Below are 40,607 nucleotides of genomic sequence, written 5' to 3' on the forward strand. Positions count from 1 at the left end.
AGCAGCACCGACCGCACAAGCCGCCGCACGCGCGGCACCACCGTGCTCGGCATCGACGTGGAACACGTCAGCTATCCGCTCGCCTACACCTACCACATGGCGACGACCGTAGAGGACGAGGGGGACGCCTGGTACGTCACCGTGCGCAACGGCACGGCAAACGCCACGCAGCGCTGGCTGCGGGATGCCGATGCCTATCGGCCCCACCGTGGGCATTACGTGACCCATCTGCGCGAGTACTTCGCGGGCAGCCGCACGCAGGCATACGCCTACAGCCCGTGGCGAGTCACTCCCAGCAGCAGCAACTGGCAGAGCCTGTCGACCCATCGCTTCACGGACAGCTTCGGCAGTTGCTTCCAGGCCGCGGTGCGTGCCGCCGACGGCGCAGTGACATCCACGACCCGGGGCAACCACTGCCCGGATGGCCGCAACCAGGTGCGCTGGTACGCGCGTCCGGACGGCTCGCCGGACAGCCTGGGATGGTGGCATTGAGGCCAGTCAGAATCCGTTACCCCGTGCAAGCGCCAGCCAGTGGGGACTCCCCGCGGCTGGCCGCGGCGAACCCGACGGGACCCCGATCCGGTGACAGGACGAGCGCGGCGCTCCGCAGGTGAAGGCAACCGGCACGCGGCAGTCGCATCGGGCACGCCCGGTACGCACTACCCTGGCGGCAACACGAGTGGAGGCGGCCCATGCGGATACTCATCACCGGTGCAACCGGGCTGGTTGGCCAAGGTGTCCTGCGCGAATGCCTGCGGGCACCGGACGTGGAGCGGGTGGTCGCGCTTGGGCGCCGCCCGACCGGCATCGAGACGCCGCGGCTCGAGGAACTGCTGTGCCCGGACTTCGCCTCGGTAGACACGCTCGGCGATCGGCTGGCGCCATTCGATTCGTGCCTGTACTGCGCCGGCGCGCCTCTGGTTGGGATCTCCGCCGAGGCCTATCGCCACGTCACCCTGACCTTGACCCTGAAGGTGGCCGAGGCTTTCGCCAGGCACAACCCGGACGGCCGTTTCCTGTACATCTCGGGCGCCTATTCGGACCCGGGCAGCCGGATGATGGTCGCCAGAGCCAAGGGGGAAACCGAGCGTGCCCTGGCCGCCCTGCCGATCACCACGGTGATGCTGCGCCCCGGTGGCATCCGGCCGGTGGAGGGCGTCCGTTCCTCGCACAAGCCGCTGGACCTGTTGTACCGGCTGGGATCGCCCGCGCTGGCCCTGGGGGTGCGCCTGCTGCCGGGACAGATGACCACGACCGCCCGGGTGGGGCGGGCCATGCTCGCGCTGGCGCGTGATCCATCGCCTCCCGCAGTGGTGGAGAACGATGTCATCAACCGCCTGGGGCGCGAGCCCTCGCCAACGGGAACGGCCCCGAAGCCCGTTTCCTGAGCACGGCCAGGTGTTCGGTCACCAGATCCGCACGCGATCCTGCGGCGCGCGCCACATCGGCTGGCCGGGCTTCACGTCGAATGCCTTGTAGAACGCCGGAATGTTGGACATCGGCCCGAGCACGCGCCATTTGGCCGGCGCATGCACATCCGACAGCAGGCGCTGGCGCAGGCGCTGCTCGCGCTGCTGGCTCATCCAGCCCAGTGCGTAGCCCAGAAAGTAGCGCTGGGTCGGCGTCAGTCCGCCGATCTCCTTGCCTTGCTTGAACTGCGCCGTCTTCTCGAACGCTTCCAGCCCGAGCAGCACGCCGCCGTAGTCGGCGATGTTCTCGCCAAGGCTCGCCTTGCCGTTGATGTGCAGGCCGGGCAGCGGTTCGTAGGCATCGAACTGCTTGACCATCACTTCGGCCGCGGCGTTGAAGCGCGCCGCATCCTGCGCCGTCCACCAGCCGGACAGGTTGCCCTGCGCGTCGTACTGGCGACCCTGGTCGTCGAAGCCGTGGGTGATTTCGTGACCGATGGTGCTGGCGGCGACATAGCCGTAGGCGACCGCATCGTCCACCTGGTCATCGGGCACGCCCGGCACCATGAAGATCGCCGCGGGCAGCACGATCTCGTTGTTCGACGGGTTGTAGTAGGCGTTGTAGGTCTGCGGGGTCATGTCCCATTCGGTGCGGTCGACCGGCTTGCCGAACTTCGCCAGGTTGTCCTGGAACTGCCAGCGGCGCGCGGCCATGACGTTCGCCGCATAGGACTCACGTTTCACGACCAGCGCCGAATAGTCCTTCCACTTGTCCGGATAGCCGACCTTGGGCGTGACCGCGGCGAGCTTGGCCAGCGCCTTGGCCCGGGTTTCCGGACTCATCCAGTCGAGCCGCTCGATGCGGTCATGGAAGGTGCCGCGGATCGCCTCGACCATCGCCGTGTAGCGCTGCTTGGACGCCACCGGGAAGTACTGCGTGACGAAGATGCGCCCGAGCACCATGCCCATGGCGTCGTTCTCTTCGTCCAGCGCCCGCTTCCAGCGCGGGCGCTGTTCCTGCTGGCCCGACATTGCACGGCCGTGGAAATCGAAGTGCTCTTCGTCCAATGCGGTGGACAGGAACGGCGCGTAGCCGTCGACCAGGTGATAGCGCAGGTAGTCCTTGAGCACCGGCAACGGCGTCTCGCGCAGCAGGCGATCCTCGGCGGCGAAGAACTCCGGCTGACCGACGATCACGTAGTCCGGGCGGATGCCCCAGGCCGCGAGCCGCTCGCTCCAGTCGATGGACGGCGTGAGCCTGGCGGTAAATTCCGCCGGCGCCATCTTGTGATAGTTCTTCTCCGGATCGCGCAGGTCCTCCAGCTTGCGCGAGGCCCTGGCCAGCGCCGTCTCGAACGCCATCACCCGCGTCGCCGCTTCCCTGGCCGCGGCCGGCTCGCGGCCGAGCAGCGTGAACGTGCGCGCGAGGTGTTCGACGTAGGCGGCGCGGATCTTCGCCACGCCCGCTTCGGGGTTGAAGTAGAAGTCGCGTTCGGGCAGGCCCAGCCCGCCCTGGTGGATCTGCACCGCCATCGTCGCGCTGTCCTTGTCGTCCTGCGCGATGCCGATGCGGAACAGCGCGCCGGCGCCGATCGGCTTGGACGCGAACACCGCATCGAGCACACCGGCGGGCGAAGAAATCGCGTCGATGCGCGCCAGCTCGGCATCCAGCGGATGCAGGCCCAGGCGATCGGCCTTCGCCACATCCATGGCGGTGGCCCAGAAATCACCGATCTTCTGCGTGTCGCTGCCGGGCGCGGCTGGCTGCTTCGCTGCCGATTCGCTGATGCCGCGCAGGCGAGCATACAGCTCGTCATCCACCTCGTTGCCGATCCCCCACGTCGCCTCGGAGGCCGGGATCGGATGCGCCTTCAACCAGGCACCGTTCGCGTACTGGAAGAAATCCACGCCCGGATCGACCGAAGTGTCGATATGCGCGGCAAGGAAATCTTTGGACGGCGTGACATCCGCCGCCAGGGCGCCGGCCGAGGCGACGGCCAGCGCGGCCGACAGCAGCGTGGTGCGGAGGGAGGTTGCCAAGCGGGTCATCGGACGTTTCCGGAAAAGAGGTCGCGCGACTCTGCACGCAGCCAGGCCCTTTGGGAAGCGTCGGAGGTCATGCCGGACCGCCGGAACAGCATCGGATCGCCCTCAGGACGGGAACAACACAGGTCCGGCTTCACGCATGAAGATGCCGACGGTCACCGGTCCGATGCCCTTGAACTGGCGCAGGCGGCGCTCGAAATCCTCGCGATCTCCGGCGGCTTGGAAGATGCCGAGCACACAGCCGTGGTACTGCTCCAGCAGCATCCGGCACAGCGACGACAGGCGCTCGGCGGTGGAATGGTCATAGCGCGCATAACCGCCTTCGCCGAGCATCCTGACCAGCCGGCCGTGCGTGCAGCCGCACAGCTTGCGTGGCGTATCCAGCCCATGGATTTCCACCAGCTCCCGCCACGTGGCGGCGGCCACCTTCTGGCCGATCCGCTTGCCGAACAGGAAGCTCGCCAGCAGCCACTTGAAGAGGCTTTGCTCGTCATCCGCCGTTACACGGATACCCAGGTCGGCGGCACAGATGTACGAGCTCATGGACACCCCGGGCGGCACCGGACCGGCCGGTCCGTTGCCGGTCATTGGAGCTGGTCCCGTATCCGGATCTCGTCAAAGCCTGGCCCTGGCCTTCGAGGCTCGAAAAAAGGCCGGCATCGCCGGCCTTTTCCAATCACCGATCAATGGAGCTCTTTCAGGCGTCGGTTCAGCGCATCGCGCATTTCAGGATCCTTCTCGGTCGCCAGGAAGCCGGCCAGCAGCCGACGCTGCGCGACGGCGAGCGCGTCGTCCGCCGGTACCGCCAGGTCCGGGACGACACCGGTGCCTTCCCAGTCGGTATGGGTGACCGGACTGATGGAGCGACCGAATGGGATGAATACCGCGAAATGCCGGTCGAGCATGTGCGGCATGCCCGGATGCGCTCCGCCCCCGGTGGTTTCGCCAACCAGCGTGGCGCGCTTGAGATTCTTCAACGCGTAGCTGAAATCCTCGCCGCCTGAAAACGTCTTGCCGCTGGTCAGCACGTAGACCTCGCGCGCGGCGCCGTAGCGTGGCCCATCGAGCCGGGTGCGGGTCCACATCTCATGGTTGCGGTTGTCGGTGCGCGTGTAGATGTCGTTGAGATGCGTGCGTTTGTCGAACAGGTAGCTGGCGAGCAGCGCCACGGCCTCGGGTTCGCCGCCGTCGTTCTTGCGCAGGTCGATGATGAGGGCTCGCGTATCGCCAAGCAGGGTCATCATGGCTGCATACCGGCTTCCCACCTGATCGGGTGGCATGAAGGCGCGCAGATCGACGTAGCCGATGTTGAAGGGCAGCCGCCCCACCGTCTCGATGCCGAAATTGAGCCTGCGACCGATGGCCAGCATTTCGGCTTTTTCCCGGGCCGAGGGCTCGGCGCTCGTGCTTTCCGGAGGCAGCGGTTCCGCGCTGTACTGAACCTCCAGATGGCGGTCCTGGCTGACGGCCTGCAAGTCCGCGGTCAGCAGCCGGGCGAAGCCTTCCGCGCTCGACACCGCATCGTAGGCGCCCTGTTGCTGCTTGGCGTTCAGCATCGCGGCGTACTGCTTCGCCTTGTCGGGAAACACGTAATAGCGATCCAGGTCGGCGATGAGCTTGTCGACCACCTGCTGACGCGTGGCGGCGTCGATGACCATGTCCGGCTGCGGGGGCAGCCCAGGAGGCGATTGTGCGTTTGCGACCGACGAAACGCCCCACAGGGACGCGGCGCATGCCGCCAATGACAGGAACCTTTTCATTCGATGATCCTCGTGACTACTAATTGATTAGTACTTTCGCGTAAAAAAAAGCCACGAACGCTCTCAGTCGTGGCGCGCCACATCCACCGCATCGCCATGCTCCGGGAGCACTTCCAGTCGCGAGTACTGCCACTGGCCGGCGCGGCGCGTGCCGTTCGCCTGCAACCTCGCGAGGCCCCGCGGGCCGCTGAGCATGATCGAGCAGTCGAACGAATCGCCGTTGAGCGCACACGGACCGGTGACCGCGCCGATAGGCGTCCCCACCATGGCGCTCACGCGTGCATCCCGTTGCACCATGGCGATGGCTGTCGTGTAGGCCTGCGTGGTCTCGATCCGGGGCGGAAGCGGCGGCGCCGGGGGCGCGGGCGGAGGCGGTGCCACGGGAGGCGGTGGAGGCGCTGGCGGCACCGGGGGTGCCGGCGGCTTCATCGCGACCGCCAGCCACTCGCGCACCTTGGCGTCGATGCGCGAGGGACGATCGTCGACGGTGTAGGACTCGTGCGGGCGGCCGCCGACATCGCTCCACTGGCGGTACTCGCGCAGGTGCCCGTCGACCGTCGCGACGATGTGGACCGAATGGCCGACGGTGTTCCACCAGTGCGGAACCTCCTGCGCAGCAAGGTCGCCCGCGGCGGTCGAACGGTTCGCCTGTGCGGCGTACAGCGCGCCGGAACATGCGACGGCGAGCAGGGCCAGGGGGACACCCAGGCGCAGCCGGTGCGGCGGTGAATCGGGGAACAACAGACGCTTGATGCGTTGCATAATCACTCCTCCTTTGGCTGACAAGGCGAACATCGGGGCGGCGACACGCAAGCGCTCGAGGTTGTTGAGCGCTTCGGCAAGCACGATGGCGTCGCCACAGGCCGCCACCGCAAGATCGTCACAGGCGTTCTCGCGCTCCTGCCGGATGCGGCGGCTCAACCACCACATGCCCGGGTGGTAGAACAGCAACGCTTCGGCCATGCACTGCAGGCCGTTCCAGATCCAGTCCAGGCGGCGGATATGCGCCAGTTCGTGCGCGATCAGCGCCTCGATCTGGTCGGGCGACAGCCCCGTGAGCATCGAAAGCGGCAACCAGATCACCGGTCGCCACGCATACGCCGAACACGGCAATCCAGTGTCGCGCAGCAGCCGGATGGCTACCTGGCGGCGGATGCCCAGCGACTGGCGCAAGGCATCGGCGCGCGCGTGCCAGTGCGCGGGCAACCGATCGCAGACTTTCCGATCCAGCCTGCGTACCATCCACCAGCCGCCACACAGGCGCATCAACATCGTCGCCACGCCAAACGTCCACACCCACGGCAACCACAGCGGTGCCAGGTTGGCGGGCGCATAGGCGATCGACGCGACCACGACCGGAACGCGCGCCAGTGGCCCCTGGACGACCGTCATGGCGTCGGCGACCTTGGCGTGGGTGGCGAGCAGGTTCACCAGCGTCAGCAGCGGCAGCAGGACCATCGCCAGCATGAACGTCATTCCCGTCGCGTGCCGCGCCTGCGCGCTCGCGGTGGACTGGATCGCCAGGACCAAAGCTGCGAGCAGCGCGAGCGCCGCGACCTGCCACACCGAATGCAGCAGGGTCAGCGCGAGCGCCGCCTTGAGCGCGTCTGGAAGGATGTTCATGGCTGCGGCGTCAGCGGTCGCGCTGCTTGCGGGCGCGCGCGATCAGCTGCGCGATGTCGTCGAGTTCCTCGCGGCTGGCGCCCTCCACGTCCAGCGCCCGCTGCACGAGCTGCAGCGCCGAACCGGAGAACGCACGCTGCACCAGGTCCTTCACCAGCGCAGACTGCACCTTCGCCTGCGGATGCGCAGCGGCATAGCGATGGCTGCGCTCGGACTCGTCGCGGCGGACCAGGCCCTTCTCGGCCATGATCGTCATCATCTTCAGCACCGTCGTATAGGCGGTGTCCTTGTGGCGCGAGAGCGTCTCGTGGACCTCGCGCACCGTGCACGATTCGCCGCGGTCCCACAGTACCTGCAGGATGGCCAGTTCACCTTCGGTGGGGCGTACGTTCGTCATGCGATCCTCCTTACTAAGCAGATAGTACTATCTGATTAGTAGATGTCAACGACGCCCTGAAGACGCCCTGTGCCACTCGCTGGTGCCCTCTGGAAAGGGGTTGCAGAAAACGGGCCTCGGCCGAACCGGAACTCCGCGAGCCGGCCGGGTTGCCCCCGGACGTTGCGAACCCGACGTGGGCAGCCGCATCCCACGGAAGCGCCTTGACCACGTCAGCAAACTCGGCCGCCGAAACACACAATCCGTCTACATACCGTGGAGCAACTTCCGCCGCGAGTGAGGGGTGCTTGAGGCAACGGCGTTCGTTTCTCGATCCGCTGGACATCGAGCCATGGAGACAGACCCATGTTTTCTGTCCCGTCGACAACGCACGCCGTTCTCCAATCCGCAGCGATCGCGCATCCCTTCGGCGCTGCCTGTCGAATGCCCCCCCGCCGGCATGGCAGCCCCTTTTACAAATGGACGACCGACCGGTCCGGCAAATACCGGTAAGGAGTTCGAGATGGCATCGATAGGCGCCCTGCTTGCCATCGCAGCACTGCTGCTGATCCCCCTGGTTCCGGCCGCAGTGCTCTACAAGGCACTTACCCCCAAGCGCCCGGCGGACGCGACCGGCAACGCCACGCCCGAGGAAGGAGAAGCCCAGGGGGGCTGGAGCGCCGACGGGCGCATGTTCGGAAAGGCGAATCTTACGTTCAAGGTCGTCGGCTCCACCGCCACCTACGTCGTGCTGCTGGCGGTGTCGATATTCACCTACCTGTTCCTGATGAACGAAGCGGACAAGGACGCCCAGCGCATCGCCGATTCCCTGAAAGACAACCAGGCATGGACGGTACGGGTACCCATCCGGCTTCGCGACGCGAGCGGCAACGTACTGCCCGTCGATGGCGGAACGTTGCCCCAGGTTCGCGTCGAAACCCAGCCCGCGCTGATCCAGGCATCCGCCAGCGACATCACCTTCCGCGTCATCCTCTCGGACGGCAAGTTTCCCACGGCGCGCTTCCAGCTCCCCGCGCTGGATCCGGTCGTACTGGATCTCAACGATTCGGAAAAGGTCCGGTTCGACTATCCGTCACGCCAGATCATCGGGACCCAGCCGGTGTGGATCGTATTGAGGAACGCCTATGGCGCAACCAACGGGAGCCAGCTGGCGACCTATCCGGATCCGGCGGATGAGGCGCGCCCGCCATCCCCGACAACGTCGCCGGTGTCCCGGTCCCAGGGGAACGCCCAATGAAAAAGTGGCTTCTGTTGTTGCTGGTCTTCGCTTGCACGGATGCGGCCGCGGTCACCGTCGTTCGCGGCCGAGTCGACATCACGCTCCAGTACGGGGTCGTGCCGATGGCTGGTGCGACCGTCAGCCTGTGTGACAGCGGTGGCGGCTGCATGAGCTATGTGACCGGATCCGACGGCATGTACTACTTCAATGCCGTGCCGGGCAACCAGGTCATCATGATCAACGGCGTCCAGCGCCTGCAGCTGGTAGTGCCCGACCAGCAGTATCTGGACGTTGCGCCGATCAAGGCCAACTGACATGCACCCGCTCCCCGCGCTTGCGGTGCTCCTGTCGTTCGCCATGTCCGCCGCAGCGGGATCGCCGGCAGGGAAAACGGAAAGGACATGCAAGGTCCAGTTCGGTGGCGACGCATTCCTTGCGGCGGCGTCCCAGCGAGGGCTCGAGCCGGAGCGCAGGACGGCGTGCGACAGGGTGTCGATTTCGGACAACGCGTTCTACGCGATGCCGCTATCCGCGTGCGACATCGTCTTCGAAAACGCCACCTGGCTCATCAAGAGCGCAAGATTCCAGAACCTGCGGGGCAACGGCGGCTTTACCGCACGCGCCACTAAAGACGGACTCGAAGTCCGGATAAAGCCGGCCGGCGGGTTCTATCTCAACCAGGTGACCGTGACCGTCACCGGCGCCTTCGCATCGTGCAAGGACGTGACGATCGAGGACGTGCTCGGTGACGGATAGCGGTGCTGGCGAACGTCCGCCATTCATCCGCTGATTGGATTCCCGGTAACGCTGCGAAGGCATCGGTATTGCCACCTACCTGCAGAAAGCGAGCGATCCGGCGTCACCACAGGTGGTCGGGGGAGCGTCGGTACCCCGGCTGCGGCGGGCGACCAGCTCGACCTGGCCCCACCGATCCGTTTCACCCATCGACCTGACCGGGATCAAGACGACAAGCGCGTCGATCGGAAAGCATGCGGTGCAGCAAAACGACATGCCTGTAACGAGGCCGCACGATGGAATTCCATATCGCAGTCACCGATGCCAGCCCTCGCCTCGAGGTGGTCCAGGACGCCATGTTCGACATCGACCCGAGCGCGCTGGTCGATCTCGACATGAGCGGCCTGGTCATGCGGATATCGTCCTGGGTGCCCGTAAAGGACCTGATCGGGGTCCTGCAGCGAACCGGCTGGACGGTGCAGACGGAGCAGGTGGTGCAGTTGCCAAGCATATGTTGTGGCGGCTGCTCCGGCTGAAGGCGACCCAGGGTGTCGACGCTCTCAGCGGACGCCCTCGATCACCACCAGCTCGGAAGATTCCGGCGTCGGCAAGCTTACCGCCAGGCCGGCACCCATCAGTTCCCTCCCGTCGACCACGCGATCGGGCGAGGTGTGGTCGCGGAAGAGCACGCGGTACCGATGACCGGCGCGCAATCCGCGTAGCTTGAAGCGGAACACGCCGGGCGCCGGATCGCTGCCGTGGAACGCGAGAACCACGCCCTGGTCGCGTACGCCATCGAAATACTCGGTGCCATCCCAGCCCTTGCCGTCCGGGCGCGGCCCCACGTGATAGAGATCTGCGGTACGGATGAGCGGCCGCAGCGTCGACTGGTAGAAGGCGATCTCCCTGGCCGTGGCGGCGTGCTGCGCGGGCGTCCAGCGGTTCGTGTCGATCATCACGGTGAACCAGCCCATCATGCCGCTGCGAAGCATGTAGCGGAAATTCTCGATCCGCGGCGTCGGCCACGCCTTGACATAGGTTTCGAGCATGGCCGGCGGCAACACGTGGCTGGCGTCGTAGAACGCCTGCCGGTTCGACAGCGGGTCGTAGGAATCGACGATGGAGAAGTAGTCGCCGTGCGCGGCACTGCCGAAATCGACCATGCGCCCGCCGTCGTTGCAGACCTCGAGCAGCAGGCCGGGATGCCGGCGCTTGAGCGCCTGCTGGATGGCGTAGTACGCGCGCGTGGCGTGCAGGCTGACGTCGGTCGCGTTGCTTCCGTCGACCCAGAGAAAGTCGTCATCGCGGTAACGCCGGATGCGGGCGGGGTCGGCCGGCGCGTGCGGATGATCGTCGCGGTCGCAACCCTGCGCGACGACGTAGCCATCGTGTTCGAGCATGTCGAGGTGGTAGTCGCGCACGAGGCGATCGGTCTCCCCGGTCGCCCAGGCCTGTGCCGCCGGCACGCCCAGGTCGATCGTCATGCCCTTGAACTCGGTGGGTTTCCAGCCAGGCGGCGGGTCGGTGGTCAACCAGTCGCGTACCTTCGGATCGGCAACGTCGAGCGCACCCTTCGCCGAGCTGGTACCCGCCTGGGCCCAGTCCGCCCAGAGCCCGAACTTCAGGCCACGACGGTGCGCGTAATCGGACAACGCTGCCACGCCGTGCGGGAATTTGGCTGGGTCCGCGTGCCAGTCGCCGACGGACCGGAACCAGCCCGCGTCCAGGTGGAACATCTCGAAGCCCAACCGCTTTGCATCGTCGATCATGCGCCGCGCCTGCGCCTCGTCGATCGCCATCGCGCTGCCCCAGCTGTTGTTCGTCACCAGCGGATAGGCCGGATCGGCCAGCGTCGACGGATCACCCAGCACCTCGCGCACCCAGCGCCGCACCGCGTTGCCGGTATCGTCGACATCACCGTCGGTGGCGCCGACGAAGACCGTCGGGGTGGTGAAGGTTTCGCCGGGTGCGAGGCGGGTGCGGAACGGACCGGGCTCGGGATCGAGCCCGACCGTGCCTTGAAGCTTCGCGCCCTTTCGCGCCAGCGTCATCGCAACACGACCACTGAATTCCACGCCCACGTACCAACCGCCGATGCCTGCGTCATCGCTGCGGACGAGGAACCAGGGAATGATCTCGCGCGCCTCGCCCGGGCGCGGATGCGCGAACGTGCTGGAGGTGCCTCGCCAGTCGTGGCCATCGGCGATCGGCAACCGGTGGGTCCCCACCGGCGGCGGCTCGCCGGCGCCCTTGTCGATCCACACCAGCTGCAGCGGCTGGCCCGCCGCGATCTTCCAGGCGACCTGCAGACTGGCTTGCAGCGGAAGCCGGACGGGATGCCCGCTGCGGTTCTCGATGCGGATGACGTGCTCGAGCGGACCGTGCGAAGCCCGCGCGCGCCAGTCCCAACGCAACCGCAGTCCGGCGGCGCGATCCTCGTAGACCAGGCTTGCGGCGTCCGCCCCGTGACGGCTGGCGTCGGGATCGAAGCGCCAGTGCAGCGCTACCTCCCTGCCCTCGACATCGGCGTGCCCGATCAGGGCCGCGGCCGCGGCGCCCTGCCAGGCGACGCCACCAGGGCGCGCCAGTTCCAGCAGCTCCGGCGCCGATTCCCCGTCCCGCACGGCGATCCGGTTGTCCAGGTTGCCGATACGGATCGGCGACGACTGGGCCCAGGTCGCCGGCGGCCACGCCGCCAGAAGGCCGAGTAGGAGGCAGGCCCATGCAGGACGAAGGGTCATGAGCGTTCCGGATAACGCGATCGCGATTCACCGGATGGTCGCTCTTGTCGACAGGCGATGCCAGCGCATGGCCGGCCGCAAGGATCGCGCTCGCCCGCGTCCGCACTGAGCGGAACGCTTCATGTCGTGCCCAGACTCCCGATCGAACCGCACCCGGTCTTTCTCGCGCCGTCCGCAAACCAGGCGCCGGACCGCTATTCCAAGCCGACGACAAACAGCGTGCTCCGAACCGGGCACGCGAACCACGCCATCGCACTGGAAGCCGAGCTTTTCCAGCAGCCGGAGGCACGCGGCGTTGTCCTCGTCCACGATCGCCAACATGCGCCTTGCGTCGAGCACGCCGCGCGCGTGGGCCTTCGTCGAGACGACGCATCGCCTCACGCTTGCAACTGCGCAGGGACTTGCTGCCGCAGACCCTGATGCTTGCCGCGGAAGGCTCGCTCGCGGTGTCCGTCAACAGGACTATCTCGACTGGCTCCCGCTTCGCCGGTTCGTGCTACGCGTGACCACTTCCGCCTGAACGGTCGCCGGCTTTTGTGTGATGCGGTTCTCAGCCGCCCCGCCAGACCCACGGGTCGAGCGGGCCCTTTTTGCCAACGTGGTCATAAATCTGCCATTCAGGTTCCGCTGTCGAGCTTGCTCAGCCTTGTGAAGGCTGTGCATTTTTGTCGTGAGCTTCGCGTGACGAAGTTTGACCCGACAAAAGACTTGAGACCTGCCTAACCATGAACGTTTTCGTTAAAAACCAAAAGCTTGCGACCGTTTCTCGTACGTCCGTCACCGCGAAGCGCTCTGTGAAGAAGCCGTTGATGCTGGCATTCACCGCACTGGCCCTTTCCGCGGTCGCCGCGCCCTCGGTTGCAGCCAACTGGTGGAACCCCAAGCCGCATACCGTCATCGGCAGCGCCTATGTGGATGTGCACAAGTTCGGAGCCCTGGGCAATGGCGTGCATGACGACACCGCCGCCATCCAGGCCGCCGTCGACTCGCTGCCGACCAGCGGCGGCACCGTTTTCGTGCCGGCTGGCCACTACATGGTCAACGCCACCAAGCCGATCAAGCTGCGTTCGCACACCCGCCTGAAGATGGACCCGGCCGCCACCCTGGAAGTCATCCCGACCAGCGCCGGCCGCTACATGCTGATCCAGGTCTACAACGCGACCGACGTGCGCGTGGTCGGCGGCAACCTGATCGGTGACCGCGTCAAGCACAAGGGCACCAAGGGCGAGTGGGGCTACGGCGTCAACGTCACCGCCTCGACCAACGTCGTGCTGAAGAACATCAAGATCTCCAACTTCTGGGGCGACGGCATCTGGATCGGCGCCAAGGACGTCAAGCGCGTGCACGTGCGTTCGGACTACGTCACCGTCAACGGCGTCGTATCGAGCAACAACCGCCGCCAGGGCCTGTCGATCGGTCCGGCCCAGCACGTCTACATCGTCAACAGCACCTTCCAGAACACCAACGGCACGGCGCCGGAAGCGGGTATCGACATCGAGCCGATGACCGAAGGCAACACCAACACCATCCGCCTGGAGAACAACACCTTCGCCGGCAACAACGGCAACGGTATCGAAATGCACGCCCACATTTCCGACATCGCCATCGTCGGCAACACGATGAAGGGCAACCGCGGTTTCGGCGTTCTCGGTGTATCCGCCCCCTACGTGACCGTCACCGGCAACACCATGACCGGGAACGGCCTGGCGGGCGTGCGCCCCAGCGGCAAGTCGCACGACTGGTCGATCACCGGCAACACGCTCAAGTACAACAGCACCCGCTACATGTCCGCGACCAAGGACGGCGGTTCGCTGAGCCGTGACCTGCAGTTCGGCGCGAACGTGTACAACATCAAGGTGTCGAACAACATCTTCTCCAACGCCAAGTACAACACCTATATCCGCTAAGCATCACCAGCGTGTACTCCACGGGGCAGCCTTGGCTGCCCTTTTTTTTCTTCGCTTTCCTTCGCGACCTATGGCGCCAATCCGGCCAGCCAGGCAAGCACGGTCTTCGACAGTTCGGTGCGCATATCCGAATAGGCGTGATCGGTGGCCAGGTGCGTGGCGGTGACGTGACCGTCGCCCGCCTTGCGGAGCGCGTCGGCGAAGGCATCGTTGTAGTTGGCCAGGCCGTCGTCGGAGGTGACCACGAGCACGTTGCGGTCCTTCAGCGAGTGCGCCTTGGCGGTGAACATCCAATCGGCGGCGTGCGCGGCCACCTGCTGCGCCAGACCATCGGGTGTGCAGCCATGCAGCGGGGCCATGCCTTCGTCGGCCAGGGCGGCGGCCATTTTCCCGGTCGCGTTCGCGCTGGCGTTTTCGCGCCGCAAATGCAGAAACTCCCCACCGAGATCGCCGCCGGAAATCACGCCGATGGCTCGGATGCGGGGGTCGGCCGCGGCTGCCTGGACCGCCATGAAGCCGCCCATGCTGTGGCCAATCAGCACGATGCGCGCGGGATCCAGTCGCAGCTTCCTCGCCACGGCTGGCTGCCGCAGGTAGGCCAATGCCGAGGCGACATCCTCGATGCCGTGGCTGAAGGAGAAATCGCCCGGCGTACCCCATGACCCGCGGTAGTTGAAATAGAGCACGTCCCAACCGGCGCGACGGATGTCCTGCGCAAGGTCCAGGTTGCGTTCGTTGCCGGGGAAACCGTGCAGCAGGATCACCGCCGGGTGCGGGCCGGCACCTGCTGCGACGTACACCAGCGCATTCATCCGTTTGCCGTGGCTGGGGATTCCCATCGTCTGCATCGACGCGCGTTTGTCAGCAGATTGGCTGTGTTCGGCGGCGGAAGCCGGACGTGCCTGCGGGCTGGCGATGCAGTTCAAACCAAGAAGGAAACCGACGGCCAGAAGGCCTTGTCGCGCGTGCTTGTTCATGCGTCCTCCCGTGCGGAGCGGGCCGTCGGAAGCGGCGCGTTAGCCGCGTCGGCCTGCCGTTCGGGCGAAAGACTACAGGTTTCGGCCGCAGCGGATACCGGCACACGATGCGCGATCGAAGGCGGCGCTGGCATCACGCAGCCTGGCCGCTATCAATTGATGATCTCTCCCATGCCGCTTTCGACGCGACGCCTCAGGTCCCGGATGAACTGCGCGTCATACGGCTCCCAGCTTTCGAGCTCCCCCACGATCCGCAGCGGCGAGGCGGTTCGATACGACCGCGTCGGGTTGCCGCGGAACTTCTTGTTCGTGACGTTCGGGTCGTCTTCAAACGCTGCGGTCGGCTCCACGACATAGACCCGTGGCCTGCCCTTGCCCCGCGCCATCTCCGCGGCCAGACCGGCTCCCTTGGGCACGGCCGTGAAATACACATGGTTCATCACGATCCGATCGTCGTAATTGGAAACGAACCCGGCAGTCAGCAGGTCGCCGACCGAAAGGTCCGCCCTGGTGCCGTGATAGAACGGCCCTTCCACCCGCATGCAGTTGTCATGCGAAACCGGAATCCACGCGTCGTCATGCATCGTCCGGCGCCCGCCACGCTTGCTGCCCAATCGGCAGGGCGGCGATCCTAGGCCAGGCGGCGAGCCTTGCCGCAAGCCCCGGTGGCTGATATAAATTCTTGGTGGGAGGCGCAGGTGCGCCTCCTTTTTTTTTCGCGTCGGCGGCGCCACGCGACTCGCAGGCTCGAGCGACAGCCGCGACTGTGGCTGGTCAGTCCCGCTGGAACATGACGCGCTCGGGCTGGTGCAGCGAAAAGCCCTGCGCCATGTCGACGCCTAGATCGCGCAACGACGCCATGACCGCCTCGTCGGTCACCCACTCGGCGACCACCACCAGGCCCAGCCGGTGTGCGATGTCGCTTACCGCCCGCACCATCGCATGGCTGATCGGATCACTGAGCATGTCGCGGATGAAGCTGCCATCGATCTTGAGGATGTCCACCGGCAGATGCTTGAGGTAGGAGAACGACGACATGCCCACGCCGAAGTCGTCCAGGGCGACGCGGCAACCGGCATCCCGCAGCCGGGTCACGAAGCGGATGACGTCCGCCAGCTTGCGTACCGCCACCGTCTCGGTGATCTCGAAACACACGCGCCCGGGCGCCACGTCGTGCAAGCGCAGCAGCTCGACGATCCGCTCGGCCAGCGTTTCGTCGTCGATGCTGGCGCCGGACAGGTTGATCGCCACCATGCGTAGCGCCGCGCCCGCCGGATGCAACCGGTTGACGTTGGCCAGCGCGGTCTCGATCACCCAGCGATCGATCAGCGGCATCAGGCCATAACGTTCGGCCGCGGGAATGAATGCCCCGGGGGACACCAGCTCGCCGTGTTCGTCGCGAAAGCGAAGAAGGAGCTCGACGTGGATCCCCGACGGCTCGGCGCCGAGCGCACGAACCTCCTGGTAGGTCAGCACGAAGCGCTGCTCCTGCACCGCCCAGCGCAGACGGTTGGCCCACTCCATCTCGCCACGCCGCAACGCGCTCTGCTCGTCCCGTTCGGAGTAGAAGTGCACGCGGTTGCGCCCCTGCTCCTTGGCCATGTAGCAGGCGGTATCGGCGGCGGCGAGCAACTCCGCCAACGGCGCGCCGGGACGATCGATCATGACGGCCCCCACGCTGATGCTCGCCATGTAGCTCTTGGTTTCCCAGACGAAGACGAAGCCGTCCAGGCCGCGGCGCAGGTGCTCGGCCAGCTCCGCGGCGTGCGCGGGCGTATCCAGTCCCGCCAGGATCACGCCGAATTCGTCGCCTCCCAGCCGCGCGAGAACATGCTCTTCGCCCAGCCGCGCGCGCATCACCGTGGCCAGTTGCAGCAGGAGCTGGTCACCTGCCACGTGCCCGGAGGTGTCGTTGACCAGCTTGAACTGGTCCAGGTCGATGAAAAGCACGGCGGCATACGGTGGCGACTCGCGAACGTCCCGGGTCACCCGCTGCAGGCGACGCTCGAATTCGCGCCGGTTGATCAGGCCGGTGAGCTCGTCATGCGTCGCCTGGTAACCGAGCAGCTCGGTGAGCGCGCGCTGCTCGGTCACGTCGCTGGCGACCATGGCCCATTGCGGACGTCCATCGAGCATCAGCCAGGACATCGACACGCTGGCCCAGAAGCGTCCGCCGGCTGCATCGTGAAGGGCCAGCTCGACCGCGCCGGTCTCCGGACTGGCAAGACGCCGTTCCACCTCGACCTCGTCCACCTCCAGTACCGAGGCCAACGAACTGCCTGCGAGGCTCTCCCCCAGGCGCCCTCGCGCGGCCTGGTTGGCGTAGACGATGCGCCCGTCCGCGGCGTCGGCAAGCACCACGAGCGCGGGAAGCAGCTCGTTGAGGGTACGGAAGCGCTCTTCGCTTTCCTGGTAGCGCTCACCCAGGCGCCGCCCCAGTTCCACGGCGCGACGCCGCGTGTCGGTCAGCGACCAGACCAGCAGGCCGAGCAACACGCTGGCGATTATCCCGGCGGGCGCCACCGATTGCGGCCAGGGCGGACTGCTGTCCGCCTCCGTCGGAAAAACTGCCAGTTCCCAGGTGCGTCCCCCAAATGGCAAGCGATGGACGATCGCCGGCGCCGCTCCTGGCGCGCCGGCGCGCGACTCGAAAAGCGAAACGTGCGGCAACCGGGTGATATCCGTCACCGAAATGCGCGCCGCGTTCAGTAGTGGTGCCGGCAGGCCGGTCCGGATCAGGTCGGCGATCCGAAAGGAGATCGCGATGGAGCCACGCAGCCGTTGCCGGCGCGCCGCCGGCGAGTCGAGCAAAGCGCCGGGCCCGAAGTCCGGCAACCGCATCGTGATGCCCTGCCTATGCCCGCCGGCGCCCAGGTCCTGTATGAGCGGAAACGGCTCCGACACGGCCAGCCGGTCCGTGTCGCGCGAGTCGAGCAAGGCCTGCATGTTGGCCGGCTGGTCGACGACGTCCAGCCCCAGCAAGTTGCGATTGCCGTCCAGTGGCGCGACCAGCGTGGTCGGGAAATGGTCGCCGTCGGGCCGCGGCACGCGGGCGACGTACGCCACGGCGAGCAGGCTGGGAAATTCACGACGCGGATCGAGGTTGGCATACACGCGCGCGAACTGATCCGCATCCATCTTCCCGGAGACCAGGAACATCGTCTGCAGGGATCGCAGCAGCAGCTCGGCCGAGCGCAGCTTCGCCCGCAACTGGACCGTCCCCTTTTCCGCTTCGGCCACTACGGCATCACGCTGCGCCGCCTGCCACTGCCGCGCCTGGATCCGGTACAGCCACAACGTCAGCAGAAGCCCGCAGCCGACCGCAATCAGTCCCCAGAGCACACCCGGCACCCGGCTGGCCAGTGGCAGGGCATCCTGTTCGACGACTTGCGGCGCAAGGAGACGTCGGTCGGTCGATTTCGGTGGCACGGATTCCCCTCGGCAAGCCCCGGTCCGCCAGGCTATGGCGGGCACCGCGATCATATCCCGGGAAAGTGAGGCTTCCGGGAATACGGTCCACAGAAGGAAGGGCTGCGCGATACCTTCCACGGCTGCAAACGCCACGACAGGATTTGCCCATCGGCAGGGATGGATTGGACTGCGGGCAGACCAGGGCCGTCGCGGGCTGAGCGATTGCCGAGGGGCACCTCGCCTTGCCCCTGTTTTGCCATCCAATGGTTCGCCCGCGACAAGGCCGAGGCTGCTTTCATCGGAGTTCAGCGCGTGACTCACGCGGCCCAGACCGGGGGTTACGCAGTCTTGGCATACACGCGACGAATGAGAAGGCGGTGCCCGATGGAAATGCCAACGAACTGGGACAGAGACCGCCCTCCACTCCCCGTAAGCGCCGTGGTCACCGGTGCCGTAGCGAGCCTCGCTTCGGTGGCCGCCCTGGCGCTGCTGGCCCGAGCCGAGGGCAAAGGCCCCTTGCAACCCATCAACGCGACGAGCCACTGGCTGCATGGCGAGAAAGCGGCCGGGTGTGACGCGCTCGATGCCAGCCACACGCTGCTCGGCTTCGCGACCCACTACGCGTCGGCCGTTTTCTGGGCGCTGCCTTTCGAGTTCTGGCGCGCCAGGCACCGGCCATCGACCGCAGGCACGCTCTTGCGTGGCGCCTGCGTGACGTCCGCGGTCGCCGCAGCCATCGACTACGGTGTCACCCCGAAAAGGTTCACGCCCGGGTGGGAGCTGGTGCTCAGCAAGCGCTCGATGGTGGTGACCTACGCCGCGCTGGCGTTCGGCCTGGCCGCGGGTGCGAAGCTTGCGCAAGCGGTGGGTGGCCATCGTTGAACGAATAAAACCGCCCAGCAATCAACACGCTCGTTCATTCGGGCTTCTCTGGCTTCGAAAGCTGGCCACGAGATCGGATACGGCACGTCATCGCAAGCGCGTTCGTAGAGCTTCAGCTCCGACGTTGCGATCTCGTACGCCTCAACGAGGTTTCGTTGTAACCGACCCGTTCCACTGCAGCTGCCGGCTCTCGATCACGCGCGCTTTGTTCCGCCCTCACTCCCCACAACCGAGAGACGACCCTCCCGCCGTCGGGTGTTCCGCGCGGGGACCACGCACGCGTTCGAGGTGCGCCAGGCCCCATACCCTTGCTTGCTCGACCAGCGGGAGCACCGACTCACCGTAACGGCTCAAGCGGTACCTCACCGGCGCTGGCACCGGTCCGATCACCTGCCGCTCGACCAGGCCATCGGCTTCCAGTTCACGCAGTTGTTCGGTCAATACCTTGTGCGAAATGGGAGCGACGCGGCGTAGCAGTCCGGAAAAGTGATTGGGTTCGCGCGCCAGCCAATACAGGATCGTGAGCTTCCATTTGCCGCCGACCGCGACGAACGCGGCATGCAGTGGGCAACCGGCGAGCGGATGTGGTTTCGCCAACAGATACGCACCTCGGGGTGCCGTCTTGTCGCTGTGCATGGCTGCCTCTAGCGTTCAGTCACCGACCGCGTTGGAGCATGCCATGCCGAGCCTTTCCCGTGCTTTCCTGCCGTGGCTGGCCGCCTTCGGGCTGCTTTGCCTGCCGGCCCTGCCCCTCTTCGCGCGACCGGAAGCGCAACCCACCCGCATGCCGGCGCAGACACCGCGCGACGGCCCGCACGATTTCGATTTCGAGATCGGCACATGGAAGACCCACCTCAAGCGGCTGGTGCATCCCCTGTCGGGGTCCGACGAATGGGTGGAATACGAGGGCGTGACCACCGTGCGCAAGGTCTGGAACGGCCGTGCGAACCTGGTCGAGCTGACCGCCGATGGTCCCACTGGCCACTTCGAGGGGTTGAACCTGCGCCTCTACAACCCGCAGTCGCGCCAGTGGAGTCTCAACTTCGCCAGCAGCCGCAGCGGAACACTGGGCCAGCCGACGATCGGCGGATTCGCCAACGGCCGTGGCGAGTTCTACGACCAGGAAGACTTCGACGGACGCGCCGTCTTCGTCCGCTTCGTGATCACGCCGATCGACGCGGACACGGTCCGCTTCGAGCAGTCGTTCTCCGACGACGGTGGCAAGACCTGGGAACTCAATTGGGTCGCGACGGATGTGCGGATGAAAAAACCAGGGTCGGGGTCGCCATCGGAAGGCGCTGGCTCGTGATGTGGTCGGCAAGGCGTTCGGCTTCTGCGAGCGACCGCAGGGCCGACCGAAAAGCGCGCGTCGGAACGGGCGTCGAGGTCCAACCAACGCAGCTCCACCACGCGGATCCGGTCGCAGGCTCGGGGCCGAACAACACGGTCGTCCAGCGCTTTCACAGACGCCGGACATGGGCTGGACCCCTTTCCCTCATGGTTGTTCAAGCACGAACGACCCAGATGCCAACGAGCGCCGCGAGTGCCACCAAGACCAGAAATCCGTTGACGCTGACCAAGAGCCAAGGCGGTAGCCGGCGGATGTCGGGACGGGGCGGTGGTGCACCCGGATCAAGCTCCCGCCATACCCCTGCAAGGAAACAGAAGCCGCTGAAAAGGATCAGCACCGAACCCGTCGCGCTGGCCAGCCACGGATCCACGACGTCTTTCAGCAGGGCCTTGGCGCCGACACCCGCAGCCAGTGCCGAGAGTCCGGTCCGGACCCACGCCGCGTAGGCCCTCTCGGCGGCGAATATCGTGCGGTCCGCTGCGAGTTCCGTCCGGCGATCCGCACTGTCGGTCTGCTGGACCGCACTGTCCTTCAACTTGATCGCGCTCTCGGCGAGCCTGGCAGGCGCGCTGTCTTTTTCCCGGGTGCCTCTCATGTCACGTTCCTCGCCTGATGCACTGACCGGGAATGCGTTTCCCGGGACCAGGAAGGGGACCCTATGCCGTCATGGCGCTTGGTCATGTGAGACCGCAAGAGGGTGCCCCTCCACCGCTCCGAACAGAAGATTCCGATTCCGCTAATCGTCGGTTGGCAGAAAGGGCCCTGAACCTCTTGCTCGAAAGGCGCGCCTATCGGCGCGGACCGCTCAGCGACCTGCTCCGGAACGAATGCAAGACGCTCACAAAAGCTGAAGCACCATTTCGCGCCGCAAGAACTTGCGTGGCGATCGAGCCCAGCAGAAGAGCCGCATTCAGGGGGCCGGACCCAGACCGCACGAACCGAATCAGGGGACTACCGTCTGGGAGGTTCACCCATGAAAACCCACAAGCTTGCCGGTTCGGTGTTCGCCCTCCTGCTCACTGCCCTGGGCGCCTCATCCGCTGTCGCACAGACCAACACCGCCGCGATCCTTTTCACGCGGGTCTTCTATGAACCCGTCACCGACACCTTCCGCATGGAACTGGGCCGCGTGAAGCCATCCGGGGAAGACGTGGTACGGCTCGCCCCGTTCACCTATGGAGTCGAGAACTTTGACCCCGCATGGTCGCCCGCCGGCGCCGCCGTCGTGTACACGGCGACCGAACCCAACGTCGGCCGTCCGGCACAGTTGTATGTGGTCAACCGGCAGGGCGGCAACCTGCGCAAGATCACCACCGGGCCCGGCAGGCACAGAGGCGCCTCCTGGGGTCCCAACGGGATCATCGCCTTCATCACGGACGACAACCGGCCATCCCATTACTGCCTGGGCACCGTCCGCCCCGATGGCACGCAGCAGCGCATCCTGTTCTGTCCGCCGCGTCCGACGGGCGCGACCGACGATTACATGTTGCTGTCGCGGCCCCAATGGTCGCCGAGCGGCAATAGCGTCTACGTCGTGGCCGACACTGACGAGGGCGTGGACGGTAGCAGGTCGTTTTCGAATACCTACCGGGTCAACGTTTCCACCGGCGCAGTAGTGAAGATCGCCGGACGGGTGATCCCTGGGAGCATTCGGCATCTGACGATCGCTCCGGATGGCAAGCATGGCGTTTACGAAGGCGACCCGTTGCAGGTGATCGACTTCGCCACCGGCACTTTGCGACCGCTGCCGACCTACGGTTTCTCGCCGCTGTATTCCAGGGACGGCCGCAAGATTGCCTTCTCCAGATCGGATGATGGTTACCTTCACGTCTACGTGGTGCACACCGACGGAAGCCACCTGCACCCGATCCAGGTCAACCCGGACCCCGAAGCCGACTACGAACCATTCGACTGGTCTTTCGATGGCACCCGCGTGCTGGTGACCAAGCAGAAAGCGGGAGAAGCGCATGTGCAGATCATTGACCTGCGCAACTACACGGTGACGCGCGTCATCCACGGCGGGGCGGGCCTCGGCGCGTGGTTCCATCCGTAAGAGTGCAAAAAAATTTCGAGTCAGAGTGGACTTTCAAAGTCCACTCTGGTGCCGGTTTTTCACATCGGCGTCGCCGATGCCCTTGTGGCTTCGCAAGTTTCGGCAGGGAGAGACCTACCACCTTGCATCAGCGACCATTCCGCGCGCAGGCAGCGCGCCTTCACACGCATCGGAATCGGGCCGGGATCTTCGCGCGCCAGCCCCTTGTCGAGGACGCGGAATAACTCATCACCGGCCGCGCGGTCGCCCAGCGCCATCGCGACGCGGATCCAGCGCAAGGTGCGCTCCGCGATGCGGTCGCGCGGGTGGTCGAACACGACCGCGCGGTCGCGCAGCGCCGCTTTCAGCCGGGCGTGCGCCTGTTCGCGCATGCCGTCCCCCGCCTCGGCCCAGGCCAGGTTCGCCTCCGCCAGCAGGCGCAGCGGATGATTCGGCCTGAGCGTGTCGCGCCAGGCGTCGAGGAGCGCCTGTTGCATCGCCCTGGCCTCATGCCAGCGGCCCTGGCGCAGGCGGATCTCGGCGCGCCAGATATTGGGCATCTGCGCCTCCACCCCGCCCTCGCCCTGCGTGTGGGCGAACGCCTCGCGTGCGGCGAGCAGGGTCGTCTCCGCGCGTGCATAGTCGCCGGTTTCCACCATCACGCTGCCGAGCGAGTTGTAGGCCCATCCCAACCACGTGCTCTCCGACCCGGCCTTCCGGTACAGCGCCAGCAGCGCCTCGAAATGCTGGCGCGCCTCGTCGAATCGCCCGCTGTTGCGCGCGCCGAGCCCGAGTGCCCAGCGCAGTTCGCCAAGGTATTTGTTGTTTCCGGCGAACGCCGATTGGGCCAGCAGCGGCTGCAGCAGCGCGTGCGCGTCGGCGTAGTGGCCTTGCTCGGTGCGCAGCTGGCCCAGCTTGAGCGAGGCGAGCGGCAGGTCCGACCCCGTGCGGCGGGCGCGCTTCCACGCCGCCATGCACGCCTCCTCGGCGCGCGCGAAATCGCTGGCGATGCGGTGGACGTCGCACAGCGCCGTCTCCACGCGGATCAGCGCCTCCTCGTCGTTGCCGGCGTCCCGATAGAGCGCACGCGCGCGTTCCAGTTCGTCGATGGCCGCGGCGTGCTGGTCGCGCGCGAACAGCACCGTCCCGACCATCGCATGGACCGCCGCCGCTGACGCCGGATCGTCGCCCAGGCGCTGGTCGACGTGGCTCGCTGCGCGTTGCACGGCCGCCAGCAGCGTGATGTCGGGCGCCGCGTCATCGCCGCCGTAGGCATCGCCCTGCCCCAGGATGTCGTGGTTGACGAAGGCGAGCACGGCCCGGTGCTGGCGGGCCTGGTTCTCCGCTTCGCGCAGTGCGCTCTCGGCCCGGAAGTACATCGCCAAGGCGCCCACCAGCCCGATGCCGGCGGCGACCGCCGCGGTCAGCCACAGCCGCCGCCGGCTGCGTTCGTGCTGCAGTGCCTGCTCGCGGCGAGCCGCCATCGCGCGTGCGTGGTCTTCCTGGTCGCGCAGCCCGCGTCGCGATTCCAGCGTGCGAAGGCGCTCCGCCAGCGCGCGCGCATCGAGTTGCCGCCGTTCCGGGTTCGACGCGGCGGCCAGCGCGATGTCCTCGTGCAGCAGCGAATTCTCGACGTCGCTTTCCCAGCCCGGCGCCAGCGGCCGCCGCAGGTTTCCCACGACCATCTGGTACAGCAGCACGCCCAGCGCGAACACGTCGCTGCGCACCGTGGGTTCCTCGCCCGCGATGACTTCGGGCGCCAGATACATGAGGCTGCCGGCGCGCGCCTCGCCGCTGCCCAGAAGCGTAAGGGTCAGTCCAAGTTCGGCCAGGCGCGGCGACAGTGCCGCTTCGCCCGCGCCCAGGTCGGACAGCACCATGCGATGGCGGCCGTCCGCGTCGCGGCACGGATAGAGGTTTTCGGGCTTGAGGTCCTTGTGGATCACGCCGATCTCGTGCAGCCCGGCCACGGTCTCGCAAAGGCTGGCGCACAGCTCCAGGCGCGTGGCCATGTCCAGTTGCGCCAGGCCACCCTGCGCAGCCGCCCAGTCGGCCAGGTTGCCGTGGGGGAAGTACGGCAACTCGACGAAGAACGGCGGCTGGCGAAGGTTCCAGTCCACCACCAGCGCGACGTCGGGCAGGTCCGCCTTGACCGCGCGGATATAGCGGGTCAGCGTGATTTCGCGCTTGAGGCCGTGCACGCCGGCTTCGCCGTTGGCGAACTTGAACGCGTGCGCATCGCCCGAGGGCGAGCGGGCGAGAAAGGTCACGCCGGAACTCCCCACGCCCAGCCGGTGCTCGAGCCGCCAGCCGGACCGGTGCGGCACCGGGTCGCCCTCGCGCAGCCGCATCGCCTCGTCCGGATGCGCCACGAGCGGAGCGCTGGACGGTTGCAATCGCACCGTTGCCGCCAGGCGATAGCCATAACCGTGGACGACGCGGATCGCCTCGCCGTCTGCGGCCAGTGCCTGGCGCAGCCGGCTGACCGCCTTGGCCAGCGAGTTTTCCGAGACGACGCGGCCCGGCCAGCCGACCTCCAGCAACTCGTCCTTGGTGACGATCTCGCCGGCATGGCGAAGCAGGGCCAGCAGCACGTCATAGCTGCTGCGGTCCAGCGGGACCGGCTCGCCGGCGACGTGGAGCTGCGCCGTCGCCTCGTCCAGCACGACCCGGCCGAACCGCCAGGTGCCGGTCCGCAGTCGCCCGTCCGGCGCACCCGCCGCCTCTTCCATCCCCGCTTCCCCCGATGCCCCCGATCGGCCGCCAGCTTCAGGCAGTAACCGCCGACCGGCAAGCGGTTTTCAGAAGGTTTCAGAACTTTTCCCTGCCGAGGAAAGACCCGCAGCGGACAGGAATGGCCCACTTCGGCCCACGTGGCGGGTCCTGCTCGCGGCGAACTGCGCGACGTAAGGGGGGCGCTGGTGTTCCAGGAGATCGACGGGCAAGGCAACAACCCACCGCCGCGTTTGCCGGAACTGCTCCGGCGGGCGCAACGGGACCAGGCCGAGCGCATGGAGCAGATCGCCGCGAAAGCCGGGTTCGGGCGCCAGGCCTATCGGGACTGGCTGGCCCTGGAGGCCGATCTCGACAGCCTTTGCGCGGAAGCGATGGATGCGCTGGCCGGCTGGCACGCCAGCGAACCTGGCCTCCTCGCCACCGCGCAGGCATGGGCGGTCGAATTGCGCGGGATGGCCTGGCTGGCCGCCGTCGACCTGCGCGCGATCGGTGAAGCGCCCTCGCCACCGCCGCCGCTGCTGGAGAAATGGCGCCGTTTCCTCGCCGTCGCCAGCGGATCGCAGCGCGCAGGCGAAGCCCTCGGCGCCATCGCCCTGCATTCGCGCTTGTTCTCCGGAGTGACGGACACGGCGCTGGCGGCCTGGCTCGCCCTGCCGTTTGCACGACCCGCTTCGCACTATCTCACGCGTCGCCGGCAGCCCGAGGCAGCCGCCGTGCAAGCCGCCCGCGACCGCCTGCTCGACGCCTATGCCAGCGCCGCTCTGGCCGCCGGCGCGCAACGCGCGGCGGTCTGGGCGCTCGACGCATTCGCCGCCACCCGATCACAGCCCCGCGGCTGAGCCGCCGCGGCGTTCTTCATGCAATACCAACCGCAGGGGAAGCACATGAAACACTCGAACCGAAACCGCGATCGCAACCGGATGCTGTCGCCGCTGGCGCTGGCCCTGCTCGCCGCGATGTCGGCGCCCGCCTGGGCTGCCGATCCCTCCTGCGTGGACGCCAGCGGCAACGTGATCTCGCCCGCGCCGTCCACCAACCAGGGCGTGGAGGAAAACGAAACCGCCTCCGGCGGCGTCCTGGGACAGAACGCGACCTGCAATCCGCAGGCGTCCGCCTACGGAATGTTCAACAACGCCAGCGCCGCCTACAGCAGCGCATTCGGTTACGGCAACGTGGCGAGGAACAGCTACGGCAGCGCGTTCGGCTATGGGAACACGTCCGCCGGCCAGTACAGCAGCGCGTTCGGGTTCAACAACAACGCTCTGGGCATGTTCAGCAGCGCGCACGGCAACAACAGCCTCGCCAGCGCCGACTACAGCAGTGCGTTCGGCTTCAACAATACCGCCGGCGGCCAGCACGCCAACGCGTTCGGGGAAAACAACAACGCCGCCGGCGGGAACAGCGTCGCCTTCGGCCGCAATAACACCGCGACCAACGGCAGCGACACGGCATTCGGCTTCAACAACACCGCCACCGGGTCGTTTAGCGGCGCGTTCGGCCTGGGCAATACCGCGAGCGGCCTGAACGGTACGGCTTTCGGCGGCGGCAACACGGCCAGCGGCGCGCAAGCCAGCGCGTTCGGTTACGCGAACACCGCCAGTGGCGCCAGCAGCGCCAGCGCGTTCGGTTATGCAAACACCGCCGGCGGCCTGCAAAGCAGCGCCTTCGGCTTCAACAACACGTCGAGCGCGGAGGGCGCCCAGACGTTCGGTTGGCGCAATACCGCCTCGGCGGTCGGCAGCGTCGCCGTCGGCGTGCGCGCGGTCGCTTCGGGCCAGAACAGTCAGGCGATCGGCAACTGGGTCGACGCGGACGGCAACGGCGTGGTCACCATCGACCTGGACCTCGATGGAGACGGCACGAACGAGAGCAGCTCCGAGGTCACGACCGCCTCCGCCAGCTTCGCCACCGCGATCGGCGTCGCGTCGCGCGCCTCGGGGCTGGGCTCCCTCGCGGCGGGCTACGCGAACGTCGCAAGCGGAAAGCAGGCGACCGCAGTCGGCTTGCTCAACACCGCTTCCGGCGACTACAGCAGCGTCTTCGGCAACAGCAATACCGCGTCGACGACCAACTCCGCGGCGATGGGCACGGGCAACGTCGCCAGCGGCACCGAGTCGTTCGCGATCGGCGGCTTCAACGAGGCGTCCAATGCCGGCGCCACTGCCGTGGGCAGCATCAACGTCGCCAGCGGAAGCCGCAGTGTGTCGATCGGTCGCCTGAACATCGCCACGGGCGCGCGCAGCGTCGCGCTGGGAGAACTGGGTCTGGCCGGCGGGGATGGTGCCTTGGTGGTCGGCGGCTGGTACGACCGCGACGGCGACGGTGCGGTGACCCTGGACCTCGACCTGGACGGCGACGGCACGAACGAAGCCAGCAGCGAGGCCAGCGGCGCGACCGGCAAGTATTCCGTGGCGGTCGGCGGCGGCAACCTGGCCGCGGGCGACAGCAGCACCGCGATCGGCGTCGACAGCCGCGCGTTCAACATCGGCAGCACCGCGATCGGGTTCGGCGCCGTGGCCGACCGCGACTACGCGGTCTCCGTCGGCCAGGCCGGCGCAGAGCACCAGATCATCCACCTTGCCGCGGGCACGGCGGATACCGATGCGGTCAACCTGTCGCAGTTGTTGCCGATGATGTCCGCGCTGGGCGGCGGCGCCAGCTATGCGGGCGGAACGTTCACCGCACCGACCTACGCCATCCAGGGAACCAGCTACAACAGCGTGGGCGCGGCGTTCGCGGCGGTCGATTCATGGATGACCACGTCCGGTGCAGGCATCGCCGGCGACAGCGCCTACCAGGTCGCCGTCAACAACGGCTTCGCCGGTACCGAAACCGAATGGCTGGCGTCGCTGGTCGGGCCGCAGGGACCGGCGGGTCCGACCGGCACAACGGGCGCCACCGGCGCACAAGGGCCCGCGGGTGGTACCGGTGCCACGGGAGCGACTGGCGCTACCGGCGCCGAGGGACCGCAGGGCCCGGCGGGCGCCAGCGCCTACCAGGTCGCCGTCGCGGGCGGCTACACCGGTACCGAGGAGGAATGGCTGGCCAGCCTCGGCGGCAGCGGTGGATGCGGGACCCAGGCGATCGCCTGCGGCGACGGCGCGCAGGCATTGGCCGAGGGCGGCGTGGCGGTGGGTCGCAACGCGCAGGCGCAGAGCGAAGGCAGCGTAGCGATCGGCGACGGCGCGATCGCGGCATCGTCGGTGGCGGTCGGTGCAGGCGCGCAGGCGCTGGGAACCAACACCACGGCGGTGGGCGACAACGCACTGGCTTCGGGCAACTTCTCGGCGGCCTACGGCAACAACGCGCAGGCCACCGCCGACAACAGCGTCGCGCTGGGCAATGGCTCGGTGGCGGACGAAGCGAACACCGTGTCCGTCGGCGGATCCGGCAACGAGCGTCGCGTCACCCACGTGGCGGCCGGTACCGCGACCACCGACGCGGCGAACGTCGGACAGGTGGAGGCTGGCGACGCGGCCACGCTGACCGCCTCCAAGGCCTATACCGACACCCGCTTCGCGGGCTGGACCGACGGCCTCGCGCAGTTCGAGCAGCAGATCCAGCGTCGCTTCGCGCAGACCGATGCACGCATCGACCGCACGGGCGCGATGAATGGTGCGATGGCCGCGGCGGCGATGAATACCGCCGGCCTTTCCGGAAGGAACCGGGTTGGCGTGGGTGTCGGCTCGCAGGGCGGCAGGCCCGCGCTCGCGGTGGGCTACCAGCACCTTGTCTCACCGAATGCCAGCGTGTCGCTCGGCGGCGCCTTCTCCGGCAGCGAGCGCAGCGTTTCCGCGGGCGCGGGCTTCAGCTGGTAGCAGCGAGCGTGATCGCCTGCCTCCGGGCAGGCGATCGACTGCCTCACGCGAGGGCCGATGATCGGCGCTTCGACTTAAGCGTTCCTCACGTCCAATCTCCTTCGGACGGGGAATTGGATTCCAACCCTCGGGGCTACTCAAAAGCGCGAGGACGTCGTGCGAGAAAGGGGCCAGACCGGCTCCACTTGCGCAATGCGGATAAGTCCACCGCTGCTTCTTTTCTGCAGCGAGTCACGCGCTGTTTACGTGAAGCACGTTGCCATCCGGATCCTTGAACCAGATGGCAGCGAAGCCGCCCGACGTGTGGACGCCACGGTCGATTCGCATGCCCAACGCGGGATATTCCTCGAGCGTGACGCCCTTGGTACGAAGTGCCTCGGCGATGGCCTCCACATCGCCACCGCCGTTCCACGCAACGGCGTTGCCCGAACCTGGCCGCACGTTCTCGGAACGGTAGACCACAAGCCAGCTGTCGCCCGTGCGGTACCTCAGCACGCCCTCCATGCCCTCGTCGCCCAGTTCGAGGCCGAGGGTGCCGGTATAGAACGCGCGAGCGCGTTCCAGGTCGCTGACCGCCACGATAGCGTTCGACGTCTTGTGCCGGAGCATGGTGCACTCCTCTCATCGCTGGGATGCCACAGCTCCCATAACGTTGCGCGCGTGCCTGTTACAGGGGTGTCACAACCGGACGGGGCAGGCTCACTCCGCTCGGTACGCAGCATCGAAATGGCCGCTATCGAGCGATGCCTGCGGGCAGCTTCCGCACGGCGTTTTTCACAGGCCACACGCAGATACGGGCCTAGGCTCCTATGTCCGGCGCAGGTGTAGGGGGCGCCGCGGTGCGCCGGTCGCCCGAACGAATGACATGACGGCCGCAATGGCCCAGGAGAGTGTCATGAAAGCTGTGTCCCGGAACCGCGCGCTCGCCGCGCTTGCCTGCCTGTTTACCACTGCATTGGCCGCACAACCGTTGGTCGCGGCCGCGCAGAGTTCGCCTGGCACGGTGCTCTTGACGCGCCACAAGTCCGGCATGATCAACGGCAGCAAGTGGCCCATCAGCAGCGCGATCTTCAGCATCCGCGACGATGGCACCGGCCAGCGTCAACTGACCCCCTGGAAACCAGGCATATTCAATCTCCCCAGCCCTACCCCGCGGCCTATCAATGCGTTCTCGCCGAGTGGGCGCTACAGCCTCTACCTCAAGCAGTACTCCGATCTGGCCTACCCGAATCCGACGATCCGGGGCAAATACTTCCTCATGAACGCACAGGGCGAGCGCATCAAGGCCCTGTTCCCCGGCAACGACGATCTGCAACCACCGAGCGAGGGCCCCAGCTACGGTTCGGTCACCTGGGGACCGGCCGGCACCAACGAGATCGCCTATGCCAATTCCGCCGACGATCAACCGCACAAGCATCCGGCCTGCATCCGGCTCATGCATCCGGACGGCAGCGCCGATCACAAGCTTTGGTGCGCGCCCCGCTGGAACTACCGCGCCATCGAGGGCATCCGTTGGTCGGGCGATGGCAGAAGCATGCTGGCCTACGCCGTACTGTCCGATGGCACACACCACTTCGCTGCCGACCTGTTCCTGATCGATACCGCCACCGGCACGGCCACCCTGGTGCAGAAGTACGTCGAGGCGCCCTATAACCAGGGAGGCGTCGGCGACCTGTCCTACGACGGCCACAAGGTGCTCTATCCGGTGCTGGCGAACACGGATGCGCCCGGCCCGTGCGCCGCCGCGACAAACCCGGAGACACCGGTCGTCTGGTGCGTCAAGAACATGCTCACCGGGCAGGTCTCTCCGCTTGTCGATCCCACCAATGTCACGCGGGAGTGGCTGAACCACGCAGCGATCTCGCCGGACGGCTCGCTGGCAATCCTGATGGGTGGAAACATCTCGGATTTCGAGCTCTACGCCTTCAACGCCGACGGCACCGGGATGCACAAGATCACCAGCGCTTGCGTCGACAACTACCGGGTAGGGTCGGAGATGTTCTGGAACCCGGTCCGCTTCTCGCCCGACAGCAAGCTGTTGCTCGCCAATTGCGACTTCGATGCGTTCCAGTACCCGCCCCCGCCCGGGACGGGAACGCACAAGGTCTACGTGATCGACCCTGTCACTGGCAACGCCCGCTTCGTGAGCTACGGCGATGCGTATGACTGGCACGTTCCCTCGATGTGATCGGAAGTGACGTGGGTTGGCGTCGGCTTTCAGAGTCCACCGCCGACCCACGGTTTTCGGTTCCCTCAAAGAAGCGGCAGCGTCATTACTGTCCCGAATCGTCTGGAAGGCGATCAGCCGCCGAACTCTTTCGGAATCGGCAGGCCCGGGCGCTCGCCCTGCCAGTAGATGGTCACGATCCACCAGCGATGGCCGTCGAACAGCAGCTGGATGCTGTTGATGCCGCGCTGGAACGGCTTGTCGGCCGCCGCATGGCGCGTTTCGTAAGTGCTGAACACCTGTGCGATGTTGCCGAAGCGCTGCACCGTGCGGTGCACCTCGTCTTCGAAAAAGCCGATCTCCTTGAGCTTCGGATCGCCCAGGCGGATGTACTCATCGACGCCCAGCACCCGCGTCGTGGTGACGCCGCCGTCGCTGGTGTGCGTGGGAATCATCCGCGCGCCTGGCGCGAACAACGAACGCAGGCGATTCCAGTCGCGTTGGTGGCCCCTTGGCCCCGAAATCGTGTCGTAGGCCGCCTTCAATATCGCGTCGATCGAGGCCACGTCCGCCGGTCGCGCGGCCGGCGTGGCCTGTGTCCCGGCAGTGGTGGTGCCGGATGCCGGGGCGCTGGATGCCGCGGCGTTTTGGGCGGCGGCCCCCAGAGGGAACGACACGGCAAGCGCCAGCGCGCACGGCAGAAACAACTTGCGGGACGAGACCAGGTTCATACGCGTTCTCCAGTGGGAGTCGGGGTGGGTGGATCAGCAAAGTTCCAGCGGCGCACGACCTCTTCGCGGGCAATGGGAAGCGAGGTCGCAGTCGAGTTCCCACGTTGGCTGCGACCTCGATCACTCGCCTCCCTAAGACAGTGGCCAGCCTGATTCCTGCCTCGGAACGAGCTCTACGGTAAATCGTGCGGCGCTGGCTGACACCCCCCTGCCTGGGTGCTCTCCGGCCCGTGCGTGATGCGGTTCCCAACCGCTCGGGCGTGCCTGCAGGGCCAACCGGCACTTTCTGCCAACGGCGTCAAGGATTCGTCACAGCTGCCTTCTGTCGAGCTTGCTCAGGCATGTGACGATCGCGCATTTTTGTCGTGAGCTTCGCGTGACGAAGTCTTTTCCCGACAAAGACCCGAGACCTGCCTAAAAATGAACGTTTCCCTTAAGAACCATAAGCTTGCGGCGGCTGCTCGCACCTCCGTCACCTCGAAGCGCCTCGTGAAGAAGCCGTTGATGCTGGCGTTCGCCGCACTGGCCCTCTCCGCGGTCGCCGCGCCCTCGTTCGCCGCCGACTGGTGGACTGCCATGCCCAAGCCGGTCATCGGGCAGACCGCGACCGTCGACGTGCGCACCACCGGCGCCCTGGGCAACGGCGTGCATGACGACACTGCCGCCATCCAGGCCGCGATCAACGCACTGCCGACCAGCGGCGGCACCGTCACCATCCCGGCCGGCCACTACATGGTCAACGCCACCAAGCCCATCAAGCTGCGCTCGCACACCAGCGTGGTGATGGATCCGCTGGCGACCCTGGAAGTGATCCCGACCAGCAACAGCCGCTACATGGTTTTCCAGGTCTACAACGTGACCGACGTGAGCATCTCCGGCGGCAACCTGGTCGGTGACCGCGCCAAGCACATCGGCGACACCGGCGAGTGGGGCTACGGCATCAACATCACGGCCGCGACCAACGTGCTCGTGCAGAAGGTCAACCTCTCCAACTTCTGGGGCGACGGCGTGTGGATCGGCGCCAAGGACGTCAACAAGGTCCACGTGCGCTCCGACTACGTGACCGTCGACGGCGTCGTGTCGAGCAACAACCGCCGCCAGGGCCTGTCGATCGGCCCGTCGCAGCACGTCTACATCGTCAACAGCACCTTCCAGGGCACCAACGGCACGCTGCCGGAAGCGGGCATCGACATCGAGCCGATGACCGAAGGCCAGACCAATGCCGTCCGTCTGGAGAACAACACGTTCGCCAACAATCACGGCAACGGCATCGAGCTGCACACCAACATTTCCGACATCGCGATCGTCGGCAACACGCTGAAGGGCAACTACGGCTTCGGCGCGATGGGCATCGGCGCCGGCTACGTGACGTTCACCGGCAACTACGCGACCCAGAACGGCCTGGCGGGCGTGCGTCCGAGCGGCAAGTCGCACGACTGGCTGATCACCGGCAACACGCTCAAGTACAACAGCACCCGCTACATGTCCGCGACCAAGGAAGGCGGTTCGCTCAGCCGCGACATCCAGTTCAGCAAGGGCTGCTACAACATCACCGTGTACAGCAACTTCTACTCGAACACGAAGTACAACACCTACACCCGTTAAGCCTCACCGACTGGGTCCTCCCCGGGGCAGCCTCATGGCTGCCCTTTTTTTTGCGCTCGGGGATAACGCGCATACTTGCTTGACCAGGCATCTGCATCGTCTTGCGCGCCTGGAACCCACGGGAAAGCCACTGCACGCCAGGGCTTAGGGAGGCATACCACCATGCTTGACCCAAATTCGACGATCCTGCGGACCGCCATGGGCATCGCTATCGCTCCCGTCGTTGCCATCGTCCTGTATGGAACCGCTCGGCTTATTGCCATGGCGGTGGCCAAGTGGATGCCGGAGTCGGCCTTGAAGCGCCGGCTGCTCACGGACACGGAAACCGGACGGCTGGCCTACAAGGCCCGGCCCCGGAATCCGCAGCACCGCGACAAGACCTTGGACAGATAAACGAACCGACCAGCGCGAAGCTCACCTTCGCACACAAGGGAAGTGGACCTGATCCACGTGTCGGTTTGTTTGTCTCGCCCCGTTGTTGTTTCTTCGTCCAGCCGCGGCCTTGCATCGGGAGCAGCTACATCGGAGGCATCGCTGCAGGCGTCCCATCCGACCAGGTGGCGACGCCGACCAGCAGGACCGACAGCGGCGGCAGGCTGGCAGCATCGGCCTGGTGATCGGGCGTGTAGTACCAGTAGTTCCCGCCGAAAACAGGCGAGCCCGACGCGTTGGCACCCCAGTCAGCGCCGTCCTTCGATGGCACGTAGAACATGACGTGCGCCATGTCGTGGCCGCCGTCGTCGGAAAGATAGGACGACTTCGACATCATGTAGCACATGGCCCCTGCCCCCAGCGGCGGGATTTCCCGGGTGCGAAGGGCGACCTTGATGCGCTCGGCAATGTCGGCGTCGGAACGACCGGCGAGCGTCATCGCCGTGCGAAGCCGGGCGATCGGCGTCACGCTGCGGGCGGCCTGGGGGTTGTCGCATCCCGCGGCGCGGATCTTCGGGTTCCATCGCTCGGGCCAGTCCGGAGCACCGCTGAAACCGCGGGCGACCCAGCAGACGAATCCGTTGGTGCCAGTGACCGCCGCTTCATAGCCGGTGGGCGTCAGCACCAGGACCGTCGCGTCTTTGGAGATGGAAACGGGTGCGGCGCTCCTGGCAAGCGCGATTTCATCGCCACGCTCCATCAGGTAGGCCTTGACGGGCGCCATGCGGGGGTAGGACCCGGCCGCCTGCGCACCGGCGCCGACCAGCGCGAAGGCGACCAGCGCGACGCAAGCGATGCGCCTGGCAGCAACCCCTCCCGTGGCCGCCCGGCCCTCGAGCCTCCGAACGGTCGGGCGGGAGCCGCATGCCCCGCTTGTAGACATCCTTGCGATCGTCGTCATGAACATTGCGTTGCTCTCTAGGTGGCGCCGGTGGCGGGCTTGAAATCGCGGTCATGGTCGCGCGGCATCTCGACCATGCATCGGAACGACGAAGCGGATCGTCCGAAATCGACATCCACCGGAATGGTTGGATGCAGGAACACAAAAAGCGGCGCGCTGCACCCGCTCTGTCCCGTTTTGCATCCGGTCGGGCCGTCACGCCACCACGGCATCCCGACACTAAGATGTTTTTCTGGTGATCCGGATAAGGGAACGTACCGATGATGAAGCTCGCAACCGGGGTGTTTCTGGCCGCCCTGCTGACAAGCGCCGTCCATGCGCAGACCAACGCGGGGGAGCAGAAAGCCGATCCCGGCCTGCCCTTCACCATGACGAAGGTGGCGAGCTTCGACCTGCCCTGGCGCATCGCGTTCCTGCCCGATGGCCGCATGCTGGTGACCGAGAAGGTCGGCCGCGTCGACCTGGTTACCCCGCAAGGCGCCAAGACCGAAATCGCCGGCGTCCCGCCGAGCTACGTCGAAGGCCAGAACGGCATGCTGGGCGTCTTCCTCTCGCCCCATTACGCCACCGACCACAACGTCTACCTCACCTATGTCGCCCCGGGCGAGTATGGCGGCGGACTGACGCTGGGCCGCGGGCAGCTCGTGCTGGATGGCAAGCAACCACGGCTCGACGGCTACAAGGTGCTGTGGCGCCAGATGCCGACCGGCAAGGGCGGCCAGGCTGGCGCCCAGATTGCCTTCTCGCCTGACGGCAAATATCTCTTCCTCACGGTGGGCGACCGCCAGCGCTTCACACCCGCGCAGGATCCCAACCAGCCGGAAGGCAAGATCCTCCGGCTGACGCTGGACGGCAAACCTGCGCCGGGCAATCCGTGGGCAGGCAAGGTCGGCGCCCGCACCATTGCGCTGATCGACCCGGCAGAGGACACCGAGAAAGCCAAGACCGCGCCGGTCGTCAGCACCTATACGTTCCCCGGGCCCAACCTGACGCCGGCCGAAACCTGGGCCACCGGCGTGCGCACACCGTATGGCCTCGCCTTCGCACCCGACGGCCGACTGTGGGAAGTCGAACATGGCCCGCGCGGCGGCGACGAGTTGAACCTGATCCAACGTGGCAAGAACTACGGCTGGCCGCTGGTCTCCTATGGCGTCAACTACAACGGCGTGCCCATCCCCAGCCCCGGTACGCGCCCCGACCTCGCCAAGCCGGTGATCTACTGGGTGCCGGTGATCGCACCGGGCAATCTGATGTTCTACAAGGGCAGCGCTTTTCCGCACTGGAAGGGCAGCGCCCTGATCAGCGGCCTTGCCGCCGAAACCATCGTCCGGGTCACGTTCGACGGCAAGGGCGGCGCGACCGCGGTCCAGCGCTGGGACATCGGCAAACGCGTCCGCGATATCGAAGAAGCCCCGGACGGTTCGCTCTGGATGCTGGAAGATGCCGCGCCGGGCGGCCTGTACCACCTCATGCCCAAATAGGATCCCGCAAATCGGTCGTTTGGAAGGACTGGGTCAACGTCCACTCCAGACAAAAAGGTCTCGCGAAAAAAAGCAAAAAGCGAGCAGGTTCATTCACCCCCACGGGAAAAATGGACCCGCCCCTCTTATGGCTGTGCCGTGAGGCTCAGGCCCGCCGACGACGCCCGGCTGAACCCGTTTCTCTTCGATCGGCTTGGCCGTCAAACCTGCGCCTGGCCTCCATCGACGAACAGCTCCACGCCGGTGATGTAGCTGGCCTCGTCCGAGGCGAGGAAGGACACGGCACTGGCCACCTCCTCCGGCTTTCCACTACGCCCCAGCGGCGTGACGGACGCGGTGTGCACCTCGAACTGCGCGATCTGTTCGTCGCTCATGCCCAGCTCGTTCTTGTAACCCGGCGTGACCACGACGCCGGGCGCCACGATGTTCACGCGGATGCCGCTGCCCTTGAGGTCCGAGGCCCAGGTGCGGGTGAACGAGCGCAAGGCCGCCTTGGTGGCGGCGTACACGCCAAACGCCGGCACGCCCTGCGTCGACACCATCGACCCGGTGATGACGATCGCCGCGCCGGGCTTCATCAGCGGCAGCGCCTTCTGCACGGTGAACAGCGTGCCCTTGACGTTGATGTTGAAGTACTTGTCGAACTGCGCCTCGGTGATCGCGCCCAGCGGGGCGAATTCGCCGCCGCCGGCGTTGGCGAACAGGATGTCCAGCCGGCCGTGGCGCTCGCCGATGGTGGCGAAGATGCGATCCAGGTCCGCGGCCACGGCAATGTCGCCGCGGATCGGAATGGCCTTCTCGCCGATGGTCGTCGCCGCGGCATCCAGTTCGGCCTGACGGCGGCCGGTGATGTACACGGCCTCTGCGCCTTCCTGCACCAGCCGCCGAGCGGTGGCCAGGCCCAGGCCCGAGCTACCGCCGGTGACCAGGGCGATCTTGCCGGCGTGGCGCGTGCTGTGGATGGAGGTCGGGGTATTCATGGGCTGTCTCCGAGGGCGACCAGGTGTCGCCGTTAGGGGAGCAGCCTATTCCCTCATGATCGAGGGATAAATCCATCTTCCGTGGTTTCTTTATTTCCACCGGTGGATAATCAAATCGTCTCCTCGGAGCCGCGTCGATGGACCACCTGCAAGCCATCCGGGCCTTCGCCCGCGTCGTGGAAACCGGCAGCTTCGTGCGCGCGGCGCAGACCTTGCAGATGCCAACCGCCACGGTCAGCAAGGCGATCCAGTCACTCGAGCGGCACCTCAAGATCAAACTGCTTGAGCGCACGACCCGGCGTGTCAGCGTGACCGAGGATGGCGCCGCCTACTACGAGCGCATCCGGCTGGTACTGGAAGAGCTGGCCGACGTCGAGGCGACGCTGGGGCGCGCCCGCAGCAATCCGCGCGGCCGCCTGCGGGTGGACACCGGCGGCTCGGTCGCCAGCGGCATCCTGATCCCTGCCCTGCCGCGTTTCCGCTCCGCCTACCCCGACATCGAACTGCAACTGGGCGTCACCGATCGCACGGTCGACCTGATCGGCGAGAACATCGATTGCGCCATCCGCAACAGCGCCACCGACCCCGCGCTGATCGCCCGCCGCATTGGCGCCCTGCCTTGGACCACCTGCGCCAGCCCCGCCTATCTCGCCCGCCATGGCACCCCCGAGCGGCCCGAGCAGTTGGCGGAGGGCGGCCACGTCGTTGCCGGTTATTTCTCCGCACGCACCGGCCGCAACCAGCCGCTGCATTTCCTGGATAAGGGCAAGCCGTTGCAGATCGAGCCGCCGACGCCGATCAGTGTCAACGAGAGCAACGCGCACGTCACCGTCGCTCTGGCCGGGCTGGGCGTGATCCACACGCTGGACTTCATGGTTCGCCCGGCGATCGAGCGCGGCATGCTCGTCCCGGTTCTCGAACGGTGGCGGCCGGCGCCGCAGGAGGTCTACATCGTCTACCCGCCCAGCCGCCAGCTCAGCACCAAGGTGCGGGTGTTCGTCGAGTGGACGATGGAACTGTTCGCTGAGCTCGACCGGAGCGCGACAGCCGCTTCCCAGTGGGCTGGCGGGCCCCGGAGCAGCCCGGAAATGCGGGGCCAGGTTCACTTCCGAGCGCTAGATACGAGAACCTGAGCCCGTTGTTGTTTCACCCCGTTTTGTTTCGTGGCTACCGGTGAGCCAGCCCCGCTTTTGGTGCAGCTGTCGGCACGGTGGCTGGCTTGGCCGGTTGTATGTCCCCGGAAGCGTACTGCCCAACCTGCAGGGTGAACCGTGCTTTTTGTCCGGACGGCATCGCCGCAGGATCGGCGTACACCTGGATCGCATAATTCGTCGCTTCCGCAACCGATTCGGACCAGGTGTTCGCCCCGGTCGCGCTCGTGTCGACCAGCTTTTTGTCATGGGTCTGGTCGCTCACGCGGAAGTGCAATTCGGGATTGCTCGAGACGAGATTGACCTTGATTGTCATGCCGGCCGCGATGGCAACGGTGAAGTTGTAAACAGGAGCCCCGGCATCCAGGACCCCATCCCGTTGCGCCCACGGCTCGCCAGGCTCGAACGTCACTGCGGTCGCCGGCGACTGCAAGTCTTCGGCGCCGTACTGCCCGATCTGCAACGCGAATTTCGCAGTGTTGTCGAACTTCAACGCGGCAGAATCGATATAGACCCGAATCGCATAGGTGGTGGCCGTCGCGTTCGGTGTAGACCAGGTGGACTCACCTGTCTTGCGCGTATCCAGCACCACCTTGCCGTCGCTCTGATCCGTCACCTTGAAAAACACGTTGGGATTGCGGCTCAGGAGGTTGAGCTGCAACGTCTTGCCCGCCGCGACCGCCACCGTGTAATCCAGCGAGTCGTCCGAACGGGTGAGGTTGCCGACTTCCTGCGCCCAGACACTGTTTGCCGGAAAGGTGACTGCAATCGGCATATCGGCGAACGTGGGCAGCGACATGCAGGCAGCGGCCAGGCCGACACTCACGGAAAGGACGCGGTGGAGAAAGTAGGGACGTGGCATGTGGGAATTTCCCGTGGTTTGATTTCGCATTTTGAACGTTTAGACGATCCCGCCCTGCATCGGCGCAGCCGCGCCGACGCTACCTTCCCTGTGCATGACCATCCTAATCCCTGATCAGCGCCGTGTGCGGACCATACGCCTACTTCGCGCAACTCGCCATATCCATCAAAGAAGTCGGGCTATTTGCCGGATCCCGGGTCAGAGTCGACTTGAAAAGTGCGCTCTGACCACTGTTTTGTGTGAAATCGATTCGGTTGCCACAAGAAACGGCTCCGACCCACTTATTCCTTATTCGGATCTGGTCCAGTTAACGGGCTCTGACCCCCATATTTCGGTTTTGTTATTGCCTAAAGTAAATAGCACCTGACCTCTTTCATCAATTGGGACGGAGGCAATTATTGCGATTTAATTGCCTCCGTCCCCTTTTTTCGTCGGCATCACTGGATTGCTGCTGCTCTTGCTGGTGCTGTACGGCGCCGTCAGCATGGTCGGGGCTTCCAGATCGATGAGACAGGTGCCAGACGGCAAGGCCACCATTGGGCGGCTTGACCGGCCGGATCAGCATGAGGTTGCACTGAAACTGGGTCGCTTCGCAGCGATCCCGGGCACGTCCATGCTTTATGCGCAACTGGGCAGCGAAGGGCCGCAGGTGGGCTCGCTCAGCTCGAGCTATACGCCTCCGGACCTGCGCAATCTGCTCTTCTTCGACACCGCTTCCCGCCGGGCACACTGGCTGCTCGACGACAATGCGCAATCCCTCGCCGCCCTGTCGGTTGTCGGCGAACCCGATCCCCTTCGAACTCACGGTTCGTCGTCGGACTCTCGAGCGCTGGGCCTGCTTTTCCTCTCTCGCCCGGCTGAAACGGACAACAAGGGCGACGCTACCTGGGACATTCGCCTCGCCTCTGTCGACGGCCACCAGCTCAAGACGCTCGCCAACGGCGTCAACACCTTGCTCGACCATCAGCTGACGAACGACCACGCCTTGCTCGTGTTCTATGCCAAGCGGGGCGTGGTCCATGTGCTGGACGTCGACCCGGTAACCCGCGAGCTGCGATCGGACCAGACGCTGCCGGCGCATAACTGAGAATAGAAAAAACGGCTCCAACAAAAAAAAGGGGACGGAGTGGGCTGGTCCCGCTCTCTCGGACACCACAAAGCGAGGACAATCCTCGCACGGAGGTGTTCGATGGAGAAACGGCAGCGATTTACTGCTCAGTTCAAGCGTGAGGCGATCCAGTTGATGCGCCGGT

Annotated in this window: 35 protein-coding genes (1 of these 35 only partly in view); 18 read left to right on the forward strand and 17 right to left on the reverse strand. The window is 66.2% G+C overall.

What is annotated here, in order from left to right; all coding sequences use genetic code 11:
- Positions 1-492 carry the final stretch of a hypothetical protein gene (locus tag ACFWZ4_RS16180; protein WP_439705691.1) on the forward strand. 1,281 nt of this gene lie to the left of the window's left edge, so the window shows 492 of its 1,773 coding nt (coding positions 1,282-1,773); the start codon falls outside the window, past its left edge; its stop codon occupies positions 490-492.
- A 200-nt stretch (positions 493-692) separates the two neighbouring features.
- A complete protein-coding gene (locus ACFWZ4_RS16185; protein WP_439705692.1) occupies positions 693-1,388 on the forward strand; it encodes an NAD-dependent epimerase/dehydratase family protein in 696 nt (231 codons plus the stop codon).
- Between the two features lie 18 nt (positions 1,389-1,406).
- Here ACFWZ4_RS16185 and ACFWZ4_RS16190 read toward each other — a convergent pair whose 3' ends face one another.
- The 5 genes from ACFWZ4_RS16190 to ACFWZ4_RS16210 form a co-directional block, all read right to left on the reverse strand.
- On the reverse strand, positions 1,407-3,458 hold the full coding sequence (locus ACFWZ4_RS16190) for a M13 family metallopeptidase (RefSeq protein ID WP_439705693.1): 2,052 nt from the start codon (positions 3,456-3,458) through the stop codon (positions 1,407-1,409).
- Between the two features lie 102 nt (positions 3,459-3,560).
- Complete coding sequence (locus ACFWZ4_RS16195) at positions 3,561-4,043, reverse strand: DNA methylase (RefSeq protein WP_439705694.1); 483 nt, start codon at positions 4,041-4,043, stop codon at positions 3,561-3,563.
- A 95-nt stretch (positions 4,044-4,138) separates the two neighbouring features.
- On the reverse strand, positions 4,139-5,113 hold the full coding sequence (locus ACFWZ4_RS16200; RefSeq protein WP_439705695.1) for a S41 family peptidase: 975 nt from the start codon (positions 5,111-5,113) through the stop codon (positions 4,139-4,141).
- A gap of 165 nt (positions 5,114-5,278) precedes the next feature.
- Positions 5,279-6,838 carry a M56 family metallopeptidase gene (locus tag ACFWZ4_RS16205; protein ID WP_439705696.1) on the reverse strand — a complete coding sequence of 520 codons (1,560 nt, stop codon included), beginning with the start codon at positions 6,836-6,838 and terminating at the stop codon, positions 5,279-5,281.
- Positions 6,839-6,848: 10 nt separating this feature from the next.
- Positions 6,849-7,235: a BlaI/MecI/CopY family transcriptional regulator gene (locus tag ACFWZ4_RS16210; protein WP_439705697.1), complete on the reverse strand. Its 387-nt coding sequence runs from the start codon at positions 7,233-7,235 to the stop codon at positions 6,849-6,851.
- Positions 7,236-7,737: 502 nt separating this feature from the next.
- Here ACFWZ4_RS16210 and ACFWZ4_RS16215 point away from each other — a divergent pair.
- The 4 genes from ACFWZ4_RS16215 (at position 7,738) to ACFWZ4_RS16230 (ending at position 9,725) form a co-directional block, all read left to right on the forward strand.
- Positions 7,738-8,472: a hypothetical protein gene (locus ACFWZ4_RS16215; RefSeq protein WP_439705698.1), complete on the forward strand. Its 735-nt coding sequence runs from the start codon at positions 7,738-7,740 to the stop codon at positions 8,470-8,472.
- Positions 8,469-8,768: a hypothetical protein gene (locus ACFWZ4_RS16220; protein ID WP_439705699.1), complete on the forward strand. Its 300-nt coding sequence runs from the start codon at positions 8,469-8,471 to the stop codon at positions 8,766-8,768. Before ACFWZ4_RS16215 ends, ACFWZ4_RS16220 begins: the two co-directional genes overlap by 4 nt.
- A 1-nt stretch (position 8,769) precedes the next feature.
- Entirely contained in the window at positions 8,770-9,210 is a 441-nt protein-coding gene (locus tag ACFWZ4_RS16225) for a hypothetical protein (protein WP_439705700.1), read from the forward strand.
- 275 nt (positions 9,211-9,485) lie between these two features.
- Complete coding sequence (locus tag ACFWZ4_RS16230) at positions 9,486-9,725, forward strand: hypothetical protein (protein ID WP_439705701.1); 240 nt, start codon at positions 9,486-9,488, stop codon at positions 9,723-9,725.
- A 24-nt stretch (positions 9,726-9,749) separates the two neighbouring features.
- On the opposite strand, the gene ACFWZ4_RS16235 is transcribed toward ACFWZ4_RS16230, so the two are convergent.
- Complete coding sequence (locus tag ACFWZ4_RS16235; protein ID WP_439705702.1) at positions 9,750-11,930, reverse strand: alpha-galactosidase; 2,181 nt, start codon at positions 11,928-11,930, stop codon at positions 9,750-9,752.
- Positions 11,931-12,739: 809 nt separating this feature from the next.
- Between ACFWZ4_RS16235 and ACFWZ4_RS16240 the strand changes: the two genes are divergently transcribed.
- Positions 12,740-13,837, forward strand: a complete 1,098-nt coding sequence (locus ACFWZ4_RS16240; protein ID WP_439705703.1) for a right-handed parallel beta-helix repeat-containing protein — start codon at positions 12,740-12,742, stop codon at positions 13,835-13,837.
- Positions 13,838-13,905: 68 nt separating this feature from the next.
- Here ACFWZ4_RS16240 and ACFWZ4_RS16245 read toward each other — a convergent pair whose 3' ends face one another.
- From ACFWZ4_RS16245 to ACFWZ4_RS16255, 3 genes are all read right to left on the reverse strand, one after another.
- Positions 13,906-14,685 carry an alpha/beta hydrolase family protein gene (locus ACFWZ4_RS16245; RefSeq protein ID WP_439705704.1) on the reverse strand — a complete coding sequence of 260 codons (780 nt, stop codon included), beginning with the start codon at positions 14,683-14,685 and terminating at the stop codon, positions 13,906-13,908.
- 281 nt (positions 14,686-14,966) lie between these two features.
- Positions 14,967-15,398 carry an NAD(+)--rifampin ADP-ribosyltransferase gene (arr, locus tag ACFWZ4_RS16250; RefSeq protein ID WP_439705705.1) on the reverse strand — a complete coding sequence of 144 codons (432 nt, stop codon included), beginning with the start codon at positions 15,396-15,398 and terminating at the stop codon, positions 14,967-14,969.
- Between the two features lie 190 nt (positions 15,399-15,588).
- Positions 15,589-18,243 carry a bifunctional diguanylate cyclase/phosphodiesterase gene (locus ACFWZ4_RS16255; protein WP_439705706.1) on the reverse strand — a complete coding sequence of 885 codons (2,655 nt, stop codon included), beginning with the start codon at positions 18,241-18,243 and terminating at the stop codon, positions 15,589-15,591.
- A gap of 420 nt (positions 18,244-18,663) precedes the next feature.
- Between ACFWZ4_RS16255 and ACFWZ4_RS16260 the strand changes: the two genes are divergently transcribed.
- Complete coding sequence (locus tag ACFWZ4_RS16260; protein ID WP_439705707.1) at positions 18,664-19,107, forward strand: hypothetical protein; 444 nt, start codon at positions 18,664-18,666, stop codon at positions 19,105-19,107.
- 216 nt (positions 19,108-19,323) lie between these two features.
- On the opposite strand, the gene ACFWZ4_RS16265 is transcribed toward ACFWZ4_RS16260, so the two are convergent.
- A complete protein-coding gene (locus tag ACFWZ4_RS16265) occupies positions 19,324-19,743 on the reverse strand; it encodes a winged helix-turn-helix transcriptional regulator (RefSeq protein WP_439705708.1) in 420 nt (139 codons plus the stop codon).
- A gap of 43 nt (positions 19,744-19,786) precedes the next feature.
- On the opposite strand from ACFWZ4_RS16265, the gene ACFWZ4_RS16270 reads away from it, so the two are divergent.
- The gene (locus ACFWZ4_RS16270) at positions 19,787-20,416 is read left to right on the forward strand and encodes a hypothetical protein (protein ID WP_439705709.1); all 630 of its coding nucleotides are present in this window, start codon (positions 19,787-19,789) and stop codon (positions 20,414-20,416) included.
- Between the two features lie 196 nt (positions 20,417-20,612).
- Here ACFWZ4_RS16270 and ACFWZ4_RS16275 read toward each other — a convergent pair whose 3' ends face one another.
- A complete protein-coding gene (locus tag ACFWZ4_RS16275) occupies positions 20,613-21,053 on the reverse strand; it encodes a YidH family protein (protein WP_439705710.1) in 441 nt (146 codons plus the stop codon).
- Between the two features lie 378 nt (positions 21,054-21,431).
- On the opposite strand from ACFWZ4_RS16275, the gene ACFWZ4_RS16280 reads away from it, so the two are divergent.
- Positions 21,432-22,511, forward strand: coding sequence for a TolB family protein (locus ACFWZ4_RS16280; protein WP_439705711.1), 1,080 nt, complete (start codon positions 21,432-21,434; stop codon positions 22,509-22,511).
- A 59-nt stretch (positions 22,512-22,570) separates the two neighbouring features.
- Here the strand turns inward: ACFWZ4_RS16280 and ACFWZ4_RS16285 are convergent, their stop codons facing one another.
- Positions 22,571-25,222 carry a tetratricopeptide repeat protein gene (locus ACFWZ4_RS16285; protein ID WP_439705712.1) on the reverse strand — a complete coding sequence of 884 codons (2,652 nt, stop codon included), beginning with the start codon at positions 25,220-25,222 and terminating at the stop codon, positions 22,571-22,573.
- Positions 25,223-25,411: 189 nt separating this feature from the next.
- Between ACFWZ4_RS16285 and ACFWZ4_RS16290 the strand changes: the two genes are divergently transcribed.
- Positions 25,412-26,065 carry a hypothetical protein gene (locus tag ACFWZ4_RS16290; RefSeq protein ID WP_439705713.1) on the forward strand — a complete coding sequence of 218 codons (654 nt, stop codon included), beginning with the start codon at positions 25,412-25,414 and terminating at the stop codon, positions 26,063-26,065.
- 45 nt (positions 26,066-26,110) lie between these two features.
- Positions 26,111-29,044 (forward strand): hypothetical protein, encoded by a 2,934-nt coding sequence (locus ACFWZ4_RS16295; protein WP_439705714.1) that lies wholly within the window; start codon positions 26,111-26,113, stop codon positions 29,042-29,044.
- 231 nt (positions 29,045-29,275) lie between these two features.
- On the opposite strand, the gene ACFWZ4_RS16300 is transcribed toward ACFWZ4_RS16295, so the two are convergent.
- Complete coding sequence (locus ACFWZ4_RS16300; RefSeq protein WP_439705715.1) at positions 29,276-29,653, reverse strand: VOC family protein; 378 nt, start codon at positions 29,651-29,653, stop codon at positions 29,276-29,278.
- A 286-nt stretch (positions 29,654-29,939) separates the two neighbouring features.
- On the opposite strand from ACFWZ4_RS16300, the gene ACFWZ4_RS16305 reads away from it, so the two are divergent.
- Positions 29,940-31,232, forward strand: a complete 1,293-nt coding sequence (locus ACFWZ4_RS16305; protein ID WP_439705716.1) for a hypothetical protein — start codon at positions 29,940-29,942, stop codon at positions 31,230-31,232.
- 113 nt (positions 31,233-31,345) lie between these two features.
- Here ACFWZ4_RS16305 and ACFWZ4_RS16310 read toward each other — a convergent pair whose 3' ends face one another.
- Positions 31,346-31,942 carry a nuclear transport factor 2 family protein gene (locus ACFWZ4_RS16310; protein ID WP_439705717.1) on the reverse strand — a complete coding sequence of 199 codons (597 nt, stop codon included), beginning with the start codon at positions 31,940-31,942 and terminating at the stop codon, positions 31,346-31,348.
- A 489-nt stretch (positions 31,943-32,431) separates the two neighbouring features.
- Here ACFWZ4_RS16310 and ACFWZ4_RS16315 point away from each other — a divergent pair, with 489 nt between their 5' ends.
- Both ACFWZ4_RS16315 and ACFWZ4_RS16320 read left to right on the forward strand, forming a co-directional pair.
- On the forward strand, positions 32,432-33,547 hold the full coding sequence (locus tag ACFWZ4_RS16315) for a right-handed parallel beta-helix repeat-containing protein (RefSeq protein ID WP_439705718.1): 1,116 nt from the start codon (positions 32,432-32,434) through the stop codon (positions 33,545-33,547).
- Positions 33,548-33,709: 162 nt separating this feature from the next.
- Positions 33,710-33,940 carry a hypothetical protein gene (locus ACFWZ4_RS16320; protein WP_439705719.1) on the forward strand — a complete coding sequence of 77 codons (231 nt, stop codon included), beginning with the start codon at positions 33,710-33,712 and terminating at the stop codon, positions 33,938-33,940.
- 124 nt (positions 33,941-34,064) lie between these two features.
- Here ACFWZ4_RS16320 and ACFWZ4_RS16325 read toward each other — a convergent pair whose 3' ends face one another.
- Entirely contained in the window at positions 34,065-34,880 is an 816-nt protein-coding gene (locus tag ACFWZ4_RS16325; RefSeq protein WP_439705720.1) for a hypothetical protein, read from the reverse strand.
- A 260-nt stretch (positions 34,881-35,140) separates the two neighbouring features.
- Here ACFWZ4_RS16325 and ACFWZ4_RS16330 point away from each other — a divergent pair, with 260 nt between their 5' ends.
- On the forward strand, positions 35,141-36,361 hold the full coding sequence (locus tag ACFWZ4_RS16330) for a PQQ-dependent sugar dehydrogenase (protein WP_439705721.1): 1,221 nt from the start codon (positions 35,141-35,143) through the stop codon (positions 36,359-36,361).
- 200 nt (positions 36,362-36,561) lie between these two features.
- Here the strand turns inward: ACFWZ4_RS16330 and ACFWZ4_RS16335 are convergent, their stop codons facing one another.
- Positions 36,562-37,341, reverse strand: coding sequence for an SDR family NAD(P)-dependent oxidoreductase (locus ACFWZ4_RS16335; protein ID WP_439705722.1), 780 nt, complete (start codon positions 37,339-37,341; stop codon positions 36,562-36,564).
- 137 nt (positions 37,342-37,478) lie between these two features.
- Between ACFWZ4_RS16335 and ACFWZ4_RS16340 the strand changes: the two genes are divergently transcribed.
- Positions 37,479-38,474 carry a LysR substrate-binding domain-containing protein gene (locus ACFWZ4_RS16340; RefSeq protein WP_439705723.1) on the forward strand — a complete coding sequence of 332 codons (996 nt, stop codon included), beginning with the start codon at positions 37,479-37,481 and terminating at the stop codon, positions 38,472-38,474.
- 34 nt (positions 38,475-38,508) lie between these two features.
- Here the strand turns inward: ACFWZ4_RS16340 and ACFWZ4_RS16345 are convergent, their stop codons facing one another.
- A complete protein-coding gene (locus tag ACFWZ4_RS16345; protein ID WP_439705724.1) occupies positions 38,509-39,354 on the reverse strand; it encodes a hypothetical protein in 846 nt (281 codons plus the stop codon).
- A gap of 445 nt (positions 39,355-39,799) precedes the next feature.
- Between ACFWZ4_RS16345 and ACFWZ4_RS16350 the strand changes: the two genes are divergently transcribed.
- Positions 39,800-40,441, forward strand: coding sequence for a hypothetical protein (locus ACFWZ4_RS16350; protein WP_439705725.1), 642 nt, complete (start codon positions 39,800-39,802; stop codon positions 40,439-40,441).
- Positions 40,442-40,607 lie beyond the last annotated feature (166 nt).

It is taken from the genome of Frateuria sp. GZRe12 (assembly GCF_051900535.1).
Lineage (GTDB): Bacteria > Pseudomonadota > Gammaproteobacteria > Xanthomonadales > Rhodanobacteraceae > Frateuria_A.

What these genes read in the sequence shown, in the direction of transcription:
- ACFWZ4_RS16275 (WP_439705710.1), bottom strand. Translation starts at nt 21,053, where the DNA reads ATGAGAGGCACCCGGGAAAAAGACAGCGCGCCTGCCAGGCTCGCCGAG.
- ACFWZ4_RS16195 (WP_439705694.1), bottom strand. Translation starts at nt 4,043, where the DNA reads ATGACCGGCAACGGACCGGCCGGTCCGGTGCCGCCCGGGGTGTCCATG.
- ACFWZ4_RS16310 (WP_439705717.1), bottom strand. Translation starts at nt 31,942, where the DNA reads ATGAACCTGGTCTCGTCCCGCAAGTTGTTTCTGCCGTGCGCGCTGGCG.
- ACFWZ4_RS16215 (WP_439705698.1), top strand. Translation starts at nt 7,738, where the DNA reads ATGGCATCGATAGGCGCCCTGCTTGCCATCGCAGCACTGCTGCTGATC.
- ACFWZ4_RS16340 (WP_439705723.1), top strand. Translation starts at nt 37,479, where the DNA reads ATGGACCACCTGCAAGCCATCCGGGCCTTCGCCCGCGTCGTGGAAACC.
- ACFWZ4_RS16305 (WP_439705716.1), top strand. Translation starts at nt 29,940, where the DNA reads ATGAAAGCTGTGTCCCGGAACCGCGCGCTCGCCGCGCTTGCCTGCCTG.
- ACFWZ4_RS16270 (WP_439705709.1), top strand. Translation starts at nt 19,787, where the DNA reads ATGCCGAGCCTTTCCCGTGCTTTCCTGCCGTGGCTGGCCGCCTTCGGG.
- ACFWZ4_RS16345 (WP_439705724.1), bottom strand. Translation starts at nt 39,354, where the DNA reads ATGCCACGTCCCTACTTTCTCCACCGCGTCCTTTCCGTGAGTGTCGGC.
- ACFWZ4_RS16285 (WP_439705712.1), bottom strand. Translation starts at nt 25,222, where the DNA reads ATGGAAGAGGCGGCGGGTGCGCCGGACGGGCGACTGCGGACCGGCACC.
- ACFWZ4_RS16205 (WP_439705696.1), bottom strand. Translation starts at nt 6,838, where the DNA reads ATGAACATCCTTCCAGACGCGCTCAAGGCGGCGCTCGCGCTGACCCTG.
- ACFWZ4_RS16225 (WP_439705700.1), top strand. Translation starts at nt 8,770, where the DNA reads ATGCACCCGCTCCCCGCGCTTGCGGTGCTCCTGTCGTTCGCCATGTCC.
- ACFWZ4_RS16280 (WP_439705711.1), top strand. Translation starts at nt 21,432, where the DNA reads ATGAAAACCCACAAGCTTGCCGGTTCGGTGTTCGCCCTCCTGCTCACT.
- ACFWZ4_RS16220 (WP_439705699.1), top strand. Translation starts at nt 8,469, where the DNA reads ATGAAAAAGTGGCTTCTGTTGTTGCTGGTCTTCGCTTGCACGGATGCG.
- ACFWZ4_RS16320 (WP_439705719.1), top strand. Translation starts at nt 33,710, where the DNA reads ATGCTTGACCCAAATTCGACGATCCTGCGGACCGCCATGGGCATCGCT.
- ACFWZ4_RS16230 (WP_439705701.1), top strand. Translation starts at nt 9,486, where the DNA reads ATGGAATTCCATATCGCAGTCACCGATGCCAGCCCTCGCCTCGAGGTG.
- ACFWZ4_RS16240 (WP_439705703.1), top strand. Translation starts at nt 12,740, where the DNA reads ATGCTGGCATTCACCGCACTGGCCCTTTCCGCGGTCGCCGCGCCCTCG.
- ACFWZ4_RS16325 (WP_439705720.1), bottom strand. Translation starts at nt 34,880, where the DNA reads ATGACGACGATCGCAAGGATGTCTACAAGCGGGGCATGCGGCTCCCGC.
- ACFWZ4_RS16245 (WP_439705704.1), bottom strand. Translation starts at nt 14,685, where the DNA reads ATGCAGACGATGGGAATCCCCAGCCACGGCAAACGGATGAATGCGCTG.
- ACFWZ4_RS16265 (WP_439705708.1), bottom strand. Translation starts at nt 19,743, where the DNA reads ATGCACAGCGACAAGACGGCACCCCGAGGTGCGTATCTGTTGGCGAAA.
- ACFWZ4_RS16335 (WP_439705722.1), bottom strand. Translation starts at nt 37,341, where the DNA reads ATGAATACCCCGACCTCCATCCACAGCACGCGCCACGCCGGCAAGATC.
- ACFWZ4_RS16200 (WP_439705695.1), bottom strand. Translation starts at nt 5,113, where the DNA reads ATGGTCATCGACGCCGCCACGCGTCAGCAGGTGGTCGACAAGCTCATC.
- ACFWZ4_RS16210 (WP_439705697.1), bottom strand. Translation starts at nt 7,235, where the DNA reads ATGACGAACGTACGCCCCACCGAAGGTGAACTGGCCATCCTGCAGGTA.
- ACFWZ4_RS16300 (WP_439705715.1), bottom strand. Translation starts at nt 29,653, where the DNA reads ATGCTCCGGCACAAGACGTCGAACGCTATCGTGGCGGTCAGCGACCTG.
- ACFWZ4_RS16185 (WP_439705692.1), top strand. Translation starts at nt 693, where the DNA reads ATGCGGATACTCATCACCGGTGCAACCGGGCTGGTTGGCCAAGGTGTC.
- ACFWZ4_RS16330 (WP_439705721.1), top strand. Translation starts at nt 35,141, where the DNA reads ATGATGAAGCTCGCAACCGGGGTGTTTCTGGCCGCCCTGCTGACAAGC.
- arr (WP_439705705.1), bottom strand. Translation starts at nt 15,398, where the DNA reads ATGCATGACGACGCGTGGATTCCGGTTTCGCATGACAACTGCATGCGG.
- ACFWZ4_RS16190 (WP_439705693.1), bottom strand. Translation starts at nt 3,458, where the DNA reads ATGACCCGCTTGGCAACCTCCCTCCGCACCACGCTGCTGTCGGCCGCG.
- ACFWZ4_RS16235 (WP_439705702.1), bottom strand. Translation starts at nt 11,930, where the DNA reads ATGACCCTTCGTCCTGCATGGGCCTGCCTCCTACTCGGCCTTCTGGCG.
- ACFWZ4_RS16295 (WP_439705714.1), top strand. Translation starts at nt 26,111, where the DNA reads ATGAAACACTCGAACCGAAACCGCGATCGCAACCGGATGCTGTCGCCG.